The following is a 57671-nucleotide window of genomic DNA, read 5'->3' as shown; positions in this document are numbered from 1 at the left end:
TGGCCGCCGCGATGATTCCGATACTTCCGACCGCCTTGACGAAGTCACGACGCGATACGCCTGCGCCGTCCTCGCCTGAACCGTCAGTACTCATTCGTGGTCACCTCCGCTCAGCGGCGTCAACGGCAGCGTCTCCGCACCGAGCGTGTACAACAGCAGTCCGACGCCTATCATCCCGACACTCGTCCCCCACTCGACCAGCGTCGGGAAGTACGATCCGTGGGGGAGCCCCTCCATCACCGGCATAATCTGTGCCGGAACGACGATATTGAACCGCACCGCGACGATCCCGATGACGACGCTCAGTCCGGCAAGCACCATCATCGACGGCGTGCGCCGCCAGGACTTCTTGGTCAGCAATACCATCGGGAACACCCAGCTGAATCCGATCATAAACCACCAGAACGACCACGACATCGGGCCGTACATAATGACCTGCCAGGTCTCGATCTCGTGGGGGTGGAGGCTGGCGATCGCGATGAACGTCTCGATGGCGGTCAGGGCGGCGTCGACGATGATGAAGCCGATCAAAAGCTGTGCGAGGCGGTCGAGCAAGTCCGGGTCGACCGAGTCGCCGTCGAACAGCCGGGTCCGAAGCACGTAGATCACCATCACGAGGGCGGTCCCGCTGAGCAGCGCCGAGATGACGAAGATCACCGGAAACAGCCCGCTGTTCCAGTACGGACGGGCCTTCGAGACGGCGAACAGCACGCCGGTCCCGCCGTGGACCAAGAAGATCGCCAGCGGGATCCCGACGATACCGGCCCGCTTGAGCCAGCGCTGATCGAACGACTGAGACCCCTCGCTCGTGTCCAGCCGGCCGAGCGCGAGCGCCGCGTAGAACGCCTGTCGAAGCCCCGAGGCGCGCTGCGCGACCCGCGCGAGGTCGATCCGCATCGAGAAATACAGCTCCGTGACCAGAATCCCGATGTAGGCCACGTAGGCGTGCACTTCCCACGAAAGCGCGGAAGTCAGTTGGCGCCAGAGGAACGGGAAGTACATCCGGTCCATCCGTCCGAGGTCGATCCAGACGAACAAAAGCGCCACCGCCATACTGATGATGGCCGCAAACAGCGCGTCGCGGTCGATCCTGTGCATCCCTTCGACCTCGAAGACGTTGGCCATCGTGCTCACGAGGAACGCGCCGGCGGAGAGGCCGACGAAGTAGATGTAGAAGGCGACCCACGCGCCCCACGGGACGATGCTCGTGAGGTTGGTACTCGCCATTCCCCCCGTGAGCCGCAGGTACGTCGCGTACGCGCCGACAGCGACGAGGACGCCGATGATCGCGTACCAGACGATCCGAAGCCGGTCGTCTTCGAATCCCGGATCGAACTCGAAGCGTGAACTCTGTGTTGCCATTGTCTTATTTGAGGTAGTAGACGTTGGGGTCGGTCCCCTCGTCTTCTTTCAGTTGGAACGCGCGTGAGGAGTCGGCCATCTGTGCCACGTCGCTGTCGGGGTTCTCGAGATCGCCCATATTTCGGGCGTCGCCGATACAGGTCTCGACGCACGCCGGCTCTTCGCCGCGCTCCAGGCGGTGCGTACAGAAACTGCACTTGCGGATGTTGCCGATCGGCGATTTTCCCTCTTCGCGCGGTCCCCGGTCGACTCCGTACTCGGGGCTTGTCAGTTCGCCGGCCTCGTCGACCTCGTCGTCGTAGTTCTCGCCGAAGTCGAAGTACCGCGCCCCGTACGGACAGGCGATGTTGCAGTACCGGCAGCCGATACACCGGTCGTAGTCGATGTTGACCACGCCGTCGTCCATCTTGTACGTCGCCGAGACCGGACACACCTGCACGCACGGCGGGTTATCGCACTGCATACACGGTCGTGGCACGTTCGTCCGGGTGACGTTCGGGAACTCGCCGTGTTCCTCTTCCATCACGACGTTGTAGGAAACGCCGGGCGGTGTCCGGTTTTCGGACTTACACGCGACCGTACACGAGTCACAGCCGACGCACTTCTGGAGGTCGATTACCATCCCCCACTTCTCGTCGCCCGCGCCGATCCCACCGTCGGGTCCGTCTCCTTCGACCTGCGTCGACTCCGTCGCAACGGTGTCCATCGATCCGACGGCACAGCTCAACGATTCGGCCGTCTCCGTCGAGACAGTCTGGTCGCCGGCGTCGACCGCGGGGTTCGGCGTCTCCTGATACGCCTCGCCGAACTCGGCAGCCGCGGCTTCGTCGTACTTTTCCCAGTACTCGTCGCCGGAGAGTTCACCGCGTGCGACGCGCTGTGCGTCCTCGGCCATCGCGACGCCGAGATCCGTGTCCGCCTCGACGTCTGCGAGTTCCTCTCGCGGATCGGGTCGCTCCTTCTCGACCATCGCGTCGAGGTCGGCCTTCCCGACGTTCGGGATACCGGGGAGCGTGTCGTCGTCTGCGGTGCTCATCGCGACCACCCGTTGCCGGTCGTCCTGCCGACGAGCAGTTGCTCCTGCGTCAGCCGGTCAGTCTTGGATTTCATACACGTATTCGTACGTTGCCGCCCGTGGAGAGGGTGATACCAATATAGTCTGAGTCGGCCCGGCTCCGGAGAGACACCCCATATCGAGGGTACCAATACTGTTTGGGTCGGGGGCGATCGGGGACAAACCGGGCCGCGTCTCGAGCGAAGCGCCGACCACAGGGGTTATTCGGAGAGACCAGTTACCTCCGAGTATGAATTGGTCGAGTCGAAGCGGACGAACGCTCCGCGGCCGAGGGTCCCATCGCTGTCGGAGGCAGACGCGAAACGTATGAACACGATTATCGCCCTCTCGATCGGACTGCGGCTCCTCGGCGTCGGCTATTCGATTCTGCTCCTCGCTCGCACCCGCGACCGCCGGTTCGGCTTCCTGACGCTGCTGTTTTCCTTTATGACGCTTCGGCAACTGCTCACCGTACAGACGGCGAGCACCGGGCTCGAAGAGCTTCCCGGCCTCGTCGTGAGCGTGCTGACTTTGTTGACAGTGTACTATCTCTCCGAGTACGTCACCGAAGAAAACGCCCTCAAGACGGAGCTTCGGGCAGTAAACGAGCGCCTCCGGAGCTTTCAGAAGGCCATCGAACACGCCGGGCACGCGATCTTTCTCACCGATTCCGACGGGACTATCGAGTACGCCAACCCGGCAGTCGAGTCGGTCACCGGGTACGACCGAGAGGAGGTGATCGGAGAGACTCCTCGGCTCTGGCAGTCCGGGAAACACGGCGACGACTTCTACGCAGAGCTGTGGGGCCAAATCACGTCAGGATCGGTCTGGGAAGGCGAACTGACGAATCGCCGGAAATCAGGTGAGCTACTGTGGATAGACGCGACGATCGCCCCGATCACCGAGGACGGGGACGTGAATCGCTACGTCGCGATCGAGCGCGACATCACCGAACGAAAGGAACGCGAAATGCGCATCGAGGATCAGAACGGGCGCTTAACGGTACTGAACAATACAAACGAAGTGCTCCGCGATATCAACCGCGAACTCGTCGCTGCGTCGACACGCGACGAGATCGAGGCCACCGTCTGTGAGCAGTTCGCCTCGTCGGATCTCTTCGATGTGGCCTGGATCGGTAGTCGAGGACTCGTCGACGGCACAGTTAGCCCGCACTCTTGGGCCGGCAGCGACCTCGGATCGCTCGAGAATCATATCGAAGCGATGTGTAACACCGATCCGACACCGGTCGAGCAGGCACTAGAGGGACAGGACCCTGTGTTTACCGACGTCGAGGACGACCGATTGCAGACAGTCGGCAAAAAACGGTGCGTCGTCGTTCCGCTCGCCTATCAGGATGCGGAGTATGGCGTCCTCGGGGTAGTGACTAGCAACCCGAACGCGTTCGACCTGATCGAGCGGGATGTTTTCGTCGAACTCGGTCAAACGATCGCAGACGCCATCAGCGCTGTCGAGAGCAAGCAGACGCTCATTTCCAACAGCGTCACCGAATTAGAATTCCGGTTGACAGGGATCGACGAGCCGTTGGCGAATATGGCAGCACAGCTCGATTGTACGGTCACACTCGAGCACGTCGTCGATGACGGCGACGAGGAGCAGGTCCAGTACGTTACCGTCACCGGACCCGATCCGGAGGTCGTCATCGAGTATGCGGCCGAAGCCGACTTTATCGACACCATAGAGCACGTTTATACGCACGAGGAGCAGGCGCTGTTCCAGCTGTCGATCAACGAACGGTCGGTCGTCAAAACGTTAGCGCAGTACGGGGCAAGCATCGAGTCGTTTTCGATTACTGGAACCACCGGACGACTGGTCGCACAGGTGGCCAGCTCGAACGATATTCGAAGCGTCGTCAACGCGCTTCGGACGACCTACGATGGGTTGACGCTGATCGCACAACGAGAGCGAGAGCAGGACATACAGACTGAAGCAGTCTTCCGAAAACAGCTGACAGCCGCGCTGACAGAGCGACAACGGGAGGCAGCACGAACAGCGTACTTTTCCGGATTCTTCGATTGGCCCCGCGAGCACAGCGGGGAGGAAGTCGCGTCGATGATGGACATCACACAGACGACGTTCACCCAGCACCTTCGGGCAGCCGAAAAGAAACTTTTCGCCGCACTGTTCGATGGGACAGTAGCCAATCAGTAGAGTCGCGTTGCGTTTGGCGTGAGTTGTGCCGAAAAGCGAGGGCGTGATAATGATTACTCTCACTTTTTACCGCCGAGCGCCACCCCCGGTGGCGGCGCTCGGCGGTAAGAGACGAGAGTAATCATTATGAAGCCACGAATCTGCTGTCTGCGGGTTACTGTGGTTGAAACTCGTTGCCCGCAGAAGCGAGCAGAGCCGATATCTGATTAACCAACAAAACTGTGCCGTTGGCCGAAATGTTGGTTAATACGAGGCGACAGCTGATATCCTACGCGCCACCGACACCGCCAGCGGGGCTCCCGACAGACATCGTCGATACGCTCGACGGGTACTCGTCAGAGCAGCTTCACCACGGTGCCCGCGACGCTGAAGAGTAACGGAACACAGAGCTCGCGAGGCCCGTCTCGAAGACTTATCCGACGTAGACGAGATCGACGACCGCCCTGACGACCTCCCGAACGACGTCCCGTCGAAGGCCACGATCAGGGAGGATCAACGACAATCGCTACTACTGGCAGTGGCGAGCAGGTGAGAAGGTAACCTCGAAGTATGGAGGACCCGTAACCCCGGTGGAATGGGCCTGAATCGCAATTTTCTGCGGTTTCAGGTTCGACGTGGGTGAAGCAGTTTGCGAACGAGGAAAGACGGCGCTTGCACCCTCGAAAACCTCGCGTGGCGAGCTGTGTTTCCGGATCTTCTCCCGAGAGAACTTCAACAGCGTCGGATTGCGAAACCGTCATCCAGTCTCGGCTTCGGTGTTGCGGACCGTTTCAAGCACGAGTCCGAGAACGAGTGTGCCGACGAAAAGCAGGATAGTACTCCCGATGACGACCGTTCCACTGATCTGCGGGATCTGCTCTGTGACCGATACGAATATCCGAACGTCGAACGCGACGACGACGATGGCGCCGATCCCGTTGAATACCATATCGAGAACCGTATCGCGGAGTCCGTAGTACTCGAGGACTGGCGGTCTGTCGATGTACTCACCGATTTCGCGGGCGGCGAGTTCCACGAGTTCCCAGAAGACACCAGCGCCGAGCGTGAACAGGACGGTGAATATGGCTGCGTAGGCATCCGTGACCTGCGATCCGAGTGCGGACGGGATCTGGAGGCTCGCGTAGACAAGTGCCGCAAGGAGAGAAGCGGAGACGGTGTGTGTGAGATGGTCCCACCACGAAACGGTTTCGTACCATCCGAGCATCCCCAGCATATGAAGAAACCCCGCCACAGCGAGCCACACGGAGAGTTCGGGGCCGAACGTGACGTCTGCCCCGATTCTGTGGGTGATCACAAGTTCACCGAGAGCCGGCAGCGCAGTTGCGACGATGGACGCAATCCCGTTCACGACCGCCTGGAGGTTCCGAGATTGCACTCCGATCAAGACCGTTCCGACGATCCCTGCGACGAAAACGAAGAACACAGTTTGCAGAACGTTCGTCATACGATGGCGGTCAGGAGTTTAGTATCGTGAGTCAGGTGCTTGCAGGATCCTCGCAGTTGGCTTACTCCCCTTTCTCGTCGGGCAGGTTGAGTTCCGCAACGAGGCGTGCGGTAATGACCTGCTCGACGATATCGAGCAACTGGGTGTCGTCAGATGTGTAGTCAGCAAAGATACCGAGCGGGATTTCACCACCCGCAACGTCGTGGTGACCACCACCACTCCCCACATCTTCGAACGCCTTTTTCAGTATCGACCCCGCGTTCACGCGTGCATCTGGTGATCGAGCACTAATGTGAATCGTGTCGTCGACGAGGCCAAACACGATAGCGGTCTGAACGCCCTCCAATCTCACAAGATAATCGACAGCCTGGGGGAGCGCATCCCGTTCGGTCGTCCGGCCGACGTGGGAGATGAGTACCGCTTGGGTGATGTTTCGATTGTCGATAGCGGTCGAGATCGCATCGAGGGTTCCGCCGGACACTGACGGCGTCGATAGCTGTCGGAGCATCTCCTGATCCGCTTTCTCGTGAAGATATCCGGCCGCATCATATTCCTCCTGTGCCGCTCCGCGGAGAAAGTCGAGGGTATCCGACCGGATGGCAAACAAGAGTGCTGTCGCAAGATCCGAATCCAGCTCGATATCAAGTATGCGCACGTACTCCGTAAGAATCGTCGCCGCTGCGCCAAGTTCCTCGCGATGATCGACGAACCGAGCGTCAATATCCTCGGCAGGATGATGGTCGATCACGATATCGACAGCTGTGTCCGGGGGAACCGTGTTGTTCTCGCCCGGAATGGAATGATCGACGAATGCGAGTAACGAATCCGGTTTACGGTTTTGGACGGTAGTGGGATCGAACGGTTTGAGGTCGATATCGAGGAGATTGACGAACGCCCGGTTCTGCTGGTGAGAGATATCGCCGCTGTAGAGGATCCGCTGTTCGTCGATGCCAGCCGCAGCTGCGATCCGACCCAATGCGAGTGCGCTCGCGAGGCAATCCGGATCGGGGTTATTGTGACAGACGATGTTGATTTCGCTGCCCTCCTCGAGAATCTCAGGGAGTTGTTGTGGCTGGCTCATTTTCCGAATCTACGAGCTCTATACAGTTACAATACAGGGAACCCTATTGAAATCCTATTTTCTGACACAATCCAATATGAAACAGCCAGTCGCTGAAGACTGCTTGTTACTCGATTAATCAAATATATATATGGGATAAAGAAAACGGTGTATTATCTCTGTCCCCTACCGATGTATAGTTGTGAAACAGTTAGGGCGGACCAGTTCTTTTGATGATATGGTAGATGCGTTAGCAAACGTTCAGCGACGCAAGTTGCTGATTGCCCTGTTAGCGCATAATCCACAGGATGATTCACCAGTTGTTCTCGCCGAGTCTGATGAGGAAGCCGATGCCGTTGAACGTCTCATAACGATGCGGCACGTCCACTTACCGAAGTTGGTTGATCACGGGTTTATCGAGTGGAAGGAAGAAAGCCGCGAAGTTATCAAAGGGCCGAAATTCGATGAGATCAGACCACTGCTCGAACTTCTCGACGAGCACGAAGACGAGTTGCCATCGGACTGGTTGTAGTTTCGCAACTGTACGCTTCTTGCCCTGTATCGATCACAATCGGTACAGAATATCTCACTGTGCCGTCACTGACTGGAAGCCATCCGATCTTTGCGGACGACTGCCCCGGGATCGATCGTTACGTCACTCCCCACTTTCACGCCCGGGTTGAGTGAGGTATTGATCCCCGTTTTGACGCCGTCGCCGAGGACGACACCGAGCTTGCGCCGGCCAGTATCGACCCGTTCTCCCTTCACTGTCATCCGGATCGACTCGTCGTCGTGCCGGAGGTTCGCGACGTTCGTCCCCGCCCCCAGGTTGACGTCACGACCGAGAACCGAGTCGCCGACGTAGGACAGATGTGGTACTGCGGCATCGGCCATCAGGATCGAATTTTTCACCTCGACGCCGTGGCCGACGTGGGCGTCCCGGCCGAGCGCTGTGCTCCCCCGGATGTAGGCGTTCGGTCCGATCTCGGCTCCTGACGACACGATCGCCGGCCCTTCGATGACGACTCCCTCCCGGACGGTTGCGCCCGCCTCGATAACGACGGCTCCTTCGAGCTGTGCATCCGCGGCGACGTCGCCGCGAATCCGACGATCGATAGATCCGAGCAGGCGTTCGTTTGCCGTCAAAAGCTCCCAGGGGCGGCCGACGTCCAGCCAGTGGCCGTCGTACTCGACGACCGAAACCTCGTGACCGTCAGCAAGGAGTAATTCGAGCGTCTCGGTGATCTCGTATTCGCCACGGGCGCTTTGCTCGGTCCGATCGATATACTCGAAGACGGACGAGTCGAAGGCATAACAGCCGACGTTCGCGAGGTTAGTCGGCGGCTCTGCGGGCTTTTCGACGATGTCCGCCAGAGTCCCGTTCTCCCCAACTGACACGACACCGTACGACTGTGGGTTCTCGACGGGCGTCGTCGCGATCGCGTGTCCCGCTGTGTCGGCTAACGCCTTCGGCAGTGTGGCATCGACGAGGACGTCGCCGTTGAGAACGATGAATCGGTCGTCGACGACGGGGCGAACCTGCGCGATGGCGTGGGCCGTGCCCGCGGGGTCGTCTTGGGTGACGTAGGTGATCGGGACGTCCCGATACCGTTCGCCGAAGTGCGCTTCGACGTCTGCCCCACGGTAGCCGATCACGACGACGAACTCCTCGACAACGTCGAGGCACGCATCGAAGACGTGTTCCAAAAGCGGACGGCCGGCAGCGGGCAACAGCGGTTTCGGGCGGTCGTCAGTCAGCGGTCGCATCCGCGTTCCCTGTCCCGCCGCGAGCACGACTCCGTACATATCGTGTTCCGATGGCGCACTGGGGCATAGTGACTGTGGTGCCTATGATAACAATCCCCACGGCAGACCATCGGTTGCTCCCACACCGAGACAAGACGACGATTCCGGCACTCGCGGGGCGTCACCTGGCGCGTTCGAGCAGTGACTGTGCGTCCTCGAAGAGCGCGTCGGCGTCGGCACCGTCACGTGCTTCGGCGGTGAGGCGAACGAGTGGCTGAGTCCCGCTGGCCCGGAGCAGGAACCACCCCGAATCGGTGTCGATCCGCACCCCATCGAGCGTTCGTACCTCGCCGTACTCCTCGGTCGCGAGGTCCCGCACACGTTCCATCACTGCTGTCTTCGCCCGGGTCTCTATTGCGTCTCGCCGGATCGGATACTGCGGAAGATCCGCAACGAGCGTCGAGAGTGGTCCTCCCTGTGCGACGATCTCCACGAGACGGCAGGCCGCAAACGGTCCGTCGGGACACAGGGTCTCGTCGGGCCAGATCCACGCGCCGCTCGGTTCGCCGCCGAAGACGACGTCCGGATCCGTCGCACGTTCGGCGATGAAGACGTCCCCCACAGGTGTGTAGACGACGTCGGCGTCCTGGTGTGCGAGTGCGTCGGCGACCGCCAGCGACGTATCGACAGGCACCGCAACGCGATCACCCGGGCCGGCCGCCTGCGTCGCAAAGAGTCCCAGCAGAGCGTCGCCGCCGACGAACTGGCCGTCCTCGTCGATCGCGAGCAGTCGATCAGCGTCGCCGTCGTGGACGAGCCCCAGGTCGGCGTCGGTCGCGGCGACGAGCGCACACGCCGAAGCACAGTTTTCTGGCGTCGGTTCGCTGGGCCGTCCCGGGAAGCCCCCGTCCGGCTGGCCGTTGAGTGTCTCGACGTCACAGCCGGCCGCAGCGAGGACATCCGCGGTGATCCGCCCGGTCCCGTTACCGATATCGACGACGACCGACAGGTCCCGTCGCGCCGGTTCCGACCCGGACCCCCCCGAGAGCGACTCCTGCAGTGCGCTTGCGTGTCGCCCGGCGGCATCGTCTGCGGTCGTCTGTCTCCCGATTTCGTCCCAGTCGGCGAACGCGAAGGCCTCCGCGTCGATCGTCCGGGTAATCGTGTCTCGTTTCGCCGTGTCGAACGCCTGTCCGCTGGGCGACCACAGTTTGAGCCCGTTGTCCTCGGGTGGGTTGTGCGAGGCGGTGATCGAGACGCCGGCATCGGCGTCGACGTCACCGACGTACCGTGCGATCGTCGGCGTGGGCTCGACGCCGACGTCGACCACGTCGCTGCCGCATTCGGTGATCCCGGCGACCAGTGCCCGCCGGAGCATCCGCCCGCTCTCGCGGACGTCTCGGCCGACGACGATCTCGTCTGCGCCCGTCGATGCGAGTGCGCGACCCACCTGGAGGGCCACTTGGGCGGTGATTTCGTCTCCGATGGGACCGCGGATACCGCTCGTGCCGAACATTGATTGTGAGTTTCGTGGATGGAGAAAAAATGTTGGGTGTCAGTACCTCCAGAGTGTACAGATAGCATACCTTGCGGTCGAAACCACGCAGTTGTGGACTCTCGTCAGTAGATGCAGCCGTGGGCTCGTCCGGCGAGCTTCGGGCTATGATCGTGCATTCATTCTGCCTACGCCAACATCGTGGTCGCTTGCTCGGCAGTTGCACGCTCTTGCTGATTCCTCCGCGTTCACGCCGAAGAGGAGGTCAAGTCGTGTGCTGTGTGGACTCGAACAGCGGTTCGAGTGTTTGCGGCGTGAACAGGTATACATCCGATCGGTTCTCCGTGTGCGATATCAATTCATCAGTGAACCCAGTGCGCGCAAACAACGCGTATTCAGTGGTTCGGCTTCCCGTGTGCCATCGAACGTCCGGCGTGAGTGCTTCGAGTTGGTCTAAGAGGTCGATCCCAACAGGCGTGGTCGTCCACTTACACTCTCCGAGTAGCAGTGTCTCTGTCTGCGGGTCGAGACCGACGACATCAATTTCGTCGCCGTCGTACCACCAGCGACCGACGCGATCGCACGGCACAGGGAACGACGGTGTTCGCGTCGCTTGATGGCATACCGTCTCGAAGGTCTGACTCGTGTGGGTTGCGAGCGCATCTGCGATGGAGTCTCTCACCGGGGTCGTGCGGCCCTGTTCGAGCGCACCACGGTTCGGTATGACGAATCGGAACCAGAATCGGAGGAAGTCATCTGTGATCCGATAGATCCCACGGCTATCCGGGTTGGTCACAGGTGTTTCTTTCTCGACGAGTGCGAGTTGCGCGAGGTTCGTGAGATAGCGAGAAATTCCGCTGGCGTCCCGCCCGATTTCGTTGGCGATCTCAGTCACCCGACTCGCCCCGCCAGCGATCGCTTCGAGGATCGCCATATACGTCGCTGGCTCACGGAGCTCCTGTCGGAGCAGAAACTCCGGTTCTTCGTATAGAAACTCACCTTTCGAGAGGATGTGTGTCTCGATATTCGCCAGCAACGATGCTTCTGAGTCAAACTGCTCCAGATACGCTGGCACCCCCCCGAGGACACTGTACGTTTCGATCTGTGTTTCGACGCTGTAGTCGGGGACAAATGCTCGCGCCGCCGCAAACGACAACGGACGGAGTTCCCACTGCCCGGTTCGACGTCCGTACAGCGGGCTTTCGTAACTCAACACACCTTCTTCCATCATCGAGATCGACGATCCAAGCAGAATAAGTGAAATGTCGGTGTCTGCCAGCACCTCGTCAACGATCGTCTGGAACACAGACGGCAGCGTCTCGTCGGAATCGACGAGATACGAGAACTCATCGAGCGCCACGACACACGGGCCCGTGATGCGGTTCGTGAGGTACCGGAACGCGTCGACAAATCCATCGACAGCTGGCGGGACATCGTCGAGCACGTCGGCGCAGTGCGTTGCAAATCGTTCCGCGTTGACTCTTGGTCCCCGCTGGTCACAGAGATAATATACGGTCTCCGCTTCGACTGCATCCAGTGCCGTCGTCACGAGTGTCGTCTTCCCGACGCGCCGCCGGCCGTACATAACGAGAAGTTGCCGTTCCTCACGAGAGAGGTGTGAGAGAAGCCAGTCGAGTTCCGCATCCCGGTCAACCATTATGCATACGATAATATGATCGTGTGCATAATAAGTGTGACTGACAGTTCGTTCACTCCCGTCGCGACGGCAGGCTCACGTCCGATCGGCGCTCCAGTATGGATGTGACTGGGATCGGACTGAACGAGCTGGCATCCCTGGGGTTGAGCGTATTCGACGCTGGGTGAAGTACCTCGGGGACAAGCCCCGAGGCTTCACCGTTTTGTCTGTGTCGTCCAGAAACGGACGGACAGACGCAGGCGAATTTAATTCCCCTCGGCCTCCCCGAAACGGGTCGGTTGAAATTAACACCCGAACGCCCGGTGCGTCCGTGAGGGTCGGCGACTCCACCTCGCCCGACAACACCCGTCGCACCACGCCTTCGGCGTGGGTTTTGAGAGGTGTCGCATTTCTCTGCAACTGCGCGCAGTTGCTTCGGATTAAGGTCTTTAACCCACGTCGCAACTGTGCTATAGGATACGGTGGCTTATGTCATAATAGTGTCTGTTTCACCCTCGGGGTCAAGCCCCGAGGCACTCACCTTGTCCCGCCGGTAGAAGTGCCAAACGCGATGTCACCGTCGACTTCCGGCGTCCACTACTCGACGGTAACACTCTTCGCCAGATTCCGCGGCTTATCGATCGGTCGGTCTTTCTCGTCGGCCACGTGATAGGCAAAGAGCTGCAGCGCGACGTTGGCGACGACGGGCTCGAGCGGCCCACACCCGGGCACGTCGAACGTCGTTTCGACCTCCGAGACGTGGGCCGGGTCGCTCGATACCCCGATGACGGGAGCGCCGCGGGAGTTGACTTCTTTGACGTTGTTGATCGTCTTGTCGGGATTCGTGGCCTCCGTGAGCAGCGCGATCACCGGCGTATCCGGGGTCACGAGCGCCAGCGGGCCGTGTTTGAGTTCGCCGGCCGGGAAGCCCTCGGCGTGATCGTACGAAATCTCCTTGAGTTTGAGGGCGCTTTCGAGCGCCACCGGATAGCCGGCGTGCCGGCCGATGTAGAAGAACGCCCCGCTGTCGGCGTATTCCGTGGCGGTCTGTTTGATCTTGGGTTCCTGATCGAGGATCTGCTGGACGGCACCCGGTAGATCACGGGCCGCCTCAAGCAGTGCGCTCGTCTCCGCTGTCGAGAGAACACCGCGAAGCTGGCCGAGGTACACGGTAAACAACGTCGCGGTCGCGACCTGCGAGACGAACGTTTTGGTCGCGGCGACGCCGATCTCGGGGCCGGCACGGATGAAGACTGTATCGTCGGCTTCTCTGGTGACAGTACTGCCCAGCGTGTTCGTGAGCGCAAGCGTGCGCACGCCGGCCCGCGTGGCTTCCCGAAGCGCCGACAGCGTATCCGCCGTCTCGCCACTCTGGGTGATGGCGAGGGCGAGCGTCTCGTCGGGATTCTGGCCGTCCGTGCGCCGGTACTCGCTGGCGATGTCGACGCTGACGCGGACGTCAGTGTACGTCTCCAGCAGTTCCTTGGCGTAGAGGCCGGCGTGGTAAGAGGTCCCGCAGGCGATGATCTTGATCTCCGTGATCGACCGGAGGAACTCGTCGGCGAGTTCGACGTCGAGTTGGACGCCCGTCGCGAGTTCGTCGATCCGTCCGGAGATCGCCTGTCGGAGCGCGCGCGGTTGCTCGTGGATCTCCTTGAGCATATAGTGGTTGTACCCGCTCTTGCCGGCGGCGTCGGCGTCCCAATCGAGCGTTTCCGTGTCGCGTTCGACGCGCTCGCCGTCGTTGTAGATCTCGATTTCGTCTGCCGTCAGTCGGGCGATGTCGCCGGACTGGAGATACGTGACACGATTCGTGTGTTCGATAAACGCCGTCGCGTCGCTGCCGATGAACGTCGCGTTGTCGGCGTGGCCGACGAGAAGCGGACTGTCCTGGCGGGCGACGACGACGCCCTCGTGACCCGTTGCGGTGACAGCGATCGCGTAACTCCCGTCGAGTTGCTCGGTGGTTCGCTGGACGGCGGTGAGAAGCGAGACGCCGTCCGCCAGGTGGTCTTCGATGAGATGCGGGATGACTTCGGTGTCGGTCTCGCTCTCGAAGAGGTGCCGCTCCCGGAGTTCGGCTTTGAGTTCGTCGTAGTTTTCGATGATCCCGTTGTGGACGACGGCAACCTCGCCGGTACAGTCCGTATGTGGATGGGCATTCGTCTCGGTCGGCTCCCCGTGGGTACTCCAGCGGGTGTGTCCGATCCCACAGCCGACGTCCGTCTGTGAGGGCACGGGCAGTTCGTCGACTTCGCCCTCGGTTTTCTGAACCGCAAGCGACTCTGCGGTGAGCGCGATCCCTGCCGAGTCGTACCCCCGGTATTCGAGGTTCTTGAGCCCCTGGTGGACAATCTCGCCTGCTGAACCTCCACCGATATAGCCGGCAATTCCACACATAGCCTTACCGGTACTGGTCAGATAAATCCAATAGTAATGTGGAGCGTACCGCTCCGCTATTCGATGCTTTCTGAGGCGGAAAATAGGATTTACTACGCTGTGACGCTGTTGAACTCCTCAGAAGCTGACAGATCCTGCCCTGGTTGCGGGCAATACAGAGAGTCTATGCAGCAGCGCGGTAACGACAGATCAGCCGACAACTCTTCCCGGCTCCCTCCCGCTTCGGCCACTTAAGTACTTCATAACTACGGCCGTTCGAGTGAATTTTTCTTCAGCCGTCGGCACCGCGCCAGCGGAAGTCTATGGTCGGATCAGGTGACCACTCTCGTACCGTCTGGATGGGGCTGGCCGTCGTCCTCGCGGGAGCCTTGCTTTTCGTCCTCTACTCGTTCGTCGGGACGTTCGTTCTCGGCGTGTTTCTGTACTACGCGACCCGCCCAATCTACGTACGCCTGCGGCGACGGATCCGACCGCCGACCCTGGCGGCAGCGGTGGCCCTGTTTGTGCTCGTACTGCCCGTCTTCCTGTTGTTCTGGTATACGGCTGCGCTTGGTCTGGGGGAATTCCGGTCGCTCGCCGAACTGGATCTGTCCGGCTACGAAGGGCTTCTGGGCCCATACACCGACTTCGCCGGTCTGATAGAGGAACTCCAAACGGTGCTCCAGACGCTGGTATCAGACCCTGACCAACTCCTGGCGGAATCGCGTCTACGAGACACCCTCACGGATGTCGTCGCAGCGATGACGGAGTACCTCGGAGTCATTCTCACCGGACTCCTCCACTTGTTTGTCGCGGTGGCGCTCGCGTTCTACCTCCTTCGGGACGGCGACCGCCTGGTCGGGTGGATCCGTGCAAACTTCACCGACGAAACGCTCGTCACCTACGGACGCGCGGTGGATGCCGACCTCAAGACTGTCTTCTTCGGGAATATTCTGAACGCACTGCTTATCGGGACCGTCGGCGCGATTGTGTTTTCGCTCCTTGGTGCGATCGCGCCGCCGGACGTCCCAGTTCCGGTCCCGATCCTGCTCGGTCTGCTCGCCGGAGCGGGAAGCCTCGTTCCAGTCGTCGGAATGAAGATCGTCTACGTTCCAGTGGCACTCTATCTCGCCGGCCTGGCAGTAATCTCCGATCCGCGGTTACTCTGGTTTCCGCTCGTCTTCTTTGCCGTCACGTTCGTCGTCGTGGACACGATCCCGGACTTGGTGATCCGCCCGTACGTCTCGGGGCGAAACCTCCACGTCGGTGCGGTGATGTTCGCATATATCTTTGGCCCGCTACTGTTCGGGTGGTACGGGCTCTTTCTCGGACCCCTGCTTCTCGTCGTTATCACGGACTTCGCACGCGTGGTGATTCCAGATCTGTTCGGACCGAATGCGGAGACGGTGTCGACGTCGCTGACAGACGATCAGTTTGATCGAGAGAAAGATCCAGCGACGGCCGAGGGTGATGCTCGTGACCCTGATAGTGTGCCCGGGACCGACGAACCTGGACAGGCCGACGAGGAGCCTGATTCGGCGTGAACCCGTTCACTCGCGGTCCCGCTGCGTGCCCGGTGGTACGTCGTTGCAGACCGTCGGCGATGCAAGATTCCCACCCCTCCCTCACGGCTGGTTTGCTGCTCGCGAGTCGACTCACCCGCGTCTGATGTCCGCGCCCTCGTCGATCCGCCCGGACACGTACGTACTGTCGCCGACCGTCGCGTTGTTGCCGACCACGGCGCCTGGCTGGATGGCGACGTTGGCTCCGATTTCGACGTTGTCGCCGAGCAGTCCGCCGAACGTGACCTCGTGGTACACGCGGTCGTTGAGGACGACGTCCGTCGTCCCTCCTTTTACCGTCGTGTTCGGGCCGATCGTGGTGTTGGCGCCGACGATACAGTCTGTTACCACGGCGCCCGGCTTAAGTGTCACATCAGATAAAATAACTGCGTTCTCCACGATCGCACCGGGGCCGATGCTGACGTTGTCCCCGAGTGTGACGCCACGGAGTACCGCGGCTTGCGGGTGGACCGCGACGCCATCGCCGACGATTGCGGCCTCCACGACGACGGCGGTGGGATCGACGTTTGCCGACTCGGAGTCCACTGGCCCCTCGGCGGCGATCAACGAGTTGTTCACTTCGAGCAGGTCCCAGGGCTCGGAGACGTCGAGCCACATCCCGCGATACGTGACTGCCTGGAGCCGCTGTTCCGCGAGGAGTTCCGAGAGCGTGTCGGTCAGGGCTTGTTCTCCCTTGCTCTCGGTCTCCCGGATCGCCGCGAAGATATCCGGCGCGAACGCGTAGACCCCGGCGTTGATGAACTCCGACGTCGTGAGCTCCGGAATCGGCTTTTCCTCGATGGTCTTGACCTCCCTCCCGTCGAACTCGACGACGCCGTATCGACTCGGTTCCGGAACGCGGGTGGCACTCACGACCGGCTCCGTTGTCTCCCGGTGGCGTTCCCAGACGCGTTCGATCAGTTCCGCGTCGATGATCCGATCGCCGTTCAGCGCGAGAAACGACTCGCCGATCACCGATTCGGCCTGGAGAAGCGCGTGACCGGTCCCGAGCTGGCGTCCCTGGACGACATAGGAGATATCGAAGGCCCATCCCTGGCCGTTGCCGAAATAGTTCTGGACGCGCTGGCGGTTTGCGCCCACGACGAGCAGCACTTCGTCGACGCCCGCGGCCTCGAGTGCGTCGAGGACGTGTTCGAGGATCGGCCGGTTGGCGACCGGGATCATCGGCTTCGGCCGGTTCTCGGTGAGCGGCCACAGTCGCCGGCCCTTCCCCGCCGCGAGGACGACAGCTTTCATCGGTACTACAAATCCGACCCGCGTGCATAGCTCTTGTGTCAGACGTAGGTAACAACACTCTTTTCGACATATCGTCGATAGAGACGTCCTACTGCGGCACACGGATCTGGCAAGAGAGATCTATTCACTGCGGGCTTCCCTCGACCGGGTCGTCTAACCGGAATTTCTATACATCTCGTTTTTAATCCCTCTATATGTCGCCAGACTCGGATCCGACCGAATACAAGGTTGGACGACTTATCGATAAGTACGATCTTGACGGTCTGGGTCGAGAACTCGAAGACCGTTGGCTCGGTCGCGGCTACGAGTCACAGAGTCTCCGCTCGCTGGCCGATTGGTTCAATAAATATCTCCTCGAAGAGAAGTTCAATCGGGCAGGAGACCCCCCGATGGACGGGGAAATCGACAATATCTACCGACTCCTGACTGATGAGGAAGTTACGTCGGGAATGCGTCTCGACGCGGAAACCGCACTGGAGGAGAAAGATATCGATCCGGAAAATACTCGAAAAGAATTCGTCTCCCACCAGTCTGTGTACGTGTACTTGACTGAACACCGAGGTGCATCGAAACAGCGCTCGTCGGAAGATCGAATCGGGAGCGCCCGCGATACGATCCAACGACTGCAGAGCCGACTCATCGCGGTGATCGAAAACCATCTTGAGCAACTCCGTAACGCGGGAGAACTGACGATTGGAGAGTTCACTGTCCTCATCGACGTTCAGATCCTCTGCGAGGACTGTGGTTCCAGTTACTCCCTCACCGATCTGTTCGACCGTGGTGGTTGTGACTGCGAGTAGGATATCGCGTCGGTCGTGACCCAGGGTAGCGTCCAAGCAGATTTTCGTCGCAGGATACGATCTCTGCGCACCGGAGTACTACAACTCAGCCTCGCGCTCAAACGCCGCAGCAAGCCGGTCATACATCGCGTCGCGAAGATACTCACGCCGCTTTTCCTCGGAGAGGTAGTTCCGAAACACCACCATCGGGTCGCTGCTGCCCTGCTCGTGGGCGACACTCTGGAGGCGGTCGATAACCGTCTCGACGGCGTCAGCGTACGCGCTGTACCAGAACCGACGCCCCATCTTCGAGGTCGGGCGCTCACCACGAACGCGCACATCTGCACGCGCGGCGGTCGACTTGAACCGCCGATTGAGCGTCTCGCCGGTCACGTGCTCACGGCGGGCGTCTGGTGAGGGGAACAGATACCCTCCCCACTCCTCGCAATCTGAAAGCTGAGCCATCCGATCTCTGAGAACATCCTGGCCGTAGATCAACGCGACTGTCCCAGGGCCGTTCTTCCGCGTGTCGAACGTCAGATACGGTGAATCGGCCTGTAGTTCGACGTTCGCGGTGTGGAGGCTTGCCAACTCACTCCGGCGTAAGCCCCACGCACACAACCCGAGGACGATCAGTTGCTCTTCGGTGTCCTCAGCAGCAGCCACGAGGGATCCGACCTGTGCGGGCGCAAGCGCGGGGTTGTCCCGCTTGGCGACGTCCCACTCGTGGTCGTATCGAACGGGATTGAACGCTCCGTAGCCGCGGTCGACGAGCCAGCTGTAGAGATCGTCGATGTCGGATCGATACCGGCGCTTCGAATCGTTGCTCTCGAGTTCTGTATCGAGCACGTCGAAGACGGCTGTGACGCGCTGAATCTCTTTGGGCTGGTCGGTCACGTCGGTGATCCGAGAGACGATCGCTGCCGTTCCGTGAAGACCTTCGTAGTGGCGGAGAAACTGCCCCAGCCGGGAGCGCTTCGACTGAAGGGTACTCTCCGCAGCCGATCCCCGTTGTTGTGACCGGAAATACTGTTCGAGGTACTCTATCGTCTGCTCGTTGTCGATCGGCCACGACGGGTTGTCTGCTGAGATGTCGTCCCCGAGTCCAACGGCCTGCTCGAAGAACTCCGAGAGCGTCGTCCCGTGATGTTCTCGAACGGCGTACTGTAGCCCGCTGTACCCGTGGTCGACGAGCCACTGGTAGGAGGGGACCTCCTGGTTCGGATCGTATCCCTCGCGCCGGCGTTCGGGAGCGATTTCGTGCTCGTAGAACTCGACGAGTTCGTCGAGTGACTTCCTCGACCAGTTGTAGGTTTGTTCACTCACGAGGATCTCAGGGGAGAACCCCGCGTGCTGCCTCCTGTGGTGATTCTAAGAGTGGTGATTTCATGATGTAGCGTCTATCTAACAGAATAACAATGGTATTAGTTATACGCGTGTCTCCATCAGACACGCGAAATAAGTAATAGATTCCGATTCGGATGCAGCGAGGTAATAAACCGTATTACGATATACGAAAGCCGAACCGCGCGTAAGCCACAGATTCGGAAGCCTACAAACCACTATTTCGATGACATACGGTAGAACCGGAACCAACTCCCAGGTCGCTATTCTGCTTCTTAGGAGAGATTGTTTGTAGCAGCAAAGAGTTCACCGTATTCCGTCTCACTCACTTGATCACAATACTTCTATGTATGGGTAGACCGGAGGGTAACGTACCGTGTAGCCGCAAAACGGGTCCCAACCGCTCTGTCGCTACACACTGGAAACCACCCCACCAGTGGTGGTCACGAGACTGGTGACAACCCAATGTCCGGCGATCCAACAGACCAAGCACGCTCTGCGGCCGTCAAGCAACTCAAAGCGCTCGGTCTCAGTACCTACGCCGCCCGAACGTTTGTCGCTCTCGTCAGCCTCGGCGAAGGAACCGCCCAGGACGTGAGCGAAGTTGCCGACGTGCCCCGAACGCGCGTTTACGATGCGGCCGACGAACTCCATCAGCGTGGCCTCGTCGACGTAAAGCAGTCGAATCCCAAGCGATACTGGGCGATATCGCCGGAAACGACCCGTCGTCACTTCGAACAGGAATACGACCACCGCGTCACTACCCTTGAAGACGCGCTCGACGCACTCGACTCCGAGACCCGAAGTACCGAACAACGAGGCGTCTGGTCAGTGACCGGCCGTGACACGGTAGCCGAACGTGTGGTCGATTTCGTTTCGACGGCCGAAGAGGAGGTGGTGTATATGACTATCGGGGAACTCCTCACCGATGAACTCGCAGAGAGTCTGTCGACGGCGAGCGACCGCGGGGTGTCGATCCGACTCGCGGAGATGTCCCAGTCCGCTGAGGCCCATCTTGAACAGCAGGTTCCCGACGCGGAACTGTTCGAATCGCTGTGGAACTGGTCGGACACGCCGGCCGGTCGCCTCCTGATGGTAGACGAAAAAAAGACACTCGTGAGTGTACTCATCGACGGCAACGGTGAACACCCGCCCCAACCGCGCGACGAAACCGCCATCTGGGGTACTGGTCGGACGAACAGCCTCGTCGTCGTTCTCAAAGCACTCTTCACCTGGCAACTCGACAGCGGACGCGAGTAGACTGGAGATTCTTCACTCTGATAATCACAACATATCTATATGGGCCCCGCCCTAAATCTGTGTATAATGGGGGATCTGGTGGTACGTTCAATCTTCTGCCGGTCCTCACACGATCAGTCGACAATCTATAATGTCATACGACAAAAATGAAGAGAGTGGTTCGGACATTCTCGATTCGGCCACCGACACAGACACGCACTCGACCACAGTCCGTCACGATTGGATTCAGCACGACGAACTCAGTGTGACGGTTGTCGAAGCAGTCACAGCCGCTACGGACCGAGCGACGACTGACCTCCCGCCACTCCAGCGGGCCATCGACCCTGATGCGCTCGACAGCCTGCTCAGTCAGGGACAGTCGTCGTCAGTGACAGTCTCGTTCGAATACGCCGGCGCTGACGTCTGGATAACCGCGAATGGCACCATCCAAGTTCAGATCGATGGAGAGCCCTCGGGAAGAGACGACCGCCGAGACTGATGCCGGGGACTATAGTAGCGTTTGCAAGTCTTCGCTCACACGATCGCACGACAGCGTGCGATCGGATGAGTAATCAGTTGCAAACGCTACTATAGCCGAAAGGGGACGCGAACTCAAGAACAGATGCCGTTTCGGGACCGTATCTCGCGGATGCCTCTTTAGCCAGCCGACGGTCGTCGTTTCGGGCGCTTCAGCTACTGTGGGATATCTGTCGCTTGATAAAGACTGTGGTAACTGCTTACTGCCAGGGTGTTATAGAACTCTCGCCACGGTGTTTATTTCACGTTCTCACAACCGAATCAGCCGTAAGATTCTGTGTGCGAGTTGAGCATCCGCGAGCGAACGTAGTGAGCGGTTCACCGACGAAGCCGCCGAAGGCGGCGGAGTCGGTCACTTTTTGGTCCAGATTTTTGCAAGGAGTGGTCGCGCGCAGCGCGACCCGACGCAGCAAAAAGGTGGGCTGAACTGAGCGATTCCTGATCGGTGTGGGAACTCTCCGATGACATCCTCACAACGAGGTTATTGAACTTTTTCAAGGCATACGACTTCGAGCGACAGGCCGATCTCGAAGTCGCACTGAAGGGGCCTGTTCCCGGAGGCTTTTCCGAGAGTTGAGCACAATCTACCTCTATGCCGCCCTCCACGCCCCTCCTTCGACCAGATCAGTTCTTCGCTGAACGGGACATCGCCGCCGGACGCATTCTCATCGTGGTCTGCCTCCTCGTGTTCTCACTCCCGGTGGGAATCTGGGGTGTCGGTCAGGTACTCAAAGTACGGATTGACGGGACAGTGCTGGTCGAGAATCCGAATCGACCGTCCGAGAGTTTCTGCGAAGGTGCTCCGGCGTCGATGGACGTCGGGTGTGATGCACCGGCGCAGATTGAACAAAATGTCGACGTTGTCCTCTCTGAGGCTATTGGCCAACTCATCGGGCCGGCGTTCGTTGGGACTCTCATCGTGATCGTGTTAGTCGGTGGGCTACTGCATTTCGGATCGTGGGTGCTCGGCGCTGAGAACGGCGCGGCGGCATCGTTCGCCGTTGCGCTCTGGGGACTCGTCCCGTCCCTGTTCAGTCTGCTTTTCGGTATCGGTCTCCTCTTCGTCCTCGTCGATCCGATTACAGTGACGACAGAAACCGATCCCACAGTGTTAACAGAGCAGATTCAGGCGGATCTCAACCCGCTCCAACGGTGGAGTCCACTCATCACAGGGATCACGACGCTCTGGAGCGGCATCATTTGGCGATTCGGACTCCTCCACAAACGAGGCTTATCACCCGGTGAAGCGACAGGTGTCGCCGGGACTGTCGCAGTGACCGTTTGGTTTCTTTCATTCGTGTAGTACCCAGTGGAACGACACGACTGGACGCCCGCCGGTTTTGGGGGTCCGTGCTCTGTTGACCACCCTAGCCTCAGCAAATCCGTGAGTTCACGGTCGGGGTAATCAACTGTTGGATTACCCACGGAGAAGTTCTCGCGCGTCAGCCCGTGGAGGAAGTCAAGCGGAAGTAATTGTGACGAGACCCTCGGTTGAGTTGAAATGGATACGCTGTTCTTCCCTGACGGTCAGGTGAATATGTGCTATCTCGACCTCCGTCGCAGGGCGGAAGACTTCTACCAGTGACACGCGGGTTGTGAGATCGTCTGTCTGCACATACGGATCCGTATAATACCCAACGAGCGCAAGACCCTTTTCGGTCGATTCGACACGTGCCCAGCGGTGCTCAACCGACCCGGATCCGTAGCCAATTTCTACCGCTGCTAACACGGACTCCTCGAAATCCACATTTAACAGATGACTCCTCGTGCCCTCGTCAACAGCCGCTAAATCCAGCAAGGCATCGCGGGTTTGTTCACTCGATATGAGTTCTGCCCAGTAGCTCTCTCCAGATTCACCCGGTGGAAAATCCAATGTTGTTCGAGTTCGCTTCGTAGTGGTTCGACAGCATCACCATCCACGATTTGGGGATCGATTTCCCAATCTTCGGTCCAGTAGCCGATGTGGCCCTCTTCGTCCTATTTCACGTTTCGTGCTCCACCGACTGCGGCGGGGTCTTCACTCTGATTGTGATTACTATTCTAATCACATCCAACTGGTACAAAAAGTCTAATATCCAATTTTCTAGGATAGAAGGGACATATCTCCAGAAATTCAGATACAGGGGAGAGAATAAATCATATACTGATATATCATAACTGAAACCGCCGTTTTGACCCAGTTCCGAGAATAATCGCGAGACTGCAAGCGGATGGTCTCTCACACAATCTACATTATGTACAATACGTACAAAATCTAAATGATGCAGAGAATCGACCGACTCCGATGTTAGTCGTTCGTAGTTCGTTCGCTCAGCATCTCCACAACTTCCTGGACACGTTCCTCATCAGCTTCGATACCACGCTCCCGAAGAATCTGGAGGGCGACCTCATCACCGTGGTCCGCAATCACCCGGAGACACGCGTCTTGAAACTCTCTTCCCTCAAATTCGGGAACATCAAACATAGAGCACGCGGCAGTTACCGATGATCGCATCCGAGTAACGCCATTCCACGTCTCCTCCCGGACATAGAAGCCACGCATATCAGTCTCGTCAAAGGAGAAGGCCGGCCCACCGGTGGATTCGTCCGCATCCTCCTCATCCTGTTCGGGAACGGACTCAGTCTCGGACTCTGTGTTTTCTGTAGCTATCTCCTCATCCGGCTGCGGTTCATCGTCGGTGTCAGTACGTTCGTCGTCGTCTGATTCGACTCCTTCCTCAGTTTGTTTGAGCTGTTCAGCGACGTCCCCGAAACGGTCGTTCTCATTAGGCATAGCTGTGTTCCTCCACGAGATCCGCTAAGTGGTCGAAATTCGGGATCTGGTCGCAATCTTCGTCGAACTCCGAGACCGGCATTCCTTGCTTGAAAGCACGAGAAATCGCGGTCCGTTCGCGAACCCCTGGCTTCGGAATACTCTCGACAGTCTGTTCAGAATCATCGAGTGCATCGAAGATCTCTAGGTCGACACGAGCGTACTCAGGGACGAAGGAACCGAACTCTCTGTTGAGATTTTCAACGAGAGTTCGATGCTCGTTGTGTTGCCCCATCGTTTCGCGAATCATATTTGGGGTAACTGCGAGGATATCTAACCCGATATTCTGCCGAATTGGCGAGATCTGGCGTTCAATCATCTTATTGAGGCCGTTGATCGAGCCAGCACGAGGAATCAGCGGGATAATGACGCGCTGGACGGCGATGAGCGCGTTATCGGAGAGTTTTCCGCGGCCGCCCGCGGCATCAATTATCACGTAGTCATATCCGTTTTGGACGAGCGGATCCACCACGTTCCGCCGAAGCTTCACGTCTGCGAATCGTTCGTCCTTCAGCCTCGTCTCGACGTTCTCGAGCTCGTTACTCGACGGGAGGAGGTGAACGCCGAAGTCCGTCTCGATAAGCAGGTCTTCGGGGTCTTCACCGTCGATAAGGGCGTCACCGAGGTTCGCATCTCGATCGTACGCATCGTCGTACCCCAGCTGGGTCGTCATATGCCCGTCCTTATCCAGATCCAGTAGTACCGTCTCACGACCGCGAGCAGCGAGTCGCTCAGCGATGTTGAGTGCGATTGTGGATTTGCCTACGCCCCCCTTGAGCAACGAGACAGCTGCGCCAGGGAGTCCTTCAAACTCGTCAGCACTCACGGGCCAGCACCCCCGCGATAGGATTTTTACATTTTGTAAGCAATTTACATTGTGTAGATTTTGTAGATTGCGCACGCATCGTTGATAATGTGAGGTTTGCGTTGCCCATACGCGGTCCATAGAGTTCGCCCACCTTAATTCCGCGTCAGACAAATTGGGTACGAAATCTATACAATTTACATTTTGTACATTATGTGAATTGTGGTTACAATCCTCATTACTCGGCTTCTACTACATACGTAATCGACACAATCTGGATGATCTGCAGTTCGCACACATTCATCGAAATTACCGCTACCATCATCAAGCAGCGCCGACAAGTGCAATACACGCAATCTACATTATGTACATTATTCATATGATGCAGAAAGTGTGCGATATCGACACAGTCTAGCCATTCAATATGAGAAATCGGAATGGTCCAGGTCAGTCGGAGCCACTCTAACCGAGGCTCTAGTAATACTTTGAACTGTCATCAGATTATTGGTAACTACCAGATGTACGATGTTCTCGATGACACGGCGGCGCAGACATCCTGTCCGTCGAGAGTGGTGACTCAATCCGCCCTGTCACCCAACACCTCCACACGCCGTACGAGACGGTGAAACAGGCCGTCGATCGGCTAGAAGATGCAGGCTACGCTTCCTATGACGACGGCCTCACTGTCGTCGACGAGCGTGTCCACGACGCAGCCCGCGAGCTCGTCGCTGCTAGCGCCGGTGTCAGTCCACCCTCAATCGAGGAGGCCTACATCATCCCACAGTTCGGTGACTGGCCGTTCGCGTTCACGCGAATCGACGCCCAGTTCCAGTCGGCGCTGGCGATGCTCGACCGGATGTTCCTGTACGTCCTGTCGAAACAGATAGTCCCAGTGGATGGTCAGATCGGTTGTCGGCGGGGGCTCTGCTGGCGTGTCGAAGCGATAGGTCGGATTGTACATCCGCACGGTCCGGTCAGCCATTGTCACCAGAGAAACCCACTCCAGCACGACCGCTGAAACCTATCACCGATAGGGGGTTTCAACAAGGCCTAATAACCCAACGCTGGGGACTCCTCCGGCCAGGCGGAGGAAGCTGTCAAGTGCAAGCTGTGTGCAGTCGCCGAAACGGTTATGCCTATATGTGCAGAACTTGCACATAGAATGGGCGCAAGCGACGACCCGCGACGGGTTCACTTCCAGTCCCCGGAGTATCTCGTCGACCGGCTGGACGCGATCGCAGAGCTCTTCGACACGGATCGGACGGATCTGCTCGTCGAGGCGATTCGCGAGTACATCGAAGACACCGCCGACAGCGAGACGTTCCAGGAACTCGTTGCGACGAAGTACTACGACGGCCAGCTCGAATTCGAGACGGTCAAACAGTTGGTCGGCGCCGAGACGGCCCAGCGCCTCCGTCTTCTCAAAGCGGACCTCGAGGGCGAACCACTCGATCTCGCTGCCCCCGACGACATCGACGTCTACGATGGCGACGCGACGGCGGTCGAGACCGCAGCCGACGACGAGGGATGAGCGGCCGGCAACTGCGAACGATCGTCGCCGACACCAGCGCGCTCGTCAGTCTCGCGGTTCCCCGAGCCGACGCAGCTGTCGACACCGATACCCCAGACCCGTTTCAGTATCTGCTCACGTCGTGTGAGGTGTTCGTGCCGCCAGAAGTGGTCGCGGAACTCCGCGATATCGTGCAGTATCAGGATATCCACGCCGCTGCTGTGAACAACGTCCTCGCAGCCCGTGGCTACTACACGATTGAGGACCCCTACGAGCGCGAGGATACTCCAGACTCGCGGCCGACGTTCGGTCTCGACGACGGCGAAACCGACGGGATCGTCCTCGCGAACGCGCTCGCCATCGATGGGTTTCTCACCGACGAGTTCGGCGGGACGAACTTCCCACTGATTCACGCTGTGCTACAGGGCCCGCGGATCGTCCCGACACCGCGGCTCATCGTCGACTACGCCCGGAACGGGCATCTGCGTCACGAGGAGGCTCGAAGGCTGATCACGACGATCGGCCCGCATCGTGGCTGGGAGAACAGTCCCTACATCACGCGATTGCTCCAACGTCTCGAAGAGTGACCGGCCTCCGGTGGCGACGCCGAACACCCAGCGCCGGCGACGCTCCCTGAAAGTCCTCGGCCGCTCAACGTCCTGCGACCGCGCGAGACTCGTCTCGCTGGCCCTCGTTCGGTTCGCTCACGAGGACGCCGCTGCGCTCCCCGTGCCTGCGGTGGTTGCGGGGTCGGGGGACGACCGAGACGGCTTCGCCATTTCTGAGTCCGCCGTAATAACAGTTAATTAGAGAGTTGTTGCGACAATCCAATCGTTAATTCGACATTTTCTTTCTCCAGTATTTTAAGTTGCTGTCTAGTAATGGACTCTTCATCAGCTATATCAGGTGCGAACAGGGAGCACGACGAGCAGTAATCGAGACCGCCGGAGCCGTGGCATACGACAGCCGTAACGCGCTACGGAATTGAGGTGTGCTATAGTAGCGTTTGCAAGTTTTTACTTACTCGATCGCACGACTGCGTGCGATCGGATAGGCAATCAGTTGCAAACGCTACTATAGTCCGGTGGCTTACACAACTGCAGCATCCGGATCCGCCGCCGCAGTGAGAAGATACCCCCTCAGTGGTCGCCATATCCGTAACCAAAGAGCGGGGACACACTGACGGAGCACAGCGAAGCAGTATACCGTCTGCTGCAGCAGTGACGAGCGAACAGTTCGGTCGAAGAACCGACTGGGCCGACCGGCACTGCGGCAGGAGCAAGGACAGCACAGAAGAGTCCAGAGCGACAGAAGAACGTATGACCGGTGAACCATCTGCGGACGTGCCTGAGAGTGGCGTGCCAACTATCACGTGTACGCGGTGTGATCGTGAGTGGGACGTCGGTTTCGAGCTTGAGGAACTATACGCTGGAAACCGGGCTGTCGAACAGTTCGCGCTCGATCACGAACGGCATACGGGTCATTTTCCCGACGACGTGACACCCTGGATCGTTGACTGTCGGCAGTGTCCGGATGGCGATCAGTATCTTGAGGAACGGCCTGCTCGTCGGTGGGCGAAGGTCCACGCTCGGCACACGAACCACACGGTGGACTTGCAACCGCCGGCAGACCAGGGTCCGACTGAACGGATCACTGTAGAGTGAACTGGACCCAAAAACTGCTACGCAGGCACAGCTATTCGACAGAGCAGCTGAATCAGGGGGTAAGTCGGACCTCAGTGCTATTGACGCGGTCGTACGTCCACGTCAGGCGAACGCGTTCGCGGCCACTGACGCCGTCGCCATCACTGTCGTGAAGGATGCTGAACTCGGCTTCGAACGCCCAGACGAACCCGCGCTGGTCGACGATAGCCGTCATCTCGTAGTCGGTGACTGTTACGGGGAGCGCGGCCGGTTGGCCCGTGCCTTGGAGTCGGTAGCGCTCTCCTGAGGCGTCTCTCCCGGCGGCAGTGACCGAACTCTCGGGGGTGGCAAGATACGTCCGAATCATCTCAGCCGGCCGTGTGAACGGTACCGCTCGCGGTGTCGCTGTCGGCTCCCGGTCGTCGATTCGGCTGAACTCGTCACTGCTGTTCTCTGCTACGTAGCGGTCTTTCCCGTCGAAATAGACCGTTCTGAGTAACGACCGGTTGCCCGCTGCCCGTTCGCGGCTCGCCCGGACGGAAATCCGCTCGCCCTGAACGCGCACGTCGACGTCGTACTGTACTCGTCCGGTAGACCCGGTTTCAGGGGCGTAGTAGTCGAACCAGATAGTGTAAGACGCCGTATCCGAGACGGCCGCTGCGTGTGCCTGTGCGAGGCGACTCGCGTTGCTGATGCCCGTATCGCTCACGCCGGGCACGGTTGATGGGTCGACGCCGCCAGCCCCAGTCGAGGTCGATCCGCCCTCGGCCGTCGAGGTCGCGGACTCGTCGCTACCTCCGTTCGTCAGTGTCCCACCAGTGACGGCCGCCTCGTCCGTCGTTCCGCTGCCAGCACCCGGACCGGCCAGTCCGAAGACCGCGCCTGCCCCGACAGCCACAACGAGCGAAGCGATAACGACCGCCGCCACTGTCCTCGTTTCGAGTCCCCCAACGGTCCGGCGGACCCGCTCCCGCGGCGGGAACCTCAATGCTTCGGGCGCCGCGCCGAAATGGCTCTCGCAGAGGTCGGCGGCCACATCGCGCTTGAGGGCGTAGCGGAGCATCTCGATCAGGTCAGCGGCGTCAAGGAAACGTGCGCCCAGTTCCGCAGCCAGTGTCTCTCCCGCTCCCGAACGCCCCGCCGCGACGACGATGTCTACGTTGCGGACTATCTCGACAGGCCGCGTCGTGGCACGCCTCGTCAGGACATAGAGCACTTGTTTCTTCCCGCCACGGCGTGCGATAACGTACGCTCCTTCGCGGTTTGTCTCGAACCCGCGGGCCGTCCAGAGGTCGGTGACGAAGTCCGCGAGACCCTCGCTATCGAGACAGCGCACGTGCGCTTCGAGAACGCCGGGGTCGGTCCAGCCCATATGCGCCTCGACTCACTCTTGGTATGCTATCAACAAACGTGTGTCGGGCCCTCACAAGCACGTGTGCCGCCAGAATATGATAGTACCGTATCGAATACCGGTCTCTAAGCTGATGTTAGGCGTCGACGATTGTGGGATCATCCCCGTCAGCAGTCGAGAAACCGAGTCAAATTGGACTCCCCGCGAAGACATCCCTCTGCAACACGGTAGTAATCTGGTCCCATTTGCGTGGCACACGATGTCACGGGTGGTTTGGTTGAGCAAGACAGGAACTTGTGTCGATCAAACACACCGAAAACGCCGGGAATCAACCAAATAATTGGCCAGTTCAGGGATTCGGCATAGCGGATATATGAGCCAAAGATCAGGGACACAGTCTCGAAGACCGCAGCCAAGAGTTGCTCGCAGCGGTACCGTCGACCCTGATCGAGCCGCCGTCAAAGTCGTTCCAACTTTTGAAAGATCTCACCGTGCTGCTCGCCGACCGAGGACGAACACGAGCAGTGCCATAAGGGATGCACCCAACCCTGTTTCAGCAGTTGCGATCCAACGGCCCCACCCAATCGGTTCGAAGCCACCGAATCCCAGAGTCGTAAACGTAAGCGTGCTGAAATAGAGTGTATCAGGGAGAAGAGACAGATACTCTGGTATCGTCGCCGGTTGCGCAGCTCCGCCCGCGCTAGCTGATTTAATTCCACCAAGCGGGTAGATCAGGCCGCCAAGCACGATGACGAACAGTGCAGCCGCCAGTATTCGCCAAGGGCTCTCCCCATAGAGCAACGTCAACCGGGCGACAGATGCACGTACCCACCGACCCCAGAGCCGAAGTGCGAGTCCGGGGGCAGTCGTCGCCTCCTCCGCATAGCGTTTCCAGTGCATATCCTGACGCCGGACGAACGCGCGTGCCTGTAGCCCGGGCAATGAATTCTCCCGGGCAACCTTCTCGATAGTGTGGTACGTCCGTGCCGCCTTGCGATACCGCTCTGAATTCCCGGCGGCCGATTGATCAGTCTCCTCTACGATATCGCCGCGACTGCCGCTCGCCTCCGATCTTTCGTTCTCACCGGCTGCATTCTGGGAAGCCTGAACTGGGCGCAACGGTAGATAAGCGCGAATAGCCGCCCCGAGTCGACGTCGGCGAGACTCTGGACCGCCCTCGAACATCGGGTCGGCGCGCACTCGATTTCCCCGGGCGGATTCCTCCTTGTGAAAGGAAATGAACGAGGTTGTTTCGTCGATGTGTGCACTCCCAAAGAGTGTCCCGTCCAACTCCGCACCGTAAAAGTCCGCTCCGGAGAGGTTCGCACGGGAGAAGCGAGCCTGTTCGAGGTCAGCCCCGGAGAAATCGGTCGCCTCGAGGTTCTGTTCGGAAAAGTCGGCTCGGCGGAATCCCATCCCGGATGGGACGAAGTCGAGGGTCACACCAGTTAAGTCACTCTCGGTAAACGACACCTGTCCTGGATCACGGAGGCGGACATCGGCCAGGCTGAACCGGCCAACGGAATCGAACGTGACTGCATCAAACTGAACCGGTCCACTCGACTCGACCCCAACGTGACTGAAATACACACCATCGAGATCTCTGAACCGTGCGTCGACGAACGAGACCGCCCCACCATTCGTGAATTCAGCAGCCATAGCGTCATACCGAGCCCCAAAACTCACAGAGCCATCGCCGGTAAATCGCGTCTCGTCGAAATCGACCGCCCCGTCACACGCGAATTCTACACCCGGGAAGTCGACATCCTCGCCACACTCGAAGTGGGCGGCAGAGAAAACCACGTCTCCAGCGTTCGTGAACTGGGCCGGATCTTTGCCCCGCTGTGAAAACGAACCGAACCTGAGCGTGCCGTCGTTCTCGAATACGGTTTCCCGAAATTGGACGTTATCCGAATTCTCGAACGTCGCCGCCTCGAATTTGACGTCTGCCGCGTTCGTAAACTGTGACCCGCTGAACCACACCTCGTCCCTGTTTTCGAACGTTGCTCCTCGGAAACTGACATCGCCAGCACCCGTAAATTGACAGTTGCGGAAACGGACGCTCTCCCCATCGAATCGCGTGTCCGAGAACTGGATTCGGCTGGCGGATAACTCCGCGTTGTCGAATCGAACGTCGCCGTCGGTGACGAACTGGACGTCGTCGAAGGAGAGACGCCCGCCGGCCGTAGCCGCAATCCGTGTCCAGTTTAGTGTGCCTTCAGCCTGGAGACTCGCACCGGTAAACAAAACGTCCGCCTCTGATCTGAGAGTTGCGTTGGTAAACGAGACTGTCCCATTACACTCGACTGAGAGATCCTGGAACGAGACGCGAGTGTCGCCGACGAGGGTGGTCCACCCGAAGTTTACGTCACCAGTACCTGCAAAGGTTGCGTCCGCGAAGGTGATTTGGCCATCGGTCCGGACCGACGTTTCACGAAACTCGATGTTGCCGGTACAATCGAAGGTCGCTCCCTCGAAGGTCAGGTCCCCATCTCCGTGCAGCTCGAATCCAGCAAGTACTCTCGCCTCCTCGCGGTGACCCGGTAGCTTTCGTTCCGAATCCACCGCGGCTAGGTCGGTCGTACTGGAGAAGTCGGCCTCACGGAACGAGACCGGTCCTGTTCCAAAGTTTGTCGCCAGCAAGTAGATTCGGCCGCCGTTACTGAACGATGCCTCACGAAAGGAGACCCCGGAACAGTCCTCGAACGTGGCTCTGGATAGGTCGACCGCACCCCGCCCAGTGACTCGTATCCGGCGGGCATCGAGTGGCGCCTCGAACGTGACAGTACTGAAATCGACGGGCCCCGTGAATTGGGCATACGTCAGCCGGATTGGTAGCTGCTCGTTTGGCTGAAGGCTGGTTTCGTCGTCAAGTTCGAGTGGGCCGAACGTCGCTCCGACGAATTCGGAGGTTGGGCGTGTCGCTTCGTGTTCGTCGACGGGGCCAGCGCTGTTAATCGCGTCGACGAATGCTGTCGTTTCATCGAGCTCCTCGGGTACCGCTTCCGGTGGCGTGTGAAAGATGCACAGTGGGTCGCCGCTCGTCTCTTCGCGATCGATAGCCTCGTGGGGACAGTGCCACGTATCCAGTTTCTCGGGTTCTCGATCGCGTTCTGCGGTGGCCCAAATTGGCTGCTGATCGAGCAACCAGTCTCCCTCGCTCTCACCGTGCCACTGTTCGGGGGCATCCCTGCGGACCTCGTACGAGCAACGTTCACCCGGCATCTATCGTACCACGACCATTTACCGGGCAACTGATAGCTATTGCCCCTGTATTAAATGATTTGAGTCAGGTGATTTTGACTGAATTACCGTTGAATCACATTTTCCCCATTAATCGATGGACCATTTCGGGCTGGGAACAAGGTAGGACGGGAACCGTTACAAAAACTGGTCAGCACACTCGCAAAGTTCGAACTCCCGATCCGTGAGTACATCCTCGTGGGTATGCCGCGTGGTCAATGACTGTCTGTGCTGTTCAGCCCACTCGTTCGACTGGTGGTTGTTATCTGTCATCAACCACGAGAACACTCTTACTGAAGATTGTAAGGCTACATATCGTTAATACACCAAATCAGGAACTGTTGAATATAGCCCACCTTTTTGCTGCGTCGGGTCGCGTTGCGCGCGACCACTCCTTGCAAAAATCTGGACCAAAAAGTGACCGACTCCGCCGCCTTCGGCGGCTTCGTCGGTGAACCGCTCACTACGTTCGCTCGCGGATGCTCAACTCGCACGCTCTCTTTCACGGCTGATTCGGTTGTGAGAACGTGAAATAAATACTGTGAGGCGAATTCTATGACACCCTGTGCGTACGCGTACTGAGTTAGGGTTTGCTCGTCGTAGATCTATGCGGACGGAGCCGTGTCGTGGGCGAACTTACGCGTTAACGACGGTGGGCCTGGCAGCGCGATGTTCACCCTCAACGAGCGAGTGGGTCCGTAGACCCCGAGCGAAGTAGGGTTGGGTAGTTTACCAAGCACAACATCGCCTGCGACGGCAAAGGCAATAACGAGACCGGCAGACCCGGTGAACACCCCGTGGAGTAACGCCGCTGTGAGTACGGACTCCGAGCGGATAACGAGATACCTGTGAACCGCCTCGTGATTTGTAGACTAAGCGAATCGGACGACCAGTTCTTCAGTTGTGACTGCATACACGGTCATTTCTTTGCCTTTTTCGGAGTACCACGTTCCGACTGGCGCGACGAGACCGACTTCACGAAGCCGATCCAGATGGTACGTGACGTTCTGGATCGACTGTCCGACGGCGGTCGCCACGTCCGAAGCCGTTCCCGGGTCATCAGTAAGCGTGCCCAGGATTTCCTGTGCCGTATCTGATGACAGGACTTGGAGGAGGTCGGAGTGTTTCTCTCTGCCGACGACGACATCGGTCTGTTTCTGCGGGGCATACTCGACGGACGGCTGGTGGGGGAATACGCTGGACATAAGCTGGAAGGCGGTATGTTTTGTTTGTTCGGTTCACTCCGAACAAACGAATCAAACAATTTAATGCTTACGGTGTCTTTACAGTAGATATGACCCAAGAGGGGACTCATCACACCGGGACACGAGGGACTTCGTATGAGTGACGGGGATCGTGATCTCGCGCGGGAACGCGTCATCGAATCACTGGAGCAATCAGCTGAGGTGTATGGATTAAGCCGCAGCGCTGGACGAATCTACGGGGTACTGTACTTTGCCGCCGATCCTCTCTCGATCCCGGAGCTCGTCGAGGAAACCGGCTATGCCAAATCAACTGTGAGTAACGTGACGCGGACGCTCACACGCATCGGCTTGATCCACCGCCGCTCCTCGGAAGGCGGTGGTCGACGAGTACGGTTCACGGCAGAACGCGAAATCTGGTTCATTTTGCAGGACGTATTCCAGCAATACATTCAACGCGAGATCCAGACGACGCTTCGAACGATCCGGCGAGCGGAAGCCCAGCTTTCGGACCCAGATACCACCGAGGCCGAGCGAATTCGCGATCTTCAAGCGACCTACGAAGATTTTGAAGAAATCATCGAACTTGCATCAAACTTGTCGGTTGCCGAACTACGGGAGGCACTGGAAACGTATGATTCCTGAGCCGTCGGGAGATGAATCTTACAGCTACTTGCAGCTTAGTCGACTGTCTCCACACTCACCAATACACGGTGTATGTGCAGCGGTCAGCTCCATTCCGTCGGCAGGCGGACCCGGTTTCCTCGATGAACACGAATGAATCCATCGACGCGTATTGTTTCGCGACCCCTCTGATGAGGCCACGGTCAAACGGACACGGGTACGGGTTGTAACACGTTACTGTCCCGGCCCGGTCGTCGGTCTTCTCGAATCGATACCAGCCGATCTCTCCACCCCGGTGGTTCCGCTGATACGCTTTGTCGATCGACTTTAGCCCTTCCGGCACCGTGTCGAAATCGTTCGGCCACTCGGCGACGGCCGGGATTTGTTCGCCGAGTCGGTCTAGCACGTGCGGTTGCAATTCCTCAGCAATTGCCCCGAAGGCATTCAACCACGCCTGTTGCGGATACCATTCGTCCGGCGTTGGATCGGTAATCCCTTCTTCGGCTAACGCGTCCAACGCCCGCTCTTGATACGCCGCAGAAAATTTCCCCATTCCTTCTTTGACGATAGTAAGAACCGTCTGCCCGTTAATTTCTACACCCTGATCGAACGCCTCATAAGAAACCATTGTTCCGGGTTTTCGGGCCGTTCGACATAAATCCAAGAGTCACGTGTCGGGACAGCCGCTTTTCCACTCGGTCCCTGATTCCTCGAATGTTGGGCGTGTGATGTTAGTCGGCTCGTTGTAGTCGGTAAATCGAAACGTGATCGTTGCGACGCCGGTTGCTCCATCACCACGAACGTGGATTTCGCGTTGAACTTTCCGGACCCGGTGAGTCTCGGTGGAAATCCAGACACGGACAGTCGCGTTGTCGAGGGTTGCGCTTCCCTGCGTCCCAACGTTTCCGGTGGGAAGATTCTGGTTCGCTTGGAGTTGGTCTTCGGTGGGATACGCGGTCACGACAGCAGTTTCGACTCCGTTGACACGTTCGGTTCCGTTCCAGTAGACGTTCGTTCGGTCGAGCAGCGTCAGTTGTTGCCCGAGGGGCGTGTAGTTGAACCACCTAGTTGAATCCGAGAGATTGTACCGTGCCCACCCGAGTCTGGAACACTCGGTGGTGAGCGTGTACCCATCCACGTATGCCATTCGTGTATCTCGCAGGCCAACTCGTGTGTCGCCTACAGCACCGATCGTCACGTTCGCCTGCTGTCGGTCCACGTTAACGAGCCCATCACCGGTTAAGTTGACGGATTCGGACCGGCTGTCATCACTGATCTCGACCTGGCCGTCGATCGAGACCCGGTAGGCTGTCACATTGCCGGACGCCTCCTGGGCTTGCGTAACCGCATCGACTGCCTGTTGATCGCTGGGCGGGGCCGACGAGCCGTACAGGCCCTGGCACCCGGCAGTCACGACGAGCGCGAGGACCACGAGCGTACACAGGGTCGAGCGGGTTAGCTGCACACCGAACTATCATTCTCACACAAAAAAGAGACTGGGAAATCTCAAAAGACGGTTTGATTCATTCCGTGGTCTGTGGTTGCGTATCAGTACTGGTGTCCCATAATAGTCCGTCTGTGGATTCGAAGTCGATGTCGGCGAGGAACCGCATCGTCATAATGTTCACAGTGAGGCCGAGGATCCCGCCGCCGATGATGCCGATCGGCAGCCCGATCACTGGAACGTTCACCACAAGTGCCGTGGCTACCGGTGAGACTCCGAGGATGAACAGCGCGAACCCAGCGGTGTAAGCAACGTACGGGCTGCTTTGCGTTGCCAGCGCGTAGGATCGCCGCGCAGCGACTACGACTCCGGTTTGGTGCAGCACAATCAGGTACGGGACGGGGTAAAACAAGTACCCGAGAATTACGAACCCGATAAGGGCAACGAGAAGAATCACGAGAGTTGTACCGCCGAAGCCACCGGTGACGGCGCTGGTTCCGATGACGCCCGCTGCAAGCGGCAACAACAGGAGGGTTGGAATGCTTGTGATGAGTAGAAACGGGATGAAGTATCGCTTGCAGTTCGAGACAAACGCGTACGACTGCCCGTAGAGGATGTTCCGGATACTGCCGAAGTACCCGGCGGTCAGCACCGCTTGAACCACCAAGAGAACGGGGACAGTCACGATAGCGACGGGTAGGAACTCTATCGGAAGTCCTGTGTTGACGTTGACACCGGAGTTTGGGACGCTCACGAACTGCCAGACGGTGACGACTGACACTGGAAGCCCGAATTTGAACCCGATGTGGCCCCCGTCGAACCTGAGGATCGCCAGCAGCTTGTTCGTGTTGAACAGTGCGAAAAGGATCGGCACACCCGCCAGCGGGAGATGCTGGAGTGCACGCTCCCACCCATCGGTAAGTCGGGTCGTGAACGTCGGCATCAGAACACCCCGGAAGTAACCGTTAGTCCACGGCGACTACCTGATTCGATGTGCTGCTGTTGTCCAGGTGCCTGTGCGGAGGACTGTCGCAGAGAGCAAGGGACCATTGGCTGCTGTGTCGAACGGGAATCCCAGAGCGAAAAAAGGTGACTGTAGGTTAAAGAGCAGTGAGACCTTTCGTTGTCTTCCCTGTACTCAACGGTTTGCGATAGTTGATTGCGACAGAGCTCTACTGAATATCTATAGAGGCGCACTTGGGTATTAGACAGATTGATCGACGATAATTACGGAAGAGGAATCATACTGTCCAATAGTGCTCTATCACCGAAGTGAAGAAATTGAGTTTCAGATCTCTTCTTGAGTCACGATGCCACGATTGACCGCAGTGACGATCGCGTCCTCGGCAGTCTCGGCGCGAAGGCCATCCTGAAGGGCCGTCTGTAGCGAATACACGACGTAGCCCGACGTCCCAGCTGCTGGGCGCGCCCCGAGCGACCGGTTCGAGCACCGTCACGAGCTCATCAGGCGCGTCCGCATCGACGGAGTCGAGGGTATCCCGCAACGGGGTGCTCGCGTCTTCGAGGAGGCCGGCCACGGTGAGGTTCAGAATTGCACAACCCTCCGTACACCGTGGATCCGCGTGCGTGATCCGCGAGGACTGCCGACTCACCTCGGCAAGTCTGTCCCGCACCGTCGCGTACGGGATGGCGAGCGGTGGACACCGCATCACACTCCCGTTCCCGACGTTCTGCCCTCCTGGGCTCTGCTCCCAGACGTGCTGGCCTGCCTCGTCCCACTCGTCGCCGTGTTTGCGCCGGCTGAGCGACCGCCTCGTCATCCCTCCGATATCGAACGGACTGCTCTCGTACCACGCGAGGAACCGCGCAGCGATATCCGCCGAATCGAACGTCCGATGTCCGACAAGATTGTGTGCGATGCACAGCGCTTGTCCGGTGTCGTCCGTGATCGTCCCGGCTGGCTGATTCTATGTTCCCTGCCCAACCATCTCGTCGAGCCGTCCGTGCTCAGCGGATATTTCCGACGCAGACGCAAACTCGACAGGTCGGCCAAGCGCATCCCCACGCGCTAACCCAAGGAGGATACCACACGCCAGATCCGAATTCATAGGGCACTCAATGATTACCGCGGAGAAAAATGGGGGGGGGTGATACGGGAATCTGCGGGCATCAGCTACGTTGCGTTCTGGCGGCTGAGATCAGTTTAGCACCCAGAATTGGTAGTTGAGATACGTGGCAAAGGAGACCCACACGAGGTATGGGACGAGGAGTAGGGCCGCACGTCGATCAACCCGGTTGAAGGTCCACATCGTTGCGACGATGAGCAGCCAGAGCGCGAGGATGACGACGAGGCCGAGACCGATCTCTTGCAGTCCGAAAAAGACTGCTGACCAGCCGAGATTGAACGCGAAGTGGAGTGTAAATACGCCGACTGCGAGACGAACAGCAGCAGGTGATACACTGGCCTGTCGCCAGACCAGCCACAGTGCGACGCCGACGAGACCGAACAGGGTCGTCCACACGGGGCCGAACACCCAGTTCGGTGGCGCAAGTGGGGGACGCTGAAGCGTACCGTACCACTCACCAAGCCCTTGCGCGGTAAAGATAGCGCCAGAGGCGCCCACCACCTCGACGGTGAGGACAGCAAGCGCAAGCGCGAGAAGCGGACGCGTACGAGCGAGTTGGCGTATCTTGGCTCTGATGGAGGGCATACAGTTTGGTTCAGGTCACAGCCCCAAATACGTGTGTGCCCCCGACGGAGAGAGAAACCGCTATTACACTTGCTGGATTGGTCCGCTGGTGGGTTTATTTCGCCAACCCACGGGCGAATCAAGCGCGAGAGTCCGCGTGCGAGTTGAGCATCCGCGAGCGAACGTAGTGAGCGAGCGGTTCACCGACGAAGCCGCCGAAGGCGGCGGAGTCGGTCACTTTTTGGTCCAGATTTTTGCAAGGAGTGGTCGCGCGCAGCGCGACCCGACGCAGCAAAAAGGTGGGCTGTACTGAGCGATTCCTGTTTTGGTGTGGGAAGTCTTCTATGACACCCTCTCCTTCTGCACTTATTCGGTGTTCAGATCGGAAAGCCGAGTCTGGATTTCATCAGCATCCGCATCGGAGAGCGCCTCGAGACCGAACTGCACGAGGAGCGGGTAGAAGTGGCGATTCTTCTTGAACTCGTCTCGACCCGCTTTTCGTAGCTCCAACTGATTTCTCGTCCGATGGCACGCTTTCCCGCGCTCGGATGAGTGAAGGTTTCAAACTTACTACAATTCGTTCCGGTCGTGATGACAGGGATGTGGCGGTGAGCCCTTCGAGACGCCAGGTCGTGCTGCCTGTCGAATATCGGTACACGCGATCCGCCGATCACGTCGAAATCCCTCGATCCGGAGGCAACAACGACGTACCGGGTTCGATCTCCCACACTGATACCAAGGTAATAGGTTCCTAACTATACCGACTCTGGAAATACGGTATCGAAACAACAATGTCTGAAACGAATGCTACGACGAAACCGGACTCGACTGGATCGACAGTCGGAGTCGTCATACCTGCGTATGCCCCCGATATCTTAGCGCTCGAACGGTTTATCGACGACATCCGGGACGTAATTGATCCGGATACCATCCGTGTCGAGATCGACGTCCCGCGAACAGCGCACGTAGAGCAACTCGAGGCGGTCGTCGACCAGGTCAGCGTTTCGAGTAACCGGCGGGGGAAGGGGGCAGCGATTATGGCGGGATTCGACGCGTTAGACACAGATATTCTCGTGTTCGCAGACGCCGATGGGTCTGTGCCCGCACACTCGTTGGAAAATCTCGTGAGACAACTCGAAGAAGGCACCGCCGACGTAAGTATCGGGTCACGCCGGCATCCGAACTCACACATCGTCGAACACCAGACCCTCGGACGCCGGTTCCTCGGGGACGCCTTTGCGTTCGTTGCACGCAAACTGCTACCGACGAAGTGCCGGGATTATCAGTGTGGTGCAAAAGCCATCCGGGCGGAGGCATGGAACGAGATCGGCCACCACTGTTACGAGCCCGGGTTCGCGTGGGATCTAGAGTTCGTTTCTGTGGCTGGTTCGCTCGGGTACGAGATCGCCGAAGTCCCAGTAGATTGGGAAGACCATCCCGATTCGACAGTCGATCCGCTCTCGACGTCGGTCGAACTGGCAACGGCACTCGTCGACGTGAGGCGTCGGGCAGACGCCATCGCATCGAGTCCACGGTTCAGGGGCGTCACGAAAACGACACAGTCGAAGCTGACGAAGTGACGATGGAACTCGGATCTCGACTCAGTGCACTCGCACACTACAGACGGATCGGTCAGTTCGTCTCCGTCGGCGCCGTCGGAGCCACGATCGAGACGATTATCGTCGCTGTTCTCACAACGACCGTCGGTCTGGGCCCACTCGCTGCAAAGACAATCGGCGCAGAGACGTCTATTTCGACGATGTTCCTCGTGAACGACCGCTGGACGTTTGCGGAGGAGGGAGAGAGGCGGACGATCGCGCTCGTTCACCGGTGGCTGAAGTCACATATGGTTCGGATCGTCGGGCTCTCGATCGCATTCGGCGTCCTCTACCTCCTTACGTCGGTCGTCGAGTTCGAATTTCTTCTCAGCGGTGTCGACTTCTGGCCGACTATGGCGAATCTCGTGGGAATCGGAGCCGGGATGAGTGTAAATTACGTCGCCGAGAGCCTCGTTACGTGGGAGGTACACCAGTGAATGCCAGAATATCGAAGCGAGTGTCACAGTCTCCCCTTCCGGTAGAACAGTTACAGTAGCACGAGGCGAAAGCCCACGGCTTTCGCCGTAAAATGAAGCCGACAGCCGGCGAAACGGTGATTCTGTCGGCGTCCGTGCCGCAGCGCGAGAGTGACGCCAGCGCTTCGACGTAGCGGCCAACGTGCTGAAGCTGCTCTGCGGAGTACCTGTTGTGCGTATCGGCGGGGTCCGTCGGGAGTTCCGCCGGCGACGTCGGTGGCTCGGCGAACATTATAGTAGCGTTTGCAACTGATTGCTCATCCGATCGCACGCAGTCGTGCGATCGTGTGAGTGAAGACTTGCAAACGCTACTATAGCTGCCTCGTATTACTCAACAGAGCGCCAATCGGCGCAGTTCTGTTGGGTAATAGATATTAGTTCTTTCAGCTTCTGAAGAGCACGAATACCAAACGGTTGATACCATCTAACAGCTTTGGCCCCACATATATTTGACATAGATATTTGAACCCAGCGTAGCTATACGGGCATATGGGAGTCCGGACACCGATATATGATGACTCTAATTGGTATAAAAAAGGTGAAACAATGGTCTCTGGATCTGTATTTTACGACGGAACAGTAGAACATATAGACACCGAGACGTTCTGTTCCAAACTGCAGAGGAGCCAATCGGTCTCCGAAGTTGTGGACATCGTCAATGGGGTTTCGGGGTTCTATGCATTTATTCACAATCTGGAAGATAAAGTAATCGCATCGGTTGATCACATCCGGAGTATCCCGCTGTACTATTCCACAGAGGAAGCGATAATCACGGACAACCCGAGAGAGATCGTCGGAGAAGTCGATCCTGCCTACTTTGCTCCTGTCCCCGAAGCAGAATATCTTTTGACAGGCTACGTCACTGGAAAAGAAACGCTCTGCCCCGCAGTCAATACGCTTGAAGCAGGAACATTGGCGATAATTGATAAAGATAGTGGCAATATAAACATAGAACAACATACAGAGTATCACCCTAGTAAACCTGACAAGTCAGATGATTTGAAAAATGGCCAAGAAGAATTAAAACAGGCAATTTCTCAGGCTGTTGAACGGCTGTGTGTCGTTGCTTCTGATAGACCGATTTATCTTCTGCTGAGTGGTGGACACGACTCGAAGCTTATTCTCTCGGAACTTGTTAAACGGGAGTACGATCCTGTGGTTGCTCTCTCATTCGGGCCTCCTGACAACAGCGATGTCACTATGAGCGGGACGATCGCCGATGCAGTTGATGTGGAACGTAAGTACGTGGAGTACACTGGAGACACCTGGGATGAGTGGTTTCGGAGTGATACCCGAAAAGAATACTGTAAATTACGACACAATATGGACTTCATCCCTGTCCACTGGGCTGGACCTGCGCTATCCGAACTTGACCGCCGTGACGAATTGCCGGATGATGCGGTGTTCGTTTCCGGACAGACAATCGGTAGTATTGGAGAACATATGCCGTCCAAAGAACAGGTCCGCACACGATCCGAATTGATTGATTATATTCTTGATAATCACTATGTGCTTTGGGGAAGAAACGCCGAACTTTCGAGCAGGATGCGGGATCGTATTGATCGGAATTTAAAAACAGGGGACGACCTGGATTTCATTCCGATGTACGAACAGTGGGAATGGAAAGAGCGGCAGAGTAAGTGGATGTCACAAGATGGGTCAATGTATTCGTTTTTCGGTTATGATTGGTGGTTCCCCCTGTTTGATAAAGAGGTACTGAAAGCGTGGGAAAACTCACCGAGGGAAGACCGCCGACAAAAGAGGGCTTTGATAGATATCTCGGAGACCAGTTTTAATCAGGTCGCTAACATTGGGAGTGCTCTCGAAAGTGGACGTCCAGATTTGACAGACATATTAAAACGGAGGATTTCACGTTCTCCAGTAGGGAACATCGCTGGCTATGTTTACCAGTATTATAAACAGAGCCAGGGATTCGGTAGTCACCCGCTCGGATACGAGGGTATGTTTGGACCTGGACAACCAGGTGAGTATTACTGCGGAAATCAGAACCATCACTCATACATAGCGATGCACGCAGTTGACCGGATGAGTTTCTCGCCCCCAGACGCGTCTGGAGTGCCAAAAGATTGTGAGCTATCGATTGAAAAAATACGTCAATTACCAAGAGTTACTGACAGGAATTAGGAGATGACCCCATCTAAGCCGGTGGTTCAAGTATCAGGAACTTCCGCCGTGCGAGGATGTCAGTGCCGTGAGTGATTTTTTCCTTTCTTCCGCTACCCGGGGGAGTTCCCGGATGCGCAAGCCGGAAATACAGGATCGAAGTCGTGGGAACTCCCTACGGCTCTACCAAAAATACTCACCAATACAAAATACAACGGGGCTCTCGGATTAAAATATTCAAATAATTCGCCTAAGTGTTTTTTATATCAAAATTAAGAAACTCTTAACGGCGGTATGATGAATATAACGAATCAGCAGAGAACCCATTACAATAGAACGGAGCACTATTTTCGGGAGTATATGAACGAGGACGTCAAAAAAGATGACACAACGTCCGCAGAGACTAGTTCTCCGGGCGGCGAGGACGTCGGTCACTCGCTAAGACAGCAATCGTCGGTCTCCTGGGTACCAACACTGAGCGGTCGTGAGATTGTCATCGGAAATCTATGGTTTCTCTCCACGTTCGTCGTCCTGCTTCTCGGGTTCTCCCTGCTGTATCTCGACCAACCGCTTCATTTCGACGAGGCGATCTTTCTCACTATCGGAGAACAGATCGCTTCGGGAGAGACCCTCTATGCTGACATAGCGGATCACAAACCCCCCGGAATCTTCGTTCTCGCGGCGGCGGTCTACCGACTGCCCGGGGATCCGGTAATCATCGCTCGACTGTTCACGTATGCCATAACCGGAGTTTCCGGGCTTCTGGTCGTTCGTCTGGGACGGGAGTTCTGCAGCCGGCGGGCCGCACAAGGTGCTGGCATCCTCTTTATCGTCATGTCGTTTCTCCCCCACTTCGATGGGTTCTACTACCTGACCGAACCCTATGTCGTCTTTACCCTGCTTGTCGCCGCCGTGTTGCTCGGCTACGACACGCTCCTCGCGAAGGCTGCCGTCGGTGTGGCGCTGGGTGTCGGAGTGCTCTTCAATCAGACCGTGTTTCTGTTCGGGGCGACGATCATTCTGTTCTACGCCATCAGGTTGCGATACCCGGACAGGCGGACACGTCGGTACGTGACGGATTCGATAACGGAGATACTCGCCATCGGTGTCGGATTTCTCGCGACGATGGCAGTCGTGCTTCTGGTCCTCGCCTCACAGGGGATCGTTGAAGAGACGATCTACTACTCCTTTGTCCTGCCCCTAACCAGTTACAATACCCAGTTCAACTATTATGGACACGCACTAGCGTTCGCTACGCTGCTGCCGATCTTGCTCCTTGCAGGTGGTGTCCTGGTCAACACTGGCGTCTCGGTCGTCCGTGGTGACCGAGTCGACGAGCGATTCCTGTTCGTCGTGCTCTGGGCGGGGATCCTGAGTATCCCTGCCATCAGAGCATTCTCGGGAGACCACAAGTTTCTGTTCGCGTTCCCTGCACTGGCGCTTCTGGCGGTTACCGGCCTGATAGCCGCGTATCGGAAGACCCTAGAAAACAGCGACCAACTCCTGCGTCTGCCCAGGGTCCCGGACCGATCGGCACTGATCAGTGGCCTGATAGTGGCCGTGGTGCTCTCGACAGCGGTGGTCTCTGGGGGCGGAAACGTCTACTACGGGTCGCTCGTCGTCGACGACAATATCCAGAACGAACGGGACGCCGTGGTCCCCGCTGTCGAAGGGCTCGATGGACCGATGTACGCCTACAACGTCCAGGCGCAACTGTACGTCCACACGGATGTCGAGCCAGGGACGTCCTATATCGGGACGATCTACAGCGAGGACCTCGCTCGGAACAAGATATCCAGCCTCGAACGCAACGAGGTCCGGTACGTACTGGTGAGAGAGTACGAAGTATCGGGAGACGAGGTTGTCGCGAGTGGGTACTGGTCCGGCCACAAATCGATTATGACCGAGTATCTCAACGAGAACTACGAACCGGTGCGTCACACTGAGGAGTATGTCGTATTCGAGCGGACGAGTGGGTCGTGAGGTTCGATGAGGTACCGAATGCTGTTACGGGAGTTCGAAAGCTCTTTTCACGTCATCGATTCCCGAGATGTCGCAAACAGGCGGTGTTACCTCTAACTGTGAGAGCACAGACGGGTGGGTTCGAACACGCTGCTGGACGCACTACGCTACCGTCGCAGAAGTGTTCGATGACACTCTTGGTAACTCAAGGCGAGACGGTATGCGCTGAATAATAATAACAACAGACTTCGTCATCCCTGGCTATGCGGCGCCACACACACTCACCTGAGACGATCCACACCGGGCACATCTCGACGGCCGCCCACGTTCCCCCCGAGATGTCTGCCGGGAACTACGAACTCAGGAGGGGAGCGAAGGCCCTCGTCACGTCGCGTGGGCGCGCGTTGCTGGTCAAGGAGCGTCGGAGTGACGGATCGTCGTTCTGGAGCCTTCCCGGTGGTGGTGTGGAGCGCGACGAGTCCACGCAGGAATGTCTCAAACGGGAGATCGTCGAGGAGATCCGATGCTGGTCGAGCGTCGGTTCGGCGGTCGATTCGTGTATCTACTGTCATACTAACCGACCCGCAGCAACGGTCTACACCGTGTTCGAGGTGACGCTGGAAACGAATCCGGAACCCAATCCGACCGAGGGGATCGTCGACCACGCCTGGCGACGGCCGACAGACCTCCCGACGACGACGCTTTTGCCCATCGCGAAGGTCGTCGCCAACGCCGTCCCCCACGAGTAGGCCGAACGGACCGGCGGTTCGGGTGCCGGAGGTGGTCCAGATGGATTCGTCTCAGCGTCGGGTTTCCGGTCTCTGACCCAATCTGCCGCCGTCGGCACCGCCGAGTCGTCGACAGAGCAGTATCGGGACGCGTCACGTCGGGGCGCGTCAGCGGAACATCCCGTTGATCCGCCCCAGGTTCTGGGCCACGGTACCGGCGCCGCGAACGAGCGATGGAACGAGGGGGAATCCGACGTAGTTCGTGGGGTTGAGACTCGATCGGGCAATCATCAGCCACTGCCGCCGCCTGGAGTATCCCTCCTTCCGCCAGAGGTAGGGACGCTGTGTCTCCTGTCGATACAGTTTATGCAGGTAGTCGCTGATCGACTCCGCGTACGGGTGGTCGACGACCAGCTCCGGATCGTAGTAGATCGGCTCGGCTTCGAGGACCCGTTCGGCGAGTTCGACTTCCTCGTGGCCCCAGGTGATCCCCTCGTCCCACCCCCCGACTTCCTCGAAGACGGCCCGTCGGATCCCCATATTACAGCTCCAAAACCGGGTGACGTACCGGGGGTTGTCCCCGAAATCGTAGTGATTCGTGAAGTGCTTCCTGAATATGTCATCCCGCGGGTGAACGGTCCTGCCGGCGACGACGGACTCCTCGTCGAGTAACCTGGCCATTCGGGCGAGATATCCCTCTCTGGGTCTGGAATCGTCGTCGAGAAACACCAGTTTGTCGGCGCTCGCCCGCTCGATGCCCGCGTTTCGAGCCACCGTCGCCCCCGCTTCGGACTGGAGACACACCTCGTAGTCGTCGTACGAATCGCGGTCGAGGTACTCGAGACACTCGACCTCATCCCGAGGCTTCACTGTGGGGATGATCACGCTGAGCTCTGGCATACTCGCCCGCACAGTATGCATATGGATTGTTATGCAGATCCTGTCGTGACGCCAGCAGAATCAGCGGCCGACGCACACCGGTATCGGACTGCGTCCGACCGCTCGATGGCGGCCTAGCCACTCGCGTTCCAGACGCGCCGGAGGCGTCGCGCCGCGTCGTAGACCGAGGGGCCCCCGAGCGACAGGACCAGGTACAGCCACGTCTGGAGTCCGAACGGCTCGTTCCTGAGCGCCCGCCGGAGGTGCCGACGCGCGTCGCTGTAGTGGTCGGTTTCGATGGCCAGGGCCGCCAAACGCCGCGAGAGCGACGCAACGAAGGCTCGCTCGCACGCGGGACCGTATTCGGCGGCCAGCGACCGGTGCTTGCGGAGGAATCGTGGATAGGCGACGTCGCGGGCGGCCCGGTAATCGTCGGTGAGGTGGTCGTGGCCGTCGACGCCGCGTCGGACCAGCCGCGCCGGGACCGATCGAAACTCGCCGTGCTTCGAAAGTCTGATGTACCACTCCCGGTCCTCCCAGATCGGCAGTTCCTCGTCGAAGCCGCCCGCCCGATCGATCAGGTCGTGCCGGACCATCACAGTCGAGGTCGGGCAGCCCGGCGCTCCTCGCAGGAGGGCCTCGGTGACGCGACCCGACAGCGACGGCGTCCGACCGCCGACACGAACTCCCTCCCGGACGGTGTACTGTCCGGTGACGACGGTCCCGACCGCCGGATCGAACGCGGCCACCTGGCGCTGTATCTTCTGGGAGTCCCACCGGTCGTCGTCGTCGAGAAACGCGACGAACGTGCCCTCCGCAGCGCGGATGCCGATGTTACGCGCAGCCCCCGGGCCCTCGCCGTCGTCGCGCCGGTAGCGGACGCGGCACCGGCCGTCGGCCCGCTGTCGCGCCGTCGACGCGACGGACTCCTCGGAGCCGTCCACGACGACGACTTCGAGGCGGTCGTAGGTCTGCTCCAGAACGCTGTCGAGGGCGGCCCGGAACTTCGCCGGCCGGTCGCGCGTGATGAGGACTGCACTGACCAGCGGATCGTCACCGTCCGTTTCCATTGATCGACCGTCGCCAGGACGCCACATTGTTAGTGGGCCCGTTCCGCCCGTCGTTCACCGTCAGTCGACGACTCCTGGGCGGCGATATCGACCGACCGACGTCCGCGGGTTCGGCCGGTAGTTCGACTATAACAAAGCCCGCTTCGGGGTTGGTCCCGACAGAGTCCATCAATCCGTATGTCGCTCTACACTCAGCTCCGGCGGTGGTTGACCCGACTGGTTCCGGGTGGGGGATTGGCCGAACGAACAGCGAAAAGCGGCGTCTGGGCTGTCTTCACCAACGTCGCCGACCGCGGCCTCCAGTTGCTGATGGTCGTGATCCTCGCTCGGCTGCTCGATCCAGCCGATTTCGGGCTGCTCGGGATCGCACTCCTGACGCTGACCGCGTTAAGGCGGTTCTCGCAGCTCGGGTTCAACGAGGCGCTCATTCAGAACGATGCCACGAACGTGGACAGCTACCTCGATACCTTCTGGAGCATCGAGATCGTCCGCGGATTCGTGCTCGCGGGACTGCTCATTGTCAGTGCGCCCTACGTCGCCGGCTTCTTCGGCGAGCCTCGCGCCGAGCCGATTCTCGAAGTCATTGCTGTCACCCCGGTGCTCCTCGGGATAAAGAACCCGGCCATCGTCTACTTCAAGAAGGACCTGGCCTTCCACAAACAGTTCGTGTACACGATGAGCGGGTCGGTTGTAAACTTCGTCGTGGCCGTCACACTGGCGGTGGCGACCCGGAGCGTCTGGGCGCTGGTGTTCGGATACGTGGCCGCGGACGCAGCGCGTTTCCTGACTTCGTATCTCATCAACGGCTACCGACCGCGGCCGGGGCTCGATCCCGATGCCGCCCGGGAGATGTTCGGGTTCGGCAAGTGGATAACCGGGTCGGGGATCGTCTACTTCCTCATTGGCCAGGGCGACGACGCCGTCGTCGGTTGGCTGCTGACGGCGTCCTCGCTGGGGTTTTATCAGGTTGCCTACCGCTTCGCCAAGGCCCCGGCGACGGAGATCTCGCAGGTGATCTCGAGCGTGGCGTTTCCGGCGTACTCCCAGCTCCAGGATGACATCCCCCAGCTACGAGCGGCCTTCTTCCAAACGTTACAGGTGACGACCCTGATCGCGTTCCCCGTCGCGGTCGGCATCGCCGTCGTCGCCCCCACGTTCGTCGAGGCGGCGTTCGGACAGGAGTGGATGCCGATGGTACCGGTTATGCAACTGGTCGCGGTCTACGGGTTCTTCATCGCGTTGGGATCGACCTATAGCCCGATCTGGAAGGCGCTCGGCCGCCCGGACTACATGACGAAACTCGGCGTGGCCCGGCTGGTGCTGACGGCGATCGTGATCATCCCGGCGACGCAACGGTTCGGCATCACCGGTGCCGCAGCCGCGGTGACCGGGGTCTACATCTTCCCCATGATGCCCTTCGACGTGTACCTCGTCATCCAGTCCGTCGAAACGAGCCTCACACGCCTCCTCCGGGAACTCTCCTACCCGGCGGTCGCGAGTTTCCTGATGGGCGGCGTCGTCTTCTGGCTCCAGGGCGTGTTGACCCTCGAATGGGCGATACTCGAGTTCCTCATTCTCGCGACGGTCGGCGCCATTGTATACGGCGTCGCGGTTGCGGTACTCGAGACGCAACTCCGGTGGGGACTGCGCGATACCCTCGGGACGTTTATGAGCTCTATCTAGCGACTCCCGCCGCGGGCCATCCGCTTCCGGAGGCGCAGTACACCAGTAGGCTATTGGTAACAATACCGATCGCTCCGCATCTCACGGAGGAATGCAGTCACAGACAGCCACGTTTCGCCACGAGGTTATCGATGCTGCCCCGCCGACGACGCGGCTCGGGTTCTGCCTGGCGACCGACCTGACAGACAACGGTCGTCCCGACGTCGTTGTCGGCGGCGCGGGCCCCGAGACAAAGCTGTTCATCGGCGGCGGACGAACGAGGCTCCCGAACCTCGCGGGAATACGACAGGCGGCCGGGCTCGCAGGCTCGACGCTGTTCTGGTACGAGAACCCCGGCTGGGAGCGTCACGCTATCGCCGACGTCCCGCATCTCGACGTGGGGGGCGCCCTCGGTGACATCGACGGCGACGGCCGGGTCGACGTCCTGGCCGGACAGGGCATCCACTACTCCGACGCGTACTGGTTCGAACAGCCCGCCGACCCGCGGGACGACTGGACCCCTCACCTGATCACGAGCGACTTCGAGAAGTACCACGATCTCGCCGTGGGCGACGTCGACGACGACGGCGAGCCGGAGGTCCTCGGGCTCTCCCAGCGCTCGGAGACGGTGTTCTACTACGACATTCCCCCGGATCCGACCGTCGAGCCGTGGCCGGCGACGGCCAGGCACGTGGTCGACGACGACATCGAGGTCGAGGGCGTCTGGATCGGCGATATCGACGACGACGGCCGGACGGAGATCGTGGCGGGTACGACCATCTACCGACGCCGCGACGATCGGTGGCAGGCCGAGCCTGTGGCGACCGGTTGGGACAATGTGCGCGTTGCCGTGAGCGATCTCGACGGGGACGGCGAACCGGAGATCGTACTGGCCGAAGGCGACTCGCCGACGTACGGCACCCACCCCGGACGTCTCGCCTGGTTCGACCGGCAGGGAGAAGACTGGGTGGGGACGGTGCTGCACGATGACCTGTTCTGCCCGCACAGCCTCCAGACCGCGGATTTCACCGGCGACGGCCGCCCCGACATCTACGTCGGCGAGATGAGCCTCGGCGAGAACGACGACCCGAAACACTACCTGTTCCGGAACCGCGGCGACGGCCGGTTCGAGGAAACGCTCGTGGCGTCGGGGATCGAAACGCACGAGGCGAAGGCAGTCGACCTCACCGGGTCGGGGCTCCCGGACGTGGTCGGCAAATCCTACACGCCCGATCACCACGTCGACGTGTGGTACAACGGCTACGCCGACTCGGAATCAGTGTAGTGGACAGACACACGAGAGTACAGACACACGAGAGTACAGACACACGAGCAAGCGGCGGCAGCACTCCGGCGACACGGCCGCCATCGACATCGAGCCGACGGCCCTCTCGCGGTGGCACTGTAGGAACAGTATACTCATCTGAGCACTCTCCACGCATCCTATACTCATCTGAGCACTCTCCACGCATCCGACGGACTACGCGTGCGGTGGTTTCGGAGGGTTTGGCTATCACGGCCGGCAGTATGACGTCCATAACAAAACAGTCCAGTACGTAATCGGGAGCAGTGACGCGATACGACACTGGAGGGAGTGACGTTCGAGTCGATGCTGGTGATACCGGTGGCGGTGGCGATCGAGCAGGTGGTGACCGCGCGTTCGTGCTCGGACTCGATGGCGTGCCGTGGCCGCTGCTCGAACCGTGGATCACGGACGGCGAACTGCCGGCGTTCGCCCAGTTGGTCGAGGAGGGGGCCGCGGGACCGCTCCGGAGCACGGTGCCCGCCAACACGCCGGTCGCCTGGCCCTCGATCGCGACGGGAACCTGGCCGGATCGACACGGCCTCTACGAGTTTATGAAGCTCGAGTCCGACTACAGCCAGCGGCCGTACGGCCGCGAGGACTGGTCTCAACCCGCCCTGTGGGAGTTGCTCTCGCCGGCGGTCGTGGCGAACGTCCCGATGACCTATCCCGCCGGCGGCCTCGACGACGGCGGCCGGATGGTGGCCGGGATGATGACCCCATCGCCGGAGTCCGAGGGGTTCACCTATCCGGCGGAACTCGCCGACGAGATCAGCGCGCGGATACCCGACTACCGCATCGGGCTCAAGTGGCACCGGTACGGCCCCGAGCGGGAGGCGCAGTTCCGATCGGATCTCGGGGACCTGCTCGACAGCCGCCGGGAACTGCTGGAGCTGCTGATGGACACCGACGACTGGCGGCTGTTTTTCTTCACGCTCACGGCGCCGGACCGCCTCCAGCACCTCGTCTGGGACGAGGACGTCATTCTGGACCACTACCGGGACGTCGACGAGATTCTGGGTGACGTGATGGACTACTGTGCGCGCCGCGGGGCGACGCTGTACGTCGTCTCGGACCACGGATTCGGGCCGATCTCGAAGGTCGTCTACCCGAATCGTGCACTGGCGGACGCGGGGCTTTTGACGCCGAAAGAGCCCGGCGGCCTCCGGGCGCTGCTCTCCCGGTCGGGGCTGACAAAAGAGCGTGTGCTCGGCTCGTTCGAGCGGTTGGGTATCGACGACGAGACGCTGGTCGGGCTCCTGCCACGGCAGCTCGTCGACGCCGCAGCCAGACAGATTCCGGGCGACCACGCCCTCTACGACGTCGAATCCGAGCAGACGCGGGCCTTCCTCCACGGGCTGGGGAGCGTCTACGTCAACGACAGGGAGAGATTCGAGTCCGGAGCGGTCGATCCCGCCGACCGTGAAAGGGTCAAAGAGGAGGTGATGACGACGTTGTCGGCCCTCACCGATCCGGCCACCGACGAGCCCGTGCTCTCGGTCCACGACGGCGACAAGCTCAACCCGGAGGACGACTACGCTCCGGACGTCGTCGTCGAGGGGGTCGATGGCTACCACGTCAAGCCGACGCTCGGTGGGCCGCTTTTGGAACCGGCAGACGGGATCGCAGGCTACCACCGGCCGCAGGGCGTGTTCTTCGCCTGGGGAGAGTCGATCGAGGCCGGCGCGACGCCGACAGAGGCGACGGTCGTGGACGTGGCCCCGACGCTGCTCCACGAGCTCGGCGAGCCGATCCCGACGGCGGCACACGGTCGGGTGCTACAGGAGGTGTTCGAAGCGGGCTCAGCGCCGGCCGAACGCTCGGTTGCGACGGCCGCCTACGGATCGGTGTCGTCGACCGGAGGTGACGCTGACGCAAGCGAAGAAGTCGAAGAACGGCTTCGCGGCCTGGGTTACTTATGACCGACAACACGAGTGATCGCGGGCGGTCGGACGACCACCGACAGGCTCCGGCCGACTCGCCCTCGGAGTCGTCACCCGACGGGGACGATTCCAGACTACCGTCGCGGCGACAGTATCTCGGTCTGGTCGCCGCGGCCACGAGCGCACTCGGGGGCTGTGGTGGCGGGGGCGGTGGGACCTCAGTCTCGACTACCCCGGGGGCGTCGACAGCAGACGGAACGCGGACCAGCGGCGATAACGAGATAAGCGAACACGGCATCGAGTTCGACCGCGTGCTCGATGCGGTCGACGACCTCGGGCTGGACTCGACGGGCGTCAGCCCGGTGAACGACCGTCTCGAGGAAGCCCTCACGGAGGGGACGCTCGTCCGTTTCCCGGAAGGTGAATACCTGTTCGACGAGTCTGTCGCGTTAACCGCGCCGCGCATCGGCGTGCTCGGCGAGGAGGAGGTGACGTTTCGCCCCGCCGATGGGTTCAACGGCCTGCTGTTCGATGGGGTGACAGAGGGTCTCGACCGCGTACTGATCGAGAACGTCGACATCGACATCCGCGCCGCCGACACGACCGCCGGGATACGACTGGCGTGTGCCCGACAGTTTCACGTCCAAGACGTCGAGTTTCTCGGTCGCGGCCTCACCCACAATTCGGGCCAGGTCAGCGCGTTCCTCCTTTCGATCCGTGAGGAGGGCGGTCGGGGAGTGCTGCGGAACGCAGTGGCGAAAAAGGGTTCGCGGATCGACGGCTACGCGGGTGGCAACGGGCGGATCGGTATCTGGGTCGGCTGGGCCAACAAGGGCACCGTCCGCATCGAGAACTGTGACTTCCGCGAGTTCGGCAACAACGGAACGTACACGTCCCGGACGCCGGGTCAAGTCGAGGTCGTCAACAGCTACTTCCTCAACAACAACGCGTCGAACGTCCGGATCGGTGGGGAAGGGAGTTACGTCGAGAACTGTACCGTCGAGATCGATATGGAGAAGTACACCGGCCCGCTGTCGGAGAACCCAAAAAGTCTCAACACCCGCGGAATAGTCGTCGAACAGGGCGTGCAGCTCAAGGGCGCCGAACCGATCCCGGCGGGGGCAGAAATCAGAGACTGTACGGTCCTGGCCCGGAGTTCCCCCCTCTCACAGGCGGCTATCGAACAGTCCCCGCAGGCACGCAGTCTTCTGATCCGCGACACCGACATTCAGTGTGACATCGACGGCACCCCGGCAGTCCGACGTGGGCCTCCAGGGACGCTTCAGTACCGGCCGGAGAGAAGGAGGCCGCCGCCGCCGCTCTGGACGCGGCTCCGAAATGTCACGATCGACGGCAGCGCCGCCGGCAGGGCCGCGATCGATCTCCACGGAGCGCCCGGTTCCGTCATCGAAGACTGCACGGTACACGCACCCGGAAGAGACAGGGACGGGATCTTACTGACGGATTCACCCCGCAGCAGCATCCGTGGCGGGGAAATCCGTGCCTCGGGCTATCCAGTCGTCATCGAGATCGATCCCGAGACGCCTCCCGACCGGCGATTACTCTGTTTGGACACCGGGTCGATGCTCCGGCAGTTCATCGACACGACAGAGGCCGACGATCTCACGGATTCACCGCCCCTACTGCAGGTACTTCGACGAAATGAGACTGGTGGTACCGTCTGCCTCGGCCTGGCCGCCGACATCGACGCGCAACTGCAGTCGGACGCCCTCTCGGAACCGATCCTGATCGGTATCGTCGGCCACGAAAGCGGTGTCCCGCTCGGTCTCCTCCTCGACGAAGACTGACTCCGACCGGGGAATGTCGGTTCGGGGGAGCACCCATCGCTCACTGAGATGCAAGGCGGAAGGCCACGACTGCAGTCGTGGGTAGCCGATCCGGATAGCATCGAAGGCGTGGTCTACAGAAGAATCAAGGCGGGTGCCTCGGGACTTGACCCCGAGGCGGGTCACGACGTACTGAGTGCGCCACAGGAAGTGTCGGCGATGTCTTCAGGGAGTCCGGTGTCGCCACTGTGCACGTCAACCACAACCGGGACAGTACCCTGCACCTCTATATCTTATCCCTGCGGATGGTGATTCTCACACGAGAGACCCAGATTGTATAAGAGAGCCAGACTGCGATCGTATCGTGGGTTGCTCTCCAGTTGTCGGCGTTACCCCACGACTAAAGCCGTGTGTTTGCACCTCGTATCTTGCAAAGGTCTACCTAGGACGCCCGAGGATGACGAACGTAACGTCGGATACAAGCAATAATATCAACGAATTGTTCGTGATATATTCTCGGATCGTCCTGCTATAATATCATATTTTAATATAATTTGAATTTCACTACTAACTATTAAGTAGCAGACTACTGAAATAGGTATTGCGTATGTCAACCGAAACCATAGGGAGGACGGGGGACACCGACGCGGAGTCGATGGCCCAGCAGGAGGCCGATATCCTGGACCAGGAGTCCCAGGGGGGTCCCCCACAGGGATCCCAGGACACTGAACCCGAATCAACCGACGAGACCATCCCGCAGGGGGTCGTATTCGACATCCTTCGGAACGAGCGTCGTCGCCGGGTGCTGAAGTACCTCGACGAACAGGACGGCCGTGCAACACTGGGGGAGATGGCCGAGCGATTGGCCGCAGTCGAGAACGACAAACCGGAGTCCCAGATCACCTCACAGGAGCGCAAGCGACTCTACGTCGGTCTCTACCAGTGCCACCTCCCCCGGATGGACGAGTCCGGGGCTATCGACTTCGACGGCGATCGGGGGACCATCGAAACGACTGAACACACGGCGTCGTTTCTCGACCACCTGCCGAACGACGACGCGGACGACGCCCGCGACAGCCGATGGGTGACGTACTACTTCACGATCGCGGCTGTCGGCGCGGGACTGCTAACTCTCAACGTGGCCGGCGGTTTCGGGGGAATCGCCGGAGCACAGATCCTGCTGGGAGGCGTCGTCGCCGCGGTCGGCCTCTGTGCGGGGCTGCACTGGTATACGACCGCGGGCGACGCGGCGTCCGAATCCGACTCGGCCTGATTTATTTGCGCGGAAGTCCACCGATCGCGCATCGGTTACGTACCATCGGGACGCTGGCCGACGATGCTGAGTATCGTCCCTGTTCGGAACGTTCTCTTCGCCGTCCGAGAGCGATCGACGAAGCCGCGGGAGATCCACGTTCTTCGCGACGACGGAGTACAGCCCGGATCGGTCCGCCCCTCGCGACCCCCGTTCGTTCGAAGCCGGGACGAGTCGAAACGGCTCTCTCGCGCCGTAAGATGATCCTACTGGCATCTATACGTCCTGTTAAGGTATATGTAATCTCGTCCATCTGATCCAGTATCGGCATTTTCTATGAGTAAGTGTGTCATAACCACTACGCTGCGGGGCTGCCAGATCTGTCCCGGATCGGGAACCGCCTCGACCGTATCCGGTAACTACACGGATGCTATATTGACACCGTTCGTCGCCACCTGGGATAAAAACGCAGCTACCTGGTGAAAACGGTTTTTCCAGTAAGGGGAATCCTACCAAGTATGTCTGACCGGGCAAAATCAGACGGCAGATCGGTAGGAACAGATTACCGGGATCAAAACGGGACTCGGGACAACACCCACGACGGGCTTCTCGACAGGCGCGGCTACCTGAAGATGGCCGGTGCGGCGGTCGCCACCGTTGCTGCAACGACGGGGACGGTCGCCAGCGCCGCCGGAGCGACGCGGCGGGGCATCGAGTTCGACCGCGTGGTCGATGCGGTCGACGATCTCGGGCTAGACTCGACAGGTGGAACCGCGGTGAACGATCAGCTCGAGTCCGCTCTCACGGAGGGGACGCTCGTCCGCTTCCCGGAGGGAGAATACAAGTTCGACGATACGCTCTTCCTCGAAGCCGACCGGGTCGGATTCCTCGGTGAGGGGGACGCGCGCTTCCGTCCGACGGACGGGTTCTCCGACCTTCTCATCACGTACGTCGATCCGCCGGACGAGGTACTGTTCGAAAACATCGACATCGATATGCGCGCCGACGGGACCACGACCGGACTCAGGATATTCTGCCGGAACCATTTCCACATCCAGGACACCGAGTTCCTCGGTCGCGGCCTCACCCACGATTCGGGCCAGGTCAGCGCGTTCATCCTCGGTGTGGCCTCGGAAAGCGGTCGGGGAGTGCTGCGGAACGCAGTGGCGAAAAAGGGCTCGCGGATCGACGGCTACGCGGGTGGCAACGGGCGGATCGGTATCTGGGTCGGCTGGTCTAACAAGGGTACCGTTCGCATCGAGAACTGTGACTTCCGCGAGTTCGGCAACAACGGAACGTACACGTCCCGGACGCCGGGTCAAGTTGAGATCGTCAACAGTTACTTCCTCAACAACAACGCGGCGAACGTCCGGATCGGTGGCGAAGGAAGTTACGTCGAGAACTGTACCATCGAGTTCGATATGGAGAAGTACACCGGACCGGAACTGGGCGACCTCTCGTCCGGGTTCGGTCTCCGTGGCATCCACATCGATCAGGGCGTGCAGCTCGAGGGCGCCGAATCGATCCCGGCGGGCGCCGAAGTCAGGGACTGCGAGGTGATCGGCCGCAACGCACCCTTCGGTATCGCGCTGGTCAACCTCTCGCCGCAGGGCCGGAGTCTGACTCTGAAAAACACCCGGCTCAAAGTCGACATCGACAAGATGTGGGCCGTCCGGCGGGGACGACCCGGTGCGATCGCCTGGCGTGAGTACCAAAGAACGCCCCCCGAGCCCCACTGGATCCGGATGGAGAACGTCAGCATCACCGGTTCCGCGGCGAGCAGGGAGACGATTCGCCTCGTAGGCGCCGACGGGTGTGTCATCCGGAACTGCTGTATCAATCAGACCGGCATCAATCGCGACGGCGTCTACATCGTCGACTCCGACAACTGCGTGGTCGAGGACTCGACCATCGACGTGACGGGAGACGCGATCGATCTCGAAAACTCGACTGTCGACACCGCGTCCATCACTCGGGAGGGCTCGTGCCCTCTTCCGGAAACGGACGATCCCACCAACGACACCACGACCACGTCCGACACCACGACTTCGACCCCCGACGGCAAGAAACTGGAGATCGACGGCGGTAGCGTGTACGACCGGGTGAACTACACGTTCAGCGTCGACGGGAGCGTCGAGCCAGGGGCCAAAGCGAACGACAGCGACACGATCGACGGAACCACCGTCGACGGCCACGTCGAGGGCGGCATCGACAACTACTGGATTACCGGCGACTTCACCAGCTTCGAGATCGATGCCGATATCCCCGTCCGACTCGACGGCGAGACGGTCGATCCCGACAACCTCGTTGTGAGAAAACTGGAGATCGACGGCGGTAGCGTGTACGACCGGGTGAACTACACGTTCAGTGTCGACGGGAGCGTCGAGCCCGGTCCCAGAGCAAACGACAGCGACACGATCGACGGAACCACCGTCGACGGTCACGTCGAGGGCGGCATCGACAACTACTGGGTCACCGGCGACTTCACCAGCTTCGAGATCGATGCCGACATCCCCGTCCGTCTCGATGGCGAAACGGTCAATCCCGACGACCTCGTCGTCGCGGACGACTCGACTACTGACGGGAGCGACACGACTAC

The 57671-nt window shown here is 59.5% G+C and carries 45 protein-coding genes and 5 pseudogenes (1 of these 50 running past the window's edge); 24 read left to right on the top strand and 26 right to left on the bottom strand.

The window, feature by feature from the left end; genetic code table 11:
* The 3 genes in view from RJT48_RS17310 to RJT48_RS17300 are tightly spaced (at most 4 nt apart) and all read right to left on the bottom strand, a layout consistent with a single transcriptional unit that may run on beyond the window.
* On the bottom strand, positions 1-94 hold the start of the coding sequence (locus RJT48_RS17310; protein ID WP_311173593.1) for a molybdopterin-dependent oxidoreductase. The gene continues 3164 nt to the left of window position 1, outside the view; 94 of the gene's 3258 nt are visible here — the first part of the coding sequence; the start codon lies at positions 92-94; its stop codon lies beyond the left edge, outside the window.
* Positions 91-1362, bottom strand: coding sequence for an NrfD/PsrC family molybdoenzyme membrane anchor subunit (gene nrfD, locus RJT48_RS17305; protein ID WP_311173591.1), 1272 nt, complete (start codon positions 1360-1362; stop codon positions 91-93). Before nrfD ends, RJT48_RS17310 begins: the two co-directional genes overlap by 4 nt.
* 4 nt (positions 1363-1366) lie before the next feature.
* Positions 1367-2398, bottom strand: coding sequence for a 4Fe-4S dicluster domain-containing protein (locus tag RJT48_RS17300; protein ID WP_311173590.1), 1032 nt, complete (start codon positions 2396-2398; stop codon positions 1367-1369).
* Between the two features lie 345 nt (positions 2399-2743).
* Here RJT48_RS17300 and RJT48_RS17295 point away from each other — a divergent pair, with 345 nt between their 5' ends.
* Together RJT48_RS17295 and RJT48_RS17290 are read left to right on the top strand one after the other, a co-directional pair.
* Positions 2744-4585 carry a bacterio-opsin activator domain-containing protein gene (locus tag RJT48_RS17295; protein WP_311173589.1) on the top strand — a complete coding sequence of 614 codons (1842 nt, stop codon included), beginning with the start codon at positions 2744-2746 and terminating at the stop codon, positions 4583-4585.
* Between the two features lie 263 nt (positions 4586-4848).
* Positions 4849-5169: pseudogene (locus RJT48_RS17290) on the top strand (hypothetical protein).
* 6 nt (positions 5170-5175) lie between these two features.
* Here RJT48_RS17290 and RJT48_RS17285 read toward each other — a convergent pair.
* The 3 genes and pseudogenes from RJT48_RS17285 to RJT48_RS17275 all read right to left on the bottom strand — a co-directional run.
* Positions 5176-5256 (bottom strand): annotated as a pseudogene (locus RJT48_RS17285) (IS6 family transposase); the annotation flags it as partial.
* A 65-nt stretch (positions 5257-5321) separates the two neighbouring features.
* On the bottom strand, positions 5322-6029 hold the full coding sequence (locus RJT48_RS17280; protein ID WP_311173588.1) for a DUF2238 domain-containing protein: 708 nt from the start codon (positions 6027-6029) through the stop codon (positions 5322-5324).
* A 61-nt stretch (positions 6030-6090) separates the two neighbouring features.
* Positions 6091-7110 carry a DHH family phosphoesterase gene (locus tag RJT48_RS17275; RefSeq protein WP_311173587.1) on the bottom strand — a complete coding sequence of 340 codons (1020 nt, stop codon included), beginning with the start codon at positions 7108-7110 and terminating at the stop codon, positions 6091-6093.
* A 217-nt stretch (positions 7111-7327) separates the two neighbouring features.
* Between RJT48_RS17275 and RJT48_RS17270 the strand changes: the two genes are divergently transcribed.
* Positions 7328-7621, top strand: coding sequence for a hypothetical protein (locus tag RJT48_RS17270; RefSeq protein ID WP_311173586.1), 294 nt, complete (start codon positions 7328-7330; stop codon positions 7619-7621).
* 65 nt (positions 7622-7686) lie between these two features.
* On the opposite strand, the gene glmU is transcribed toward RJT48_RS17270, so the two are convergent.
* The 4 genes from glmU to glmS form a co-directional block, all read right to left on the bottom strand.
* Positions 7687-8895, bottom strand: a complete 1209-nt coding sequence (gene glmU / locus RJT48_RS17265) for a bifunctional sugar-1-phosphate nucleotidylyltransferase/acetyltransferase (RefSeq protein ID WP_311173585.1) — start codon at positions 8893-8895, stop codon at positions 7687-7689.
* Positions 8896-9016: 121 nt separating this feature from the next.
* The gene (gene glmM, locus RJT48_RS17260) at positions 9017-10351 is read right to left on the bottom strand and encodes a phosphoglucosamine mutase (RefSeq protein WP_311173584.1); all 1335 of its coding nucleotides are present in this window, start codon (positions 10349-10351) and stop codon (positions 9017-9019) included.
* Between the two features lie 244 nt (positions 10352-10595).
* Positions 10596-11987, bottom strand: a complete 1392-nt coding sequence (locus tag RJT48_RS17255) for an ATP-binding protein (protein WP_311173583.1) — start codon at positions 11985-11987, stop codon at positions 10596-10598.
* 576 nt (positions 11988-12563) lie between these two features.
* The gene (glmS, locus tag RJT48_RS17250; RefSeq protein WP_311173582.1) at positions 12564-14366 is read right to left on the bottom strand and encodes a glutamine--fructose-6-phosphate transaminase (isomerizing); all 1803 of its coding nucleotides are present in this window, start codon (positions 14364-14366) and stop codon (positions 12564-12566) included.
* A gap of 302 nt (positions 14367-14668) precedes the next feature.
* On the opposite strand from glmS, the gene RJT48_RS17245 reads away from it, so the two are divergent.
* Entirely contained in the window at positions 14669-15889 is a 1221-nt protein-coding gene (locus RJT48_RS17245; protein WP_311173581.1) for an AI-2E family transporter, read from the top strand.
* Between the two features lie 111 nt (positions 15890-16000).
* Here the strand turns inward: RJT48_RS17245 and RJT48_RS17240 are convergent, their stop codons facing one another.
* Positions 16001-17164, bottom strand: a complete 1164-nt coding sequence (locus tag RJT48_RS17240; protein WP_311173580.1) for a sugar phosphate nucleotidyltransferase — start codon at positions 17162-17164, stop codon at positions 16001-16003.
* Positions 17165-17358: 194 nt separating this feature from the next.
* Here RJT48_RS17240 and rdfA point away from each other — a divergent pair, with 194 nt between their 5' ends.
* Positions 17359-17964: a rod-determining factor RdfA gene (rdfA, locus tag RJT48_RS17235; RefSeq protein ID WP_311173579.1), complete on the top strand. Its 606-nt coding sequence runs from the start codon at positions 17359-17361 to the stop codon at positions 17962-17964.
* Positions 17965-18042: 78 nt separating this feature from the next.
* Here rdfA and RJT48_RS17230 read toward each other — a convergent pair whose 3' ends face one another.
* A complete protein-coding gene (locus tag RJT48_RS17230; protein ID WP_311173578.1) occupies positions 18043-19269 on the bottom strand; it encodes a tyrosine-type recombinase/integrase in 1227 nt (408 codons plus the stop codon).
* 483 nt (positions 19270-19752) lie between these two features.
* On the opposite strand from RJT48_RS17230, the gene RJT48_RS17225 reads away from it, so the two are divergent.
* From RJT48_RS17225 to RJT48_RS17215, 3 genes are all read left to right on the top strand, one after another.
* Positions 19753-20547, top strand: coding sequence for a TrmB family transcriptional regulator (locus tag RJT48_RS17225; RefSeq protein WP_311173577.1), 795 nt, complete (start codon positions 19753-19755; stop codon positions 20545-20547).
* Positions 20548-20677: 130 nt separating this feature from the next.
* Positions 20678-21025 carry a DdfA family disk-determining factor gene (gene ddfA / locus RJT48_RS17220; RefSeq protein ID WP_311173576.1) on the top strand — a complete coding sequence of 116 codons (348 nt, stop codon included), beginning with the start codon at positions 20678-20680 and terminating at the stop codon, positions 21023-21025.
* 630 nt (positions 21026-21655) lie between these two features.
* Positions 21656-22366 (top strand): YIP1 family protein, encoded by a 711-nt coding sequence (locus tag RJT48_RS17215; protein ID WP_311173575.1) that lies wholly within the window; start codon positions 21656-21658, stop codon positions 22364-22366.
* 156 nt (positions 22367-22522) lie between these two features.
* Here RJT48_RS17215 and RJT48_RS17210 read toward each other — a convergent pair whose 3' ends face one another.
* From RJT48_RS17210 to RJT48_RS17200, 3 genes are all read right to left on the bottom strand, one after another.
* The gene (locus RJT48_RS17210; RefSeq protein ID WP_311173574.1) at positions 22523-22810 is read right to left on the bottom strand and encodes a hypothetical protein; all 288 of its coding nucleotides are present in this window, start codon (positions 22808-22810) and stop codon (positions 22523-22525) included.
* 540 nt (positions 22811-23350) lie between these two features.
* Positions 23351-23836: a DUF7970 domain-containing protein gene (locus RJT48_RS17205; protein WP_311173573.1), complete on the bottom strand. Its 486-nt coding sequence runs from the start codon at positions 23834-23836 to the stop codon at positions 23351-23353.
* Complete coding sequence (locus RJT48_RS17200) at positions 23829-24701, bottom strand: ParA family protein (protein WP_311173572.1); 873 nt, start codon at positions 24699-24701, stop codon at positions 23829-23831. The genes RJT48_RS17205 and RJT48_RS17200 overlap by 8 nt, the downstream gene beginning before the upstream one ends.
* A 497-nt stretch (positions 24702-25198) precedes the next feature.
* Here RJT48_RS17200 and RJT48_RS17195 point away from each other — a divergent pair.
* From RJT48_RS17195 to RJT48_RS17180, 4 genes and pseudogenes are all read left to right on the top strand, one after another.
* Positions 25199-25509, top strand: a pseudogene (locus RJT48_RS17195) (RNA polymerase subunit sigma-70); the annotation flags it as partial.
* Between the two features lie 333 nt (positions 25510-25842).
* Complete coding sequence (locus RJT48_RS17190; RefSeq protein ID WP_311173571.1) at positions 25843-26211, top strand: hypothetical protein; 369 nt, start codon at positions 25843-25845, stop codon at positions 26209-26211.
* Positions 26208-26777 carry a hypothetical protein gene (locus tag RJT48_RS17185; RefSeq protein WP_311173570.1) on the top strand — a complete coding sequence of 190 codons (570 nt, stop codon included), beginning with the start codon at positions 26208-26210 and terminating at the stop codon, positions 26775-26777. The genes RJT48_RS17190 and RJT48_RS17185 overlap by 4 nt, the downstream gene beginning before the upstream one ends.
* A gap of 732 nt (positions 26778-27509) precedes the next feature.
* A complete protein-coding gene (locus tag RJT48_RS17180; protein ID WP_311173569.1) occupies positions 27510-27854 on the top strand; it encodes a DUF8062 family protein in 345 nt (114 codons plus the stop codon).
* A 52-nt stretch (positions 27855-27906) separates the two neighbouring features.
* Here the strand turns inward: RJT48_RS17180 and RJT48_RS17175 are convergent, their stop codons facing one another.
* The 3 genes from RJT48_RS17175 to RJT48_RS17165 form a co-directional block, all read right to left on the bottom strand.
* Positions 27907-29205, bottom strand: coding sequence for a hypothetical protein (locus tag RJT48_RS17175; protein WP_311173568.1), 1299 nt, complete (start codon positions 29203-29205; stop codon positions 27907-27909).
* A gap of 465 nt (positions 29206-29670) precedes the next feature.
* Positions 29671-32409: a pentapeptide repeat-containing protein gene (locus tag RJT48_RS17170; protein ID WP_311173567.1), complete on the bottom strand. Its 2739-nt coding sequence runs from the start codon at positions 32407-32409 to the stop codon at positions 29671-29673.
* 890 nt (positions 32410-33299) lie between these two features.
* The gene (locus tag RJT48_RS17165; protein ID WP_311173566.1) at positions 33300-33632 is read right to left on the bottom strand and encodes an ArsR/SmtB family transcription factor; all 333 of its coding nucleotides are present in this window, start codon (positions 33630-33632) and stop codon (positions 33300-33302) included.
* A gap of 135 nt (positions 33633-33767) precedes the next feature.
* Between RJT48_RS17165 and RJT48_RS17160 the strand changes: the two genes are divergently transcribed.
* Complete coding sequence (locus RJT48_RS17160; RefSeq protein WP_311173565.1) at positions 33768-34274, top strand: GbsR/MarR family transcriptional regulator; 507 nt, start codon at positions 33768-33770, stop codon at positions 34272-34274.
* Positions 34275-34329: 55 nt separating this feature from the next.
* Here the strand turns inward: RJT48_RS17160 and RJT48_RS17155 are convergent, their stop codons facing one another.
* The 6 genes and pseudogenes from RJT48_RS17155 to RJT48_RS17130 all read right to left on the bottom strand — a co-directional run.
* Positions 34330-34881, bottom strand: a complete 552-nt coding sequence (locus RJT48_RS17155) for a hypothetical protein (protein ID WP_311173564.1) — start codon at positions 34879-34881, stop codon at positions 34330-34332.
* Positions 34882-34920: 39 nt separating this feature from the next.
* On the bottom strand, positions 34921-35718 hold the full coding sequence (locus RJT48_RS17150) for a LolA-like protein (protein WP_311173562.1): 798 nt from the start codon (positions 35716-35718) through the stop codon (positions 34921-34923).
* Between the two features lie 58 nt (positions 35719-35776).
* Positions 35777-36640 (bottom strand): hypothetical protein, encoded by an 864-nt coding sequence (locus RJT48_RS17145; RefSeq protein WP_311173561.1) that lies wholly within the window; start codon positions 36638-36640, stop codon positions 35777-35779.
* Positions 36641-37009: 369 nt separating this feature from the next.
* A pseudogene (locus tag RJT48_RS17140) lies at positions 37010-37766 on the bottom strand (ADP-ribosylglycohydrolase family protein); the annotation flags it as partial.
* 90 nt (positions 37767-37856) lie between these two features.
* Complete coding sequence (locus tag RJT48_RS17135) at positions 37857-38369, bottom strand: TspO/MBR family protein (RefSeq protein WP_311173560.1); 513 nt, start codon at positions 38367-38369, stop codon at positions 37857-37859.
* A gap of 345 nt (positions 38370-38714) precedes the next feature.
* Positions 38715-38864: pseudogene (locus RJT48_RS17130) on the bottom strand (DUF8160 family protein); the annotation flags it as partial.
* 275 nt (positions 38865-39139) lie between these two features.
* Between RJT48_RS17130 and RJT48_RS17125 the strand changes: the two are divergent.
* The 5 genes from RJT48_RS17125 (at position 39140) to RJT48_RS17105 (ending at position 45257) form a co-directional block, all read left to right on the top strand.
* Complete coding sequence (locus RJT48_RS17125; protein WP_311173558.1) at positions 39140-39928, top strand: glycosyltransferase; 789 nt, start codon at positions 39140-39142, stop codon at positions 39926-39928.
* Positions 39929-39930: 2 nt separating this feature from the next.
* Entirely contained in the window at positions 39931-40383 is a 453-nt protein-coding gene (locus tag RJT48_RS17120) for a GtrA family protein (protein ID WP_311173557.1), read from the top strand.
* 528 nt (positions 40384-40911) lie between these two features.
* Complete coding sequence (locus RJT48_RS17115) at positions 40912-42567, top strand: asparagine synthetase B family protein (RefSeq protein ID WP_311173556.1); 1656 nt, start codon at positions 40912-40914, stop codon at positions 42565-42567.
* Between the two features lie 339 nt (positions 42568-42906).
* A complete protein-coding gene (locus RJT48_RS17110) occupies positions 42907-44529 on the top strand; it encodes an ArnT family glycosyltransferase (RefSeq protein WP_311173555.1) in 1623 nt (540 codons plus the stop codon).
* Between the two features lie 242 nt (positions 44530-44771).
* Complete coding sequence (locus RJT48_RS17105; protein ID WP_311173554.1) at positions 44772-45257, top strand: NUDIX domain-containing protein; 486 nt, start codon at positions 44772-44774, stop codon at positions 45255-45257.
* A gap of 147 nt (positions 45258-45404) precedes the next feature.
* Here RJT48_RS17105 and RJT48_RS17100 read toward each other — a convergent pair whose 3' ends face one another.
* Together RJT48_RS17100 and RJT48_RS17095 are read right to left on the bottom strand one after the other, a co-directional pair.
* Positions 45405-46136, bottom strand: a complete 732-nt coding sequence (locus RJT48_RS17100; RefSeq protein WP_311173553.1) for a glycosyltransferase family 2 protein — start codon at positions 46134-46136, stop codon at positions 45405-45407.
* 113 nt (positions 46137-46249) lie between these two features.
* Positions 46250-47185, bottom strand: coding sequence for a glycosyltransferase family 2 protein (locus tag RJT48_RS17095; protein ID WP_311173552.1), 936 nt, complete (start codon positions 47183-47185; stop codon positions 46250-46252).
* 177 nt (positions 47186-47362) lie between these two features.
* Here RJT48_RS17095 and RJT48_RS17090 point away from each other — a divergent pair, with 177 nt between their 5' ends.
* From RJT48_RS17090 to RJT48_RS17065, 6 genes are all read left to right on the top strand, one after another.
* A complete protein-coding gene (locus RJT48_RS17090; RefSeq protein ID WP_311173551.1) occupies positions 47363-48868 on the top strand; it encodes a lipopolysaccharide biosynthesis protein in 1506 nt (501 codons plus the stop codon).
* A gap of 91 nt (positions 48869-48959) precedes the next feature.
* On the top strand, positions 48960-50132 hold the full coding sequence (locus RJT48_RS17085) for an FG-GAP repeat domain-containing protein (RefSeq protein ID WP_311173550.1): 1173 nt from the start codon (positions 48960-48962) through the stop codon (positions 50130-50132).
* Positions 50133-50509: 377 nt separating this feature from the next.
* Entirely contained in the window at positions 50510-52072 is a 1563-nt protein-coding gene (locus RJT48_RS17080) for an alkaline phosphatase family protein (RefSeq protein WP_345784764.1), read from the top strand.
* On the top strand, positions 52069-53841 hold the full coding sequence (locus tag RJT48_RS17075) for a hypothetical protein (RefSeq protein WP_311173548.1): 1773 nt from the start codon (positions 52069-52071) through the stop codon (positions 53839-53841). Before RJT48_RS17080 ends, RJT48_RS17075 begins: the two co-directional genes overlap by 4 nt.
* 586 nt (positions 53842-54427) lie before the next feature.
* The gene (locus RJT48_RS17070; protein WP_311173547.1) at positions 54428-55093 is read left to right on the top strand and encodes a DUF7344 domain-containing protein; all 666 of its coding nucleotides are present in this window, start codon (positions 54428-54430) and stop codon (positions 55091-55093) included.
* A 497-nt stretch (positions 55094-55590) separates the two neighbouring features.
* The coding region (locus RJT48_RS17065; RefSeq protein WP_311173545.1) for a right-handed parallel beta-helix repeat-containing protein at positions 55591-57671 on the top strand (2081 nt) is incomplete at its 3' end.

This window comes from Halobellus ordinarius (genome assembly GCF_031823395.1).
Classification (GTDB): Archaea; Halobacteriota; Halobacteria; order Halobacteriales; family Haloferacaceae; genus Haloquadratum; species Haloquadratum ordinarius.
The sequence above is the reverse complement of the archived record's forward strand: the minus strand, read 5'-3'. Positions and strand labels throughout refer to the sequence as shown.

Excerpts from the sequence above, each read along its gene's own strand:
- nrfD (WP_311173591.1), bottom strand. The coding sequence starts at position 1,362 with ATGGCAACACAGAGTTCACGCTTCGAGTTCGATCCGGGATTCGAAGAC.
- RJT48_RS17300 (WP_311173590.1), bottom strand. The coding sequence starts at position 2,398 with ATGAGCACCGCAGACGACGACACGCTCCCCGGTATCCCGAACGTCGGG.
- RJT48_RS17295 (WP_311173589.1), top strand. The coding sequence starts at position 2,744 with ATGAACACGATTATCGCCCTCTCGATCGGACTGCGGCTCCTCGGCGTC.
- RJT48_RS17280 (WP_311173588.1), bottom strand. The coding sequence starts at position 6,029 with ATGACGAACGTTCTGCAAACTGTGTTCTTCGTTTTCGTCGCAGGGATC.
- RJT48_RS17275 (WP_311173587.1), bottom strand. The coding sequence starts at position 7,110 with ATGAGCCAGCCACAACAACTCCCTGAGATTCTCGAGGAGGGCAGCGAA.
- RJT48_RS17270 (WP_311173586.1), top strand. The coding sequence starts at position 7,328 with ATGGTAGATGCGTTAGCAAACGTTCAGCGACGCAAGTTGCTGATTGCC.
- glmU (WP_311173585.1), bottom strand. The coding sequence starts at position 8,895 with ATGTACGGAGTCGTGCTCGCGGCGGGACAGGGAACGCGGATGCGACCG.
- glmM (WP_311173584.1), bottom strand. The coding sequence starts at position 10,351 with ATGTTCGGCACGAGCGGTATCCGCGGTCCCATCGGAGACGAAATCACC.
- RJT48_RS17255 (WP_311173583.1), bottom strand. The coding sequence starts at position 11,987 with ATGGTTGACCGGGATGCGGAACTCGACTGGCTTCTCTCACACCTCTCT.
- glmS (WP_311173582.1), bottom strand. The coding sequence starts at position 14,366 with ATGTGTGGAATTGCCGGCTATATCGGTGGAGGTTCAGCAGGCGAGATT.
- RJT48_RS17245 (WP_311173581.1), top strand. The coding sequence starts at position 14,669 with ATGGTCGGATCAGGTGACCACTCTCGTACCGTCTGGATGGGGCTGGCC.
- RJT48_RS17240 (WP_311173580.1), bottom strand. The coding sequence starts at position 17,164 with ATGAAAGCTGTCGTCCTCGCGGCGGGGAAGGGCCGGCGACTGTGGCCG.
- rdfA (WP_311173579.1), top strand. The coding sequence starts at position 17,359 with ATGTCGCCAGACTCGGATCCGACCGAATACAAGGTTGGACGACTTATC.
- RJT48_RS17225 (WP_311173577.1), top strand. The coding sequence starts at position 19,753 with ATGTCCGGCGATCCAACAGACCAAGCACGCTCTGCGGCCGTCAAGCAA.
- ddfA (WP_311173576.1), top strand. The coding sequence starts at position 20,678 with ATGTCATACGACAAAAATGAAGAGAGTGGTTCGGACATTCTCGATTCG.
- RJT48_RS17215 (WP_311173575.1), top strand. The coding sequence starts at position 21,656 with ATGCCGCCCTCCACGCCCCTCCTTCGACCAGATCAGTTCTTCGCTGAA.
- RJT48_RS17205 (WP_311173573.1), bottom strand. The coding sequence starts at position 23,836 with ATGCCTAATGAGAACGACCGTTTCGGGGACGTCGCTGAACAGCTCAAA.
- RJT48_RS17190 (WP_311173571.1), top strand. The coding sequence starts at position 25,843 with ATGGGCGCAAGCGACGACCCGCGACGGGTTCACTTCCAGTCCCCGGAG.
- RJT48_RS17185 (WP_311173570.1), top strand. The coding sequence starts at position 26,208 with ATGAGCGGCCGGCAACTGCGAACGATCGTCGCCGACACCAGCGCGCTC.
- RJT48_RS17180 (WP_311173569.1), top strand. The coding sequence starts at position 27,510 with ATGACCGGTGAACCATCTGCGGACGTGCCTGAGAGTGGCGTGCCAACT.
- RJT48_RS17175 (WP_311173568.1), bottom strand. The coding sequence starts at position 29,205 with ATGGGCTGGACCGACCCCGGCGTTCTCGAAGCGCACGTGCGCTGTCTC.
- RJT48_RS17170 (WP_311173567.1), bottom strand. The coding sequence starts at position 32,409 with ATGCCGGGTGAACGTTGCTCGTACGAGGTCCGCAGGGATGCCCCCGAA.
- RJT48_RS17165 (WP_311173566.1), bottom strand. The coding sequence starts at position 33,632 with ATGTCCAGCGTATTCCCCCACCAGCCGTCCGTCGAGTATGCCCCGCAG.
- RJT48_RS17160 (WP_311173565.1), top strand. The coding sequence starts at position 33,768 with ATGAGTGACGGGGATCGTGATCTCGCGCGGGAACGCGTCATCGAATCA.
- RJT48_RS17155 (WP_311173564.1), bottom strand. The coding sequence starts at position 34,881 with ATGGTTTCTTATGAGGCGTTCGATCAGGGTGTAGAAATTAACGGGCAG.
- RJT48_RS17145 (WP_311173561.1), bottom strand. The coding sequence starts at position 36,640 with ATGCCGACGTTCACGACCCGACTTACCGATGGGTGGGAGCGTGCACTC.
- RJT48_RS17135 (WP_311173560.1), bottom strand. The coding sequence starts at position 38,369 with ATGCCCTCCATCAGAGCCAAGATACGCCAACTCGCTCGTACGCGTCCG.
- RJT48_RS17125 (WP_311173558.1), top strand. The coding sequence starts at position 39,140 with ATGTCTGAAACGAATGCTACGACGAAACCGGACTCGACTGGATCGACA.
- RJT48_RS17120 (WP_311173557.1), top strand. The coding sequence starts at position 39,931 with ATGGAACTCGGATCTCGACTCAGTGCACTCGCACACTACAGACGGATC.
- RJT48_RS17115 (WP_311173556.1), top strand. The coding sequence starts at position 40,912 with ATGGGAGTCCGGACACCGATATATGATGACTCTAATTGGTATAAAAAA.
- RJT48_RS17110 (WP_311173555.1), top strand. The coding sequence starts at position 42,907 with ATGAACGAGGACGTCAAAAAAGATGACACAACGTCCGCAGAGACTAGT.
- RJT48_RS17105 (WP_311173554.1), top strand. The coding sequence starts at position 44,772 with ATGCGGCGCCACACACACTCACCTGAGACGATCCACACCGGGCACATC.
- RJT48_RS17100 (WP_311173553.1), bottom strand. The coding sequence starts at position 46,136 with ATGCCAGAGCTCAGCGTGATCATCCCCACAGTGAAGCCTCGGGATGAG.
- RJT48_RS17095 (WP_311173552.1), bottom strand. The coding sequence starts at position 47,185 with ATGGAAACGGACGGTGACGATCCGCTGGTCAGTGCAGTCCTCATCACG.
- RJT48_RS17090 (WP_311173551.1), top strand. The coding sequence starts at position 47,363 with ATGTCGCTCTACACTCAGCTCCGGCGGTGGTTGACCCGACTGGTTCCG.
- RJT48_RS17085 (WP_311173550.1), top strand. The coding sequence starts at position 48,960 with ATGCAGTCACAGACAGCCACGTTTCGCCACGAGGTTATCGATGCTGCC.
- RJT48_RS17075 (WP_311173548.1), top strand. The coding sequence starts at position 52,069 with ATGACCGACAACACGAGTGATCGCGGGCGGTCGGACGACCACCGACAG.
- RJT48_RS17070 (WP_311173547.1), top strand. The coding sequence starts at position 54,428 with ATGTCAACCGAAACCATAGGGAGGACGGGGGACACCGACGCGGAGTCG.